Consider the following 50,903-nt stretch of genomic DNA (forward strand, 5'->3'; position numbering starts at 1 on the left):
GCCCGACCTCATGAAGCATGATTGGAAATTGCACGCGACGCTCAGCGCGCCGCGCGTTGCACGAATTGCGGATCGACGCCGCTGGAGTAGTCGGCCAGCACGTTCTGAATCGTGCCTTGCGTCTTCAGAAACGCGGCGGTGGCAGCGAGCGACTTCGCAGCACCCGATTGCGCGCCGCCGCCAAGCCATGCCGTCGACGCCTGCTGCGCCGGGGTCGGGAATGCGTACAGCGCGAGACTTGCCGGCACATCCTGCGCACTCGCGCCGGACTCCTGCGCAACCGCTTCGACCTGCGGCGACGTCGCGGTCCACGCGGACGTGTGGTCGCGGTAATTCGCGTCGGTCGTGGCCAGCACCTTCACGAAACGCGTGACGAACTCGGCGTTCTGACTGGCGAACTTGCGATCGACGACGAAGCCGTCGAAGGTCGCCTTGCCGGTTTGCTGCGCGACCTGCCCCGAGGTGATCAGCACCTTGCCGTTCTTTTTCACTTTAGCCAGCACAGGGTCCCAGATATACGTCGCGTCGATGTCACCACGCTCCCACGCCGCCGCGACTTCAGGCGGGCGCAGGTTGACGATTTTGACGTCGGACGGATTCACGCCGGCGTTCTGCAGGGCGACCAGCGTATGAAAGTGCGAGGTCGACACGAACGGCACACCAATTTTCTTGCCTTTCAGACCGGCGACGTTCGTCACATTCGAGCCATCACGCGCGACCAGTGCCTCGGCGTCGTTGATGTTGTCGAGAATCCAGAAGAGCGAGATATCCACACCTTGCGACAGACCGGCGGCAATCGGACTCGAACCGGCTTCACCGAGTTGCACCGAGCCGGACGCCAGCGCGCGTATCACGTCGGCACCGCTGCCGAGCTTGCGATAGGTGACTTTGTAGCCGGTGGCTTTCTCCACTTCACCGGTGGCCTGCGCGTAGCGCCACGGCACCACCATGTCCTGATACGCAATCACGACTTCCTTGGTATCGGCGTGCGCCGCGGATGCGAACGGCGCGGACAGTGCGAGCAGCGTGGCGAATGCGGCAATTGGGCGACGGAAGCGGTTCATCGGGAAGCCTCTTGAATCGATGTTGTTCGGGAGGCTTTCGACTATAGGCAGTTTGTTCGCGGCCTGTTCCAATTAATCCGCAATTGCTAATCACGCTGTTCGAGCATTGCTTTTCGTGTTCGGTTGGTTGGCGGCGGCCGCCGGCGCGGACAGTCAAGCGGTTCCAGCGAATGATGACGGCTCGCGACCCCAGTCCGCAAGTAGGCTGTTCGGCAGATTGACCTCGAAAGGACTGCGGCGGGATGATCTTTGTGTCACCCACATTTCGCATTCCTATGATCGCCTTTCTTAGTCACCTGAGCTGGCTGTTCTTCAATATCGGCGTGCCGGTTTGCGCGCCTATTGCGCTGCTGCCTTTGTTAAATTTTTCGCGCTTCTATCGGCATACGTCGAAAGGCATAGCGATACGGGCCGTGCAGGACGGGCAGCTTTTCTGGGTGGTCATTTCGATGAGTGCGAGCGCGTGCTACGAGATCGGATCCGCGCTGGGTGAGTCAACCTCCGACGGCGCAAGGGCCTTCATGTTTGCCGGACTGCTTTGGCATGGCATCGCCATCGTGGGCGCTTCGATTCTCGTGTCGTTCGGTTCCGCCGACTCGACGCCACACCCAACTTACAGGCACAGCGGCGAGGTCCCTGACCACAGGCTCATGTGGCTGTCATTTATCATGACGGCAATCATCGCCGCATCATATTTTCTATCTCATTATTCGTTAACCTAATTAATTTATTCCCACTGCGATATACTTTCGACGAACCATCCGTGGAGAAGCCCTATGCCCAACCTTATTGACTACATCATTGAGAATCGAGCACTGCGCGACCGCTTCATCGACTTCATGTTTCCTTTCACGATCATCGGCGGAACGCTTTCCTCGATCTGCATGCTGCTCGCGCGGTATTACCGGTAACTCACGCGACCAGATCGCGCAAAAGAAAAAGCCCGCAACGTGCGGGCTTTTCTTCAACCACGCTACGACCTGAAGTGCTCAGACCACGCCAGCGCCATGCGCCTGCAAGTCGGCGTGATAGCTCGACCGAACCATCGCACCCACTGCCGCGTGCGTGAAGCCCATCTTGTACGCTTCTTCCTCGTACATCTTGAACGTGTCCGGGTGCACATACGAGCGCACCGGCAGATGGTGTTCCGACGGCTGCAGATACTGGCCGATCGTCAGCATGTCCACGTCGTGCTCGCGCAGGTCGCGCATCACTTGCAAAATTTCTTCTTCGGTTTCACCCAGGCCGACCATCAGACCCGACTTGGTAGCGACGTCCGGATGCAGCGCCTTGAAGTCCTTCAGCAGCTTCAGCGAATGCGCGTAGTCCGAACCCGGCCGCGCTTCCTTGTACAGACGCGGCACCGTTTCGAGGTTGTGGTTCATCACATCGGGCGGAGCGGCATTCAGAATGCCGATCGCGCGATCAAGGCGGCCGCGGAAGTCCGGCGTCAGAATTTCGATGCGCGTTTCCGGCGAAAGCTCGCGCGTCTGACGGATACATTCCACGAAGTGGGCGGCACCGCCGTCACGCAAATCGTCGCGGTCCACGCTGGTGATCACCACGTACTTCAGCTTGAGCGCGGCGATGGTGCGCGCCAGATTGCCGGGCTCGTCCGCGTCGAGCGGATCCGGACGGCCGTGGCCGACGTCGCAGAACGGGCAGCGGCGCGTGCACTTGTCGCCCATGATCATGAAGGTCGCGGTGCCTTTGCCGAAGCATTCACCGATGTTCGGGCAGCTCGCTTCTTCACACACCGTATGCAGATTGTGCTCACGCAGAATCTGCTTGATTTCGTAGAAGCGCGAATTGCCGGTCGCCGCTTTGACGCGGATCCAATCCGGTTTCTTCAGCTTTTCGATCGGAACGATCTTGATCGGAATACGGGCGGTCTTGGCTTGCGCCTTCTGTTTCGCGGTGGCGTCGTAGGCGGAGGCGGAAGCCGGCACGGCATCAGGAGCGGAGGAAGCTGCGGGGTTCGCGGTAACGTCTGTCATTCGTTCGGTCCAGTCAGGCGGTGCGCGCACCGGCCTGTGGTTGGGCGACGGCCGCGGGACTGCCGTCGAGGTTTGCGGTGAGGCTTGCTGCAAAGGTTCGCGCTACGTCGTCCCAGCCGGCGGTAACGCCAAGCGTTGCCATGTCGACTGTTTCGAGCCCCGCGTAGCCGCATGGGTTGATGGCCAGAAACGGCCGCAAATCCATGTTCACGTTCAGGCTGACGCCGTGATAGCTGCAGCCATTGCGGATTTTCAAACCCAGCGCCGCGATCTTGGCGCCGGCGTGCAGCCCGACGTCCGGCCCGGGCGCCACGTAGATACCGGGGGCACCCGCCTTTCGTTCACCCGCGAGATTATACGCTGCAAGGGTGTCGATCACGGCTTGCTCGATCCGAGTGACCATCTCACGCACCATCAGCTTGCGTCGGCGCAAGTCGAGCAGCAGGTAGGCGACCACCTGGCCGGGCCCGTGATACGTGATCTGGCCGCCCCGGTCGACTTTCACCAGAGGAATGCCGCTGTCGGCGGCCAGCAGATGGGCTGGATCGCCCGCCTGGCCGAGGGTGAAGACGGGTGGGTGTTCGACCAGCCAGATTTCGTCGGGCGTGTCAGCCGTGCGCTCGTCGGTAAACGCTCGCATGGCTTCGAAACTGGCTTCGTAGGGTTCGCTGCCGCGCCAGCGCAGCGTAGGCGCGGCCGTGACGGACAAGGGAGACGGGGAAAGCGGGGTGGCACACATAATGCCGCCAGTTTACCGAAATCTGGGAAACCCCGCCGGAAGTGGGTGCATTGGACCCGCCGGTTCAGGGACACGCGGGCTGGCGGTCGCGCGGCCTGGGCCCTCCGCCAACCGCCCTTACGCCAGAACCGCGCGCCACCCTGTCATCAAACCGTGCGCCAGCCGCCCCGCACGCGCAACGCCAGCCGTTCGCCGACCCGGGCAAACCAGTTCAGCGCACGCTGATCGCAGCGCGTCGGCACGGTGAACACGACCTTCGCAAACGTGCCGCCCTCCGCGCTCAGCCACAGCCGTTCGCCGCGCCGCAGCCGCAGCGTATTGCCGGGTTGCAGCCAGTAATCTTCAGTATCGTCGCTGCGTGTGACCCAGACCGCACCGCCATGCACCACGAGCTTGGTGCTGCGCGCCACCTTCATCGGAAGCGTTTCGCCACTGCGGATTTCAAGCGCGATACTAGAGGAAATTTCTCGCATGATGCCCTCGCCAAAGGTTGATTCGTGACTACAATCCTAGGCGTGGCAAGGACTTAAGCAAAACGATCAATTTTCACCTCTATGTGAGAAATATTGCGATGGACCTCCGGCAACTCCCCGCGCTGAACGCAATCAAGGCGTTTGAAGCCGCCGCCCGCCACGAGAGCTTTTCGCGCGCCGCCGACGAACTGTTCGTCACCCACGGCGCTGTCAGCCACCAGATTCGCGCCCTCGAGGCCGAACTGGGCATATCGCTGTTCGCGCGCGACGGCAAGCGCGTGCGGCTCACCGAAACCGGCCGGCGGTACGCCTCGCATGTGCGCGCAGCGTTGATGGCGCTCGCCGACGCCACCCGGGAAATCCGCGCCGGCGACCGCGAGCGGCGTCTGGTGGTGTCGATGCTGTCGTCGTTTGCGGCGCGCTGGGTGACACCGCGTCTCGGCAGCTTTATCGAGGCGCATCCGCAATGGGATCTGGAACTGCTTTCTACTAACGCACTCACGGATTTCGCGCGCGATGACGTGGATGTGGCGATCCGTTTCGGCTTCGGCAAATACTCGGGGCTGCATTCGGAGCTGCTGCTGGAGGAGATTTTCTTTCCGGCCTGCTCGCCGAACTTCAATGGCGGCAAGCTGCCGCGCACGCCGGCCGATCTGGCCAAGGTCCCGCTGCTGCGTTCCGACGACGAGTTATGGCGCCCCTGGTTCGACGCCGCCGGCCTGACCGACTGGCCCGAACCGAAGCGAGGCGTGCTGTATCAGGATTCGTCGAATCTGCTGCAGGCGGCGATCGACGGCCAGGGGGTCGCGCTCACGCGCCGCTCGCTGGCCATGCACGAAATCGCGGCGGGCCGCCTCGTGCGGCTATTCGATGTGGATGGACCGAGCCCGTGGCAGTACTACTTTATCTGCCCGCCGCAGATGCTCGAAACCGCCCGTGTAAAGGCGTTCCGCGACTGGGTGTTCGAGGAGGTGGGACGCTTCAAACTGCTGTTCGACCAGGCTTGCGAAGCAGGTCCTGGCGCAAGCGCCGATCTGGCGGTGGACGCATTGCGCGCCACGCCGTAATACCAGAGCACCTGGGGACGCGTTACAGCACCACTTTAACCATCGGGTGGCCGGTGAGCGCGCGATAGATATCGTCGAGTTGCTCACGGCTCGTGGCACGCACCGTGACCGTCAGGCCCGTATAGTTGCCGCCGCTGGACGGCCGGGTTTCGACGCGCGATGCGTCGACACCGTTGTCAAACTGGCGGACCACCGAGACAATCGTTTCGGCAAATTCAGGGTGCGATTTGCCCATGATCTTGATCGGGAAATCGCAGGGAAATTCAAGCAGTGACTCGTTCACGGGATTCATTTTCTACTCCTTGCTGCGCCTCTTGCGCCTCTAGCGCTTCGTGGGCCTTGGCTCGCTGGTACGCCGAATATAGCGCCGCGAAGACCTCGCCAGGCTTGCCCTCGCCGACCGGCTGGCCGTCGAGCTGCGTGACCGGCAGCACTTCCTTCGTGGCCGAACTGACGATGATCTCGTCCGCCGCGCGCAACTCCGCCTCGGTAATATCGCGCGCATCGAAACGGATGCCGCATTCAGCCGTCAGCTCTTCGATCAGACCGTAGCGAATCCCTTCGAGGATCTTATGGCTGCGCGGCGGCGCTGACAACACGCCGCCCTTCACCACCCATACATTCGACGAGGAACCTTCGGTCAACATGCCGTCGCGCAGCTGAATCGTCTCGAAAGCGTCGTTCTCCGCCGCATATTGCGCCATCAGCACGTTGCCGAGCAGCGATACCGACTTGATGTCGCAATTGAGCCAGCGGCGATCTTCCGCGGTCACACACCGCACGCCGTGCGCGCGTTGCGCGGCGTCCGGCAGGTTCAGCGGCGTGACCATCACGAACACGGTCGGCTGAATGCCGGCCGGAAACGCGTGGACGCGCTTCGCGACGCCACGCGTTACCTGAATATAGGCAATCGCGTCCTGATCGTCGCGCAAACCGCCGTCTGCCTCGTTGGCCGCCACCACCCGCTCGATCAGCGCGCGCCAGCCGGCGTCGTCGAACGGATTGGCGATGCCGATCTTGCCGACCGACCGCGCGAGCCGTGCCAGATGCTGCCTGAAGCGGAACGCCGTACGGCGACCGCCGGCCTGCGCGTACAGCGGCGCGACTTCGTAAATGCCGTCGCCGAAAATAAAGCCGCGGTCGAGAACCGGCACGCGCGCTTCGGACAACGGCACCAGCTCGCCGTTCAGATAGACAATCGGATCGGGCAATACATCGGGAAGAGCGGTCATCGCGGTCAGGCTCTTACTTCTTCTTGTTGAACATCAGCATGAGCGAGTCCCACACGCGGCCGACCACGCCGGCTTGCGGCACGGCCTGCAAGGCGACGATCGGGAACTGCGCCAGCACCTTGCCGTCGGCCACCAGCTTGGCCGTACCGACCTGCTGACCGTTCGCGATCGGCGCGATCAGCGGATCGATCTGCTCGATCTGCGGCTTCACCTTGTCGCCCATGCCCTTCGGCACGGTGATGTACTGGTCGCCCTTCACACCGATCTGCACCGTGTCCTGCGCACCCTTGTAGACGCGCGGCGTGCCGACCACCTGATTCGCCTTGTACAGACGCACCGTATCGTACGCGGTGTAGCCGTAGTTCAGCATCTTCAGGCTGTCCTGCACGCGGTCGTGTTCCTTGACCTCGCCCATCATGACGGAGACGAGTCGGCGCGACCCGTCGGCCGTGCCCGGCAGCGAACGCTTCGCGCTCGCGATCAGGCAGTAGCCGGCGGCTTGCGTGTGACCGGTCTTCAGGCCGTCGACCGTCGGATCGATCCACAGCAGACGGTTGCGGTTCGGCTGCTTGATCTTGTTGTACGTGAATTCCTTGACCGAGAAGATGTTGTAGTAGTCAGGAAAGTCGCGAATCAGACGGGCCGACAGCACCGCGAGGTCGCCGGCCGTGGTGTAGTGCTGCGCATCGGGCATGCCGTTCACGTCGGCAAAATGCGTGTGCGTCATGCCGAGCTTCTGCGCTTCGGTGTTCATCATGTTGACGAACTGCGCCTCGCTGCCGCCGACCAGTTCGGCCAGCGCGATCGCCGCGTCGTTACCCGACTGGATGATCATGCCGTACACCAGATCGTGCACGGTCACCGGCTTGTTCGCCTCGATGAACATGCGCGATTCGTCGGTGCGCACGCGGCGCACCGCTTCGCTCGGCATCACCGTCTGGTCCATCGTGATCTTCTTCGTCTGCAGTGCTTCGAAGACGAGATACGCCGTCATCAGCTTGGTCAGCGACGCCGGCTCCACGCGCTCGTCGGGATTGCCCGAGGCGAGCACCTGGTTGCTGGTGGCGTCGACGAGCACCCACGAACGCGCGTTCACCGCCGGCGGCGGCACTTGCGCGAACGCCGTGCTGGCGACGAGCGTGGCCGGCAGCACGACGCCGAGTGTCACGGCACGGCTAAGCGAAGAAGGAACGAAGGAAGCGACGGAAGGGAATGACGTGCGGCCGGAGGTGGAGAAACGCATAGGGTCGATTCGTGCAGAAATGTACATCGCGCGCAGGGCGCATAGTTTGGAAGAGCCGGTCGGCGAGCGTCTAACCGTAAAAAAACGGCGCGGCGCCCGTTGGACTTCCGGCCACGCGATCGGTTCACGCAGCACGCCCCGCACCCGGCACCGCTGCGCGCGCAAAACCGCTACGCGTCGCGCGAACTGCCGGATGGGCGATGCTGCGCCCAAAAAAGAGCGCTCATTATACGCGCGCTCCACCGCTAACTTCGCGCGAAACGCGGCGATTAATTTGCGTTTGTGCGTACCTGTACCGCGAAAAACACATGGCGCGTGCCGCTCACCGCCACGCGTCCACAATGATCCGCTTCAGAACGTGCAGCTTACGATGCAGGAAATGCTCCGCCCCCGGAATCACGACAACGGGCAATTCCTGTGGCCGTGCCCAGTCGTAAACGGATTGAATGGGTACCGTCTCGTCGGTTTCACCGTGAATCACGAGCGTGTTTTCGGGCACGGGCGCCACCTCCCAACGGCTCGCCGCGGTGCCGACCAGCACCATGCGCTCGACCGCCCGACCTTCTTCGCGCAATTTCGCGGCCACATGCGACAGCACGAACGTGCCGAACGAAAACCCGGCCAGCACGAGGGGCAGATCACTCTGACCAGCTTCAGCCCGCATGTGGTCGAGCACGGCACGCAGATCATCGCGCTCGCCAATGCCCGCGTCGTGCTCACCTTGCGTTTGGCCGACGCCGCGAAAATTCGAACGATAAGTTACGTAGTTCAACTGCACGAGGGTGCGTGCGAGCGTCTGCGCGACCTTGTTGTCCATCGTGCCGCCGAACAGCGGATGCGGATGCGCAACGAGCGCAATGCCGCGCGGCGCGGCGCCGTTCTCGCGCATCGCGTCGGGCAGATCCAGCGCGACCTCGATTTTGCCGACCGGGCCGTCGATCAGATACTTTTTCGTATGTACGTTCATGGCGGCGTTTATTGATCGATTTTCAGACGCTCGACAATCTTGCCGTTCACGAGGTGCGAGTCGACGATTTCGTCGATGTCGCTCTCATCGACATACGTGTACCAGACGCCTTCCGGATAGATGACAACCGTCGGACCCTGCTCGCAGCGGTCCAGACAGCCGGCCTTGTTGATGCGCACCTGGCCCGGGCCTGCAAGGCCGAGTTGCTTGACGCGCTTTTTCGCGTACTCCTGCATTTGCTGCGCGTTGCAGTTCGCGCAGCTCGGGCGCTCGGCGCCGGGTTCACGCTGATTGAGGCAGAAGAAAACGTGGTGCTTGTAGAAAGAGTCCATGGTATGCGGAGGCGAGACAGTGAGTGTGTGGAATGGCGCAGCAAGCACAAGCGGTACGCGCCTGTTGTGCGAACGATTATAGCGAGCAGGGCTGGCAGTCGCTGACGCCGCGCGCGCCGCACGCGTGGATCAGGCGTGCTTCATGTACGCTTCAGGCACAGTTCAGGCACGCTTCGCGCGCCGCTTAAGCCACGCCTGTTCGACCACATACGCCAGCCACACCAGCGCCGCGTACGGCCAGATCCACGCGAGCCAGTGCGCGAGACCGTTGAAGTGCAGATAACGCCCTTGCCGCCAGTCGGCAAGCACGACATCGAAATACGGATTCACCGGCAGCAGATTGACGAACACGAGTGCAACCACCAGCGCGCCGCCCGCCAACGCCGCCCGCAAGCGGCGCCGCAAGGGCAGCGCGAGCAGCGCGGCGGCGGTGCCGGCTATGAGTCCTGCGAGCGCGCCGGGCGTCGCCCAGTCGAATGCGAGACCGGATTGCGACTGCAGAAACGTCGCCCCCGCTTTGACGCACAGGGTCGCGACAATAAACAGGAGCAGCAGGCGCACGCGCGGCGCGTGACGGCGCACCGACAACGACGCCAGCACGAGCGCGGCGAACAGGTTGAGCGTGGTGATCACCGCTTCCCATCTATCGTCGGGCAACCAGGCGGCAGCGAGCGCCGGCCATGTGCCGACATGCCAGCCCTGTGGAGTCCACGCGAGCAACGCCTCCTGCGTCGTCGAATCGAAATGCAGCCATAACTCGCGCGGCCAGTTGCCGAGTCCGAACAGGCGCGGCGCCGGGTACATGGTCGCGAACGGCCACGCGCCGATGAGACACGCGAGCGCCGCGCGATCGCGCTCGAACCACACGAGCCGCAGACGCCGCAGCAAGCCGCGGTCGAGCAGCGCGCCGGTGGCGGGCGACATGATCGCCGCGCCGAGCAGCGCGCCGAGTGTATTGGCGGCGAGATCGAGGTTGGAGGCGACGCGTGTCGGCAGATAGGTTTGCACGGCCTCCATCGTGCCCGACAGCAGTGCGCCCAGCACGAAGGCCAACGCGACCGCCGGCGTGCCGCGCCAGCGCGGATAGACCGCGAGCACCATCAGCGCGCCGAACGGCATGTAGCCGAGCACATTCGTGACCACGTCGAACGCGGTCAGATATTGCGGCATGGGATCGAACAGATACGCGAAAGGCGCGAGGCCGAGCGAACGCCAGCCCGAAAACGGATACCACGAACCGTAGACAATCAACGCCGAATACAGCACCAGCGCCTGCCGGGCGAGCGCCGACGGACGGTGCAGCCAAAGTTTTTCGCTCATGCAGCGCCCCGTTGCGTGCGCTGCAAGCCGGTCATTGCGCGGCGACCAGCGCCTGCACGCCGAGCCACGCGACGATCTGCGCGACCAGATCGTCGCTGGCGGTGGCGAGCGCCTGCGCGCCGCCGGCGGCATCCGCCGAACTGGACGGCGCGCGCGCGATAAACGTGCGCTGGCCGATCACCTTGCCGCTCTGCGTGAGCGTGGCGCGCGCGGTGATCGCGCCGTGACTTTCGGACTGACTGTCGAAGACCTGTTCGAACTCGCTCAGATCGACCTTCAGCATCGGCGCGCTCACGCCGTCGGCTCCCGTGAGCACGGTGCCGCGCGAACTGAGCGCGCCGCGCAGGCGCTGGGTCAGCAACTGCGACGGCGCCATGATCCAGTGGCTATTCGCGTAAGCCGCTGTTTGCTGCGCGTCGGCGTAGCTGAGCCGGTACCGCAGTTTGTCGGACTCCAACACGTCGGGCGCGCTCACGTCGAGCACCTTCACCGCCGGCATCGCGCCGGCGGACGCTGCCGGTTTCGGCGGCCCGAAGTCGTAGCGGATGTCCGAGAGCGCCGCGGGCGTGCCCGCGCAGCCCGCGGCCAGCATGCCGAACGCGAGCAGCACCGCGAGAGCGGCGCTGGAGGACAACAATCGGTGAATCGAGCGTGACATGACAATCTTCCTTTCTTCAAACCTTCCAGTCATCGGGCAGCGGCGGCGGGCCACCTGAAGCCGGGCTCGCCTGGGCCGGGCGCCGCACCCGGCGCGCCGAACAGCACGCTGCGCGGATTGGTGCTGAACGTGTCGGCGGCACGATCCACCGAGCGAGCCGCGGAGCGCACGTCTTCAGCCAGCGAGTTGACGCGCGGCAAGGTGTCGTAGCCCACCTTCGACGACAGTTCCTGCAATGAGCCATTCATCGTCGTCAGCGCGTCGCCGGCCTGCTGCGCCGCCGTGCCGACCTTGTTCAGGTTGGTCTCGAACGGACCGTCCGGGCGGCTCAGCCCGGTGATCAGCTGATTGGTCGACGCGAGCGTGCGATCCAGCTGGTCGATCGTGCCGGGCAGCTTGCCGACGGCCGGCCCCAACTGCTGGGTCAGCGTGGCAACGCCGTCCGCCGCCTTCTGGAGACTCGTCGCGGTGCTTTGCAATTGCGCAGCCATTTCCGGCGACAACAGATTGTCGACGTCGTCCGCGACTTTCTCGAGTTTGCTCAGCAGCACTTCGCCACGCCGCTGCAGCTGATCGAGCAGGCCGGGACGCATCGGCAACTGCGCGACGTTTTTCGCCGACGACGGCAGCGGCGACAGATCGCGCCCGTTGTCGTCGAGCTGGATGAAGGCAATACCCGTCACCCCCTGGAACCCCAGGCTGCCGAAAGTCGAACGGGTGATCGGCGCGTGCGTGTCGACGAGGATGCGGATCAGAATCTGCCCCGGGTGACTCGGGTCGAATTTGATCGACTGCACCTTGCCGACGTCGAGCCCGCGATAACGCACCGCCGCGTCGGTATAAAGCCCCGTCACGTTGGTGCGCGCAATCAGGTCGTAAGGCACCCGCACGGAACGGTCGACGTTGAACAGAAAAGCCGCCATTGCGATGGCAGCCAGCAAGACCACTGTGAAGAGCCCGGCCCAGAAAGCATGTGATTTATTTTCCATTGTCAGGTTCCCTGGTTCACAGCGGCAGTTCGGACGACGCCGGCTCGAGCGCCGCGCGCGGCAGCTTCGCGCGGCGCTCCGGCGGCAGCGCCTGTAACGCGCGGCGCCCGCGCAGGCCGAGGAAATATTCGCGAATGAAAGGATGATCGACCGCCGCGGCCTCCTCGACCGGCGCAGCAACCAGCACCTTGCGGTCCGCCAGCACGGCGACGCGGGTGGACAGCGCGACCATCGTGTCGAGATCGTGAGTGACCATCACGACCGTCAGCCCGAGCGCGCGATGCAGCGCCGAGATCAGTTCGACGAACTCATCGGACGCCTGCGGATCGAGCCCGGCGGTCGGTTCGTCGAGGAACAGCAATTCGGGCTCGAGCGCAATCGCGCGGGCAATGCCCACACGTTTGATCATTCCGCCCGACAAGGCCGACGGCATCTTCAACGCATGCTTGCAAGGCAGCCCAACCATCTCGAGCTTGAGCATCACGATGTCGCGCAACAGGTCTTCGGGCACCTTGCCGAGTTCGCGCACTGGCTGCGCGACGTTGTCGAACACCGAGAGCGAGGAGAACAGCGCGCCGCGCTGAAACAGCATGCCGGAGCGGCTGCGCATCAGCAGCGCGGTTTCCGGTGAGATGGTCGCGAGATTCTCGCCGAACAGCTTGATGGTGCCGGACGACGGACGCTCGAGACCGAGGATCTGCCTCACGAGGGTGGTCTTGCCGGAGCCCGAGCCGCCGACGATCGACATGATCTCGCCGCGCCGCACCTCGAAATTCAGATGCTGATGCACGATGTTGCGGCCGTAGCGCTTGGTCACGTCGATCACCTCGATCACCGGTTCGGCGATCGACGGCATCGGCTGGCCGCGCACGGCCTGAGTGAGTGGCGCGATCATCCGAGCCCCACGTTCTGAAAGATAATCGCGAACACGGCGTCCGCGAGAATCACGATGGTAATCGAGGTCACCACCGAGGTCGTCGTGCCTTCGCCGAGACTCTGCGAATTGGCCTTGATTCGGAAACCGAAGTGACAGCCGACGATCGCGATCAGCATGCCGAACGCGACACCCTTGCCAAGACCGATCCACAGATTCGCGACCGGCACCACGCCCGGCAGGGCCCGCGCGAAGTAGCTCATGTCGATCCCAAGGGCGAGCTTGGCGGCAAGCGCGCCGCCCGTGAGCGCAATGATGTTGGTCCACATGACGAGGAGCGGCATCGCCACGCCGAGCGCGACCACGCGAGGGAGGATAAGCCGCAGGCCATGCGGAATGCCCATCACGCGCATGGCGTCGAGTTCCTCGGTCACGCGCATCACGCCGATCTGCGAGGTGATCGCCGAGCCCGAGCGGCCGGCCACCAGAATCGCCGCAAGCACAGGCCCAAGCTCGCGGATCACTGAAAGCCCGAGAATATTGACGATGTACTGGTTCGCGCCAAACAGCCGCAACTGTTGCGCCGACAGATAGCTGAGCACAATGCCGATCAGGAACGCGACCAGCGCGGTGATCGGCAAGGCCTGCGTGCCGGCGTTATAGATGTTCGCGGAAATTTCGGTCCATGGCGTGATTTTAGGTTTGCGCGCGATCGCCAGCAGATCGAGCACCACCCGCCCAAACATCGCCACGCCACCATACAGATGCTCAAAGAACGCGAAGATCCCCAGTCCCAGCCGCGTGAACGGGTCGAACTTGACCACCGGCTCGACCGTCTCGCGTACGGTGTCGAGCAAGGCGATGCGCTCGAAAATGTCGCGCTGCGTATCGGTGAGCGTGGTGTCCGGAGGCATCTTGCGGCCCCACACCCGCCACAGCGCCTGGCCGCCGACGTGGTCCATGCGGTCGATGCGCGACAGGTCCCACTGGCCGATGCTCTCGGCGCCGACCAGAGATCGCAGGTGCGGCATCACCTTGCCGGTGGCGCGGTCGCGCGCGAGCGCGAGCGCCGTCCACTGGCCCGAGAGCCGGACGATCTTGCCTTGGCTGCCTGCCGCGACTTCAAGGCCGGGCGGAGTGTCGTAGTTCAAGGATCGCTGAGTCTGGTGATCGGATTAAGGGCCATTGTAACGAACGCGCGGCGAATGAAGCATGCTCCTGGGCTCACAGGGGTTCGCTGTCGCTACAATATGAATCATGAACGCTTCCAGCACTCCTCCCCAAGGCGCAGCTACGGGTGCGCCCCAAGCCGACTGGCGCATCGACCGCGAGCGCGCCGTCGCCCTGTTCGGCCCGCACGCGCATGACTGGCCAATTGAAATTGTCGAGGAAACCGGCTCGACCAACGCCGACCTGATGGCGCGTGCTAAAGCGCTGCCGCGCAAGGCCGGCGCGCTGCCGCGGCCGATCGTGCGGGTCGCCTATCTGCAAACCGCGGGACGTGGCCGCCGCGGCCGCCCGTGGTACGCGGAGCCGGGCAATGCGCTGCTGTTCTCAGTGGCGTGCGTGCTGCCGCGTCCGCTTGAAGGGCTGGCGGGCCTGAGTCTCGCGGTGGGCGTCGCGCTCGTCGACGGGCTGCGCTCGCTGCCGGTCGCCGGCCCCGGCCAGATCGCGCTGAAGTGGCCAAACGACGTGCTGCTCGAAGGCGACAAGCTGGCCGGCATTCTGATCGAAACCGCGTGGAGCACCGACGATGCCAGCGCAGTGGTGATCGGCATCGGCACCAATGTGAAGGGCGCGGACGAACTTGCCGCCAAGGTCGGCGCACTGAACGCCGACGCGCCGCCGCAGGCGCGCGGCACCGTCCCGACCGCGCTACAGCGCGCGCTGCCCAACGCCAACCTCACCGATACGCTCGCCGCCGAGCTGAACGCGCTCGAACCCGCCTTGCAGCGCTTCGGCGCCGAGGGCTTCGCGCCCTTCCAGGCGCGCTGGAACGCCATGCACGCCTATGCCGGCCGCGAAGTCGTGCTGTTGGAACAAGGCGCCGAAGTGGCGCGCGGGGTGGCGGCAGGCGTGGACGAGCGCGGCCAGTTGCTGCTCGACACCGCAGCCGGCCGCCAGGCCGTCGCGACCGGCGACGTCTCGCTGCGTCTGGCCGACGGTGCCGCATGACGAGCGGCGCGCCTTATCTGTTGATCGACGCGGGCAATAGCCGTATCAAGTGGACGTTGGTGCGGGCGGGAGGCGCGCAGATCGCCGCCGGCGCCCTGGCACATGGCGGCGCGGAGCAACCCGGCTGGTCCGGCTTGCCGACGCCCGGCGGTGCATGGCTGTCGAACGTCGCGGGCGAAAGTGTCGCGGCGCGGATCGCCGCTCTGCTCGACGCCCACTGGCCGCAACTGCCGCTCACGACGATCCGCGCATGTGCGCAGCAATGCGGCGTGACCAACAGCTACACCACGCCCGATGCGCTCGGCAGTGACCGCTGGGCAGGCATGATCGGCGCGCATGCGGCGTTTCCGGGCGAGCATCTGCTGATCGCGACGTTCGGCACGGCCACCACGCTCGAAGCATTGCGCGCGGACGGCTGCTTTGTCGGCGGCCTGATCGCGCCCGGCTGGACCTTGATGATGCGCTCGCTGGGCGAGCACACCGCGCAACTGCCGACGCTCGACGCCGGCGCGGCGCGCGGCCTCCTCAGCGGTGGCGGCGGTGCGCCCGACGCAGCTCGCCGCGGCCCGTTCTTCGCCACGGATACGCCGCGCTCGCTGTCAGCCGGGTGCACGTTGGCGCAAGCAGGCCTGATCGAGCGGATGTGGCGCGATCTGCAGGATGAATGGCAAGTGCCGGTGCGCCTCCTGGTCAGCGGCGGCGCCGTGGACGAAGTGGCCCGTGCGCTGAAAGTGCCGCATACTCGCCACGATTCGCTGGTGCTGTCCGGTCTTGCGCTGATTGCCGCCGAACGCACCGCGCAACACGGTGGCTGAATTAAGCCGTGGAGATTACGGCGCCTTAACTTCTGGACAGGGAAAATCGACCATGCTGCGCTGGCTGATCGCCATTCTGTTTCTTGCCAACATGCTGGCGTTTGTCGTCATGCGCGGCGTATTCGGCCCGACGCCCACAGCCGGTGGACGCGAGCCGAACCACCTGATTCGCCAGATTCATCCGGAGTGGCTGAAGGTGCAGCCGGTCGCGTCATCCGATGCCGCCGATCAGCCGGTGGTAGGTGGTCCGGCGCCGGCGGCGCCGATCGCGGCATCTGTATTGCCGCAGTAAAAGCGTGCGCGGACGAGGCCGGCGTCATTAGCCCTGCGTACGGACTTTCTTCAGAAGCGCGGTAGTCGAGCGATCGTGCTCGAACGGAATCGCTAGCGCCTTCCCGCCCCAACCGCGCACGATGGCCGACTCGGGCAAGGCGTCCATGTCGTAGTCGCCGCCCTTGACCAGCACGTCCGGCCGCAGCGCCGAAATCAGCTCGACGGGCGTCTTCTCGCCAAAGCACACCACGTAGTCGACGCTCTCCAGCGCCGCCAGCAACGCCATCCGGTCGGCTTCGTTATTGATGGGGCGGTCGTCGCCCTTGCCGAGCATGCGCACCGAAGCGTCGCTGTTCACCCCGACAATCAAGCATGCGCCCAGCGCCTTGGCATCCGCGAGATAGGTGACGTGCCCGCGATGCAGGATATCGAACACGCCGTTGGTGAACACGACCGGTGCACTCAGCGAAGGACGCAATGTCGCCAGCGCATCGCGCGGCAGAATCTTGCGTTCAAAAATGGCAGCCATGAGAAAGTCGGAAAGAAACCAGAAAGTGCCGTCACGATACACGGTGGACGGCGTGAAGCAAAACGGCCCGGCAAGCTCACGCGTGCCGGGCCGTTTCTAAAAGCGTCAAACCGGTTCGCGGCGCCTCAAACTGCGCACCGCGAATCTGGCTTTCCTGCTCAACACCCTCAAGCAGGCTGTTCAGCCGAATTCTGATCGACCTGGAGACGCGCCACCACTTCCTTGCGGTAGCGATTCAGCTCCTGCGCCGTGTTGAAGGTGCGCTCGAACAGAATGGACAGGTTGTGCAGAATGCGCTCGACCACCTTCTTTTCCCAGCCGTCGTCGAAACGGATCTGCTCGTCGAGCCAGCGCTCGAGCCATTCCGGGTCCGGCAGACGCGACTGAATCGTGTCGCGCGGGAACAGCGCCTGATTCACGTGCAGGTTGGTGGGGTGCAGCGGCTTTTCGGTGCGGCGCGCCGATGCCATCAGCACACCGATCTTCGCGAACGCAGCGCGCGCGATGTCGCCGGTTTGCGCCATGGCTTTCTTCATGTAGCGCAGATACGCGCCGCCATGACGCGCTTCGTCGCGCGAGATGGTTTCGTAGATGTGCTTGATGACCGGCTCGGTGTGCCATTCGGCTGCACGGCGATACCAGTGATTCAGGCGGATTTCGCCGCAGAAGTGCAGCATCAGGGTTTCGAGCGGCGGCGCCGGATCGAACTCGAAGCGCACGGCGTGCAGTTCCTCTTCCGTCGGGCACAGCTCCGGCTTGAAGCGGCGCAGATATTCCATCAGCACCAGCGAATGCTTCTGTTCCTCGAAGAACCACACGCTCATGAACGCGGAAAAATCGCTGTCGTGATGGTTGTCACGCAAGAACATTTCCGTGGCCGGCAGCGCCGACCATTCGGTGATCGCGTTCATCTTGATCGTCTCAGCCTGCTCGTCGGTCAAGAGCGATGCATCGAACTTGTCCCAGGGAATGTCTTTCTCCATGTCCCATCGAACGGATTCGAGCGATTTATAAAGTTCCGGATAAAGCATGGTGTTCATAGTCCCACCCCTGTTCTGCACATACTGTGTGTGTCTGCCACTACTACGTGTAGCGCTTTTTCTCACGACAAACCGATCGCACCCTCTGCGCGCCGCCTGTCGGCCAACATTCAATTTTACGCGGTAATCGGCCGCCTAGACGCATCTGACGGCAAAGAAGTCCGGACGTTTGCACATGCGCGCTTAACTTCACGCAACGCGATGCGCTGCCAACCGTGGGTGAGGAATGCCCTGTGCCTGAGGTCGAGCCAGTTTGCAGTGGAAACCGCACCGTCCAGCCCTGCGCCGGCGCTACCGGCGGCGAATGAAGCAAGGGCGGCTGGATTGGTTGTTTTCAGCGCATGCCCCAAAGCCCGATAAAGCTTACACAATGATAGCACGCTGACCTGACGAAACCGGCGCCGCAACGGGCGCGACTCCCGTGCGCGCCTGACTTCCGTCAAGAAAAACGCACGCTTCGCGGAGTGTGGCGGACGATCGGGGACAAAACCATGACAGGCGGCAAATCCCCCTGCATGCCTGCACCCTCGACGCCCGGCCACGCCACCGCCCCTTGCTCCCGCCTTGCTCCGGCCTTTAAACCGGCTTTTTCGCTGCTTTCGGCGCGGCGCCCGTACTGGCTGGGCGCTTCGTCGCTGCCGGCGCCCGCTTCGCGGCCGGCCGCCTGGCCGCGGGTTCGCCTTGCTGGGCCGGCGCCTGTGGCTCATTCGCCCCTTCGCCCCGGCTCTCCGCGGATGCCGATGCCGCGCCTGACGCGGAATTCGCTGCCGCGCCGCCTACTGCATCCGCCACAGCCGCCGACTGCGCCGTCGCGAACTGGGCGATCTGATTGAACTGGGATTGCAGCAGATTCCACCAGGCGGACGCGTCGAACGACGGTGCGGCGGGAGCCTCTTCGTCGCCTGAGGGCTCGGCGGCCGGTGCGGCGGCACTGGCTGCGGCCGCAGCGCCCGTTTGCGGCCAGCTCGCCGCCGGCGCGGGGGCCGCGGCCTCGGCGGACGCCGCCGGCTGCGCCATCGACGACTGCGCAAACGCGCCGAACGCACGCAGTGTCGCAAGCGTGGCGCGCTGCACTTCGAGCGCCTGGATCGCCGATTGCAGCATGCTCAGATTCAGCTTGAGCCATTGCTCGACCGCGCGCATGTCGGTGATGCGCTTGTCGAGCTCCTCGACGTTGGTGAGCGGCGCCATCATGTCGGACATCATCGACAGCGAGGGCCCGAGGCCGCCGGAGGGCTGCCCGCCGGCAAAAGCCGAGCCGAACGGCGACAGCCGCATCATGCCCCACATGCGTTCGAGCATTTCAGCGGGCGGAAAACCCGGAAAACCGGGAAACGGCGGCGTGGAGTCAGGAGTATCGGTCATGCTGGTCGCCTCGCTGCATAAGGGGAGAAAGGGGGCGCTGTCCGCGCGCCGGGTTCGATCATACCGTGCGCCAGGCGGGCTCAGGCGCTCTCGCCGTGCGCGGCGTCATTGCCATTGCCGGACTGAGCGCGCCACGGATCGGCACCGCCAAAATCCGGCGCACGCCGCTCGCGCAGCGAGTTCACGCCCTCGCGCACGTCCGGGCCGGCAAAGCCCATGAATTCCAGCGCGAGCGACGTATCGAACGCGGGCCCCGCCGAGCGCAGCCAATTGTTCAACGCATATTTGGTCCAGCGGATCGCTGTTTGCGAGCCGTTGGCCAGCTTCTGCGCCACCTCGACTGCCTTGGGCAGCAGATCGGATTCGTCGACGGCAAGCGAGACGAGGCCGATACGTTCCGCCTCTTCGCCGCTCACCGGCTCGCACAGCATCAGGTAATACTTGGCCTTCGCCATGCCGCACAGGAGCGGCCAGACGATTGCCGCGTGATCGCCCGCTGCGACACCCAGACGCGTATGACCGTCGATAATGCGCGCCGTTTTCGCCGCGATCGAGATATCGGCCAGCAGGCCTGCCACGAGTCCCGCGCCCACCGCCGGACCATGCATGGCCGAGACGATCGGCTTGCTGCAATTGATCACGTTGTAGACGAGATCGCGCGCCTCGCGCCACACCCGCGCGCGCACGTCGAAATCGGTTGCCATGTCTTCGACGAGTTGCAGATCGCCGCCGGCCGAGAAGCCCTTCCCTTCGCCGCGAATGATCGCGACGCGGGTCTCGGGATCGCGGTCGATATCACGCCAGATCTCCGCGAGTTCGAAGTGCATGCGCGCATTGGCAGTGGCGAGCCCACTGCGGTTCGCGCCCTCGCCGCTCATGATGACTTCGAGCACGCCATGCGGATGGCGCCGCAACTGAAGCGACTGGTAGTGCGCATAAAACGCGTCGTTAGCGTGTGATGCCTGGGACATGATGAGCAATCCGTCTATCGGTGTGTCTGTTGAACCGGACCGCGTTCGTCGAGCGGCGCGTGCGCCCCTCAGTTAGCGCGGCTGATAAACCCACTTGGCGTTCATGATTTCGACCATCACGCGCGCCCGCTGATCGAGGCCGAGGTGGTCGCTGGTGCTCATGTTGACCACGCCGTTGGTGTCCGCGAGACCTCGCGTTGCTTCGAGCGCGTCGCGCAGCGCGTGGCGAAACTCCGGCGTACCTGGCGCGGCCGCTTTCAGCGCGACCGGCACGGCACTGCCGAGCAACATGCCCGCATCCCACGTATAAGAGCCGAACGCCGAGACGCTGCCCGTTCCGCGCAGCGCTTCGAAGCGCCCAATGTAATCGAGCGCGAGACGCTTGGCCGGATGGTCGGCCGGCAACTGCGCGGCGACCAGCACCGGACTCGCGGGCAAGAACGTGCCGTTGCAATCGGCGCCGCATACGCGCAGGAAGTCATTATTGCCGACGCCATGGTTGTGATAGATCAAGCCTTTGTAGCCGCGCTCCCTGAGTGTCTTCGGCGGCAACGCGGCGGGCGTGCCGGCCGCGCCGACCACCACCGCGTCGGGATGCGTCGCGAGCATTTTCAGCACCTGGCCGGTCACGCTCGGATCGGTGCGATTGAAGCGCTCGCTTGCCACCATCTCGATGTGATGCAGTTGCGCGAACTTCGCCACTTCAGTGTAGAACGTCTCGCCGAGTGCGTCGGCCTGACCGATGAACGCGATGGTTTTGACACCGTGCGCGCTGGCGTGCTCGGCGATCGCCGACGCCATCATCGCGTCGGTCTGCGGCGTCTTGAAGACCCAATGGCGTTTCGCATCCACGGGCTCGATGATTTTCGCGGACGACGCCAGCGAGATCATCGGCGTTTCACCTTCGGCCACCACGTCGATCATCGCCAGCGAATTGGGCGTGATCGAGGAGCCGATGATCGCATCGACGTGATTCTCGGAGACCAGCTTCTTGGTGTTCTGCACGGCTTGCGTGGTGTCGGACGCGTCGTCGAGCACGATGTATTCGACGGCCTGGCCGCCGATCTGTTTGGGCAGCAGCGAGACCGTGTCGCGTGCCGGAATGCCGAGCGAGGCGGCCGGCCCGGTCAGCGACAACACGAGGCCGATCTTGACCTGGGCCAGCGCCATGCCGGGCAACGCGCCGGCCAGCGCCGCGCATAAGGCGGCCGCGCGGCGTGCAAGTCCGTCGCGCGACGGCGCCAACCGCTCGCTCGATTCGCGAACACGGGGTGTTCCAGCTTCAAAGAGTGTGGTTAGCGGCATGCTGTCTCCTCACGTCGGTTTTTCGTTTTGATGTACTGCCGATCTACTGCTCGAGAGTGCTGCTCATCTGTCTTTCACGCGCTACCTCGCGGCCCTCTGCCGGCCATTCCTCAGCCGGCCACCCCCGGGCCATGCCGCCGCGCCAGTCAGTGTAGCCGCGCTCACCCGCAGCGGCATCGGGCGAAACCCTTTCGGATCCGGCAAGACTCGCGCGGACGCGGCAGGCGCGCCACGTGCCGCGTGCCACGTGCCGCACAAAAGCGGTGCGTCACTCCAGCGGCGCGATACTCTGGTCGATCGCGCCGAAAATCGACTTGCCCGCTTCGTCGAACATTTCGATCTTCACGGTATCGCCATATTTCATGAATTCGGTCTGGGGCGCACCGTGCTCGATAGTTTCGAGGCAGCGCTTCTCGGCAATACAGCAATAGCCGCGCTTCGCATCCTTGTTCGACACCGTGCCCGAGCCCACGATCGCGCCCGCGCGCAAGTTGCGCGTCTTCGCCGCGTGTGCGATCAGCTGGCCGAAGTGAAACACCATGTCGGTGCCGGCGTCAGGCTGGCCGACTTTCTTGCCGTTCCAGTGGACGATCATCGGCCGGTGCACGCGGCCCTCGCGCCAGTGCTCACCCAGCTCGTCGGGTGTCACCGCGACCGGCGCGAACGACGTGGCCGGCTTGCTCTGGAAAAAACCGAAGCCCTTCGCGAGTTCGGCGGGAATCAGATTGCGCAACGACACGTCGTTGACGAGCGTGATCAGACGCACGCTCCGGAGCGCCTGCTCGGGCGTGGCGCCCATCGGCACGTCGGTGGTGATCACCGCGACTTCCGCTTCGAAGTCGATGCCGAATGCTTCGGACGCGCACGTCACATCGTCTTTCGGGCCGATGAAATCGTCGCTGCCGCCCTGGTACATCAGCGGATCGGTCCAGAACTCCGGCGGCATCTCCGCGCCACGCGCGCGCCGCACCAGCTCGACGTGGTTCACGTACGACGAGCCGTCGGCCCACTGGAACGCGCGCGGCAGCGGCGCCATGCAGTCCTTCGCGTCGAACGGGAAAGCGTTGCGCGCGCGGCCCTGATTGAGCGCGTCGTACAGGTCGTGCAGTTGCGGCGCGTAGAAGGCCCAGTCGTCCAGCACGCGCTGCAACGTGGGGGCGATCGCGTCGGCGACGGCCGCGGTGTGCAGGTCGCGGGACACGACGATCAGCTGGCCGTCGCGCGTGCCGTCCTTCAGCGTGGCAAGTTTCATAGGGGAGTGAACCGTGTTAGTGACGATAGAAGGAATCTATTCTACGATGGTGAATCGGCGTGGCCCAAGCGCCCGCCATCGTCTTTGTCCTCCATCACCTTTGAATGCGCCCCCGCGCCTCGCTCATGCCTCCAACTGTCCGCACCGGCGCAATCCGTACCGACACCGACGCCACTGAACCGATCGAGACACCCGAAACCGACGACGACAGCGCTGAAACCGGTGAGGAGAAACTGCGCTCGGGCATCCAGTCCATCGAAGTGGGGTTCAGATTGCTCGACGTGCTGACCCACGAGCCACGCGCGATGATGTTGCGCGATCTCGCGCAGCGCGCGGGCATGAGCCCGGCGAAGGCGCACCGCTATCTGGTGAGTTTTCTGCGCCTCGGCGTGGTGTCGCAAGACCCGCTCTCAGGCCGCTACGAGCTGGGCGGATTCGCACTGCAACTGGGACTCGCGCGGCTTGCCCGTGTCGACGGCGTCAAGCTCGCGCGCATCGCGCTCTCCGAGCTGCGCGACCGGCTCGATCTCACGGTGGGCATCGCGGTATGGGGCAATCAAGGACCGACCATGGTGCACTGGATGGAGTCGAGCCACCCTGCAAAAGCCTCGCTGAAACTCGGCGACGTGATGCCGCTGCTCAGCTCCGCCACCGGCCTGCTGTTTGCTGCGTATCTGCCGTCGAGCAAGACTGCCGCCATGCTCGAACGCGAACTGGCCGATTCACGCCGCTCGTCGCACATGAGCGGCCCGCGCACGCGCGAGGAGGTCGAGCAGGTTCTCGCACAAGTGCGGCAACACCAGGCCGCGCGCGTGGAAGGCATGTTGCTGCCGACCATTCACGCGTTCTGCATGCCGGTGTTCGACTCGACCGGTGAACTCGCCCTTGGCCTCATCGCGCTCGGTCATGAAGGCGCATTTGACATTCGCTGGGGCGGCGAGATCGATACGGCAATGCGCGAGTGCGCGCAAAAGCTCTCGTATGAGCTGGGATATAGTGCGACGCCGCGCGACGAGCGCGAGTGACATGTTGAACCTGTCCTGACGCGCCCTGTCCATACCCGTTCATTCGCCTATGACTTCAGCCCTCGCCACACGCCGCTCCGACCGCCTGCCGCCCAACGGGCCGCGCGGTGGCGCGCGCGCGTGGCGCTGGGTCGCGGTGTTGCTGGTGGTGGCCGTTCTGCACTGGATCGCGTTCCAATGGGTCGAGCGCAATCGCGCCTCGTTGAATCCGTCGGACAACGCGCACGTGCCCGTGCAGGTCGCATTGCTGACGCCCGAGCGTGTCGAACGCAACCCCGAAGGCAACCCGGCCACCGCACCTTCGGCGGCTGCACCCGCGCCCACACATCGGCCTGCGGCAAGCAAGCCACGCGAACACGTGTTGACGTCGATACAGCCGGCGCAACACGCAGCGCCGCAAGCGGCGGCAACACCTGCCGCATCGGACACCGCAGCAAGCGCGCCGGCTGCGGCAACGCCCAACGCGAATTCCCATGCCGCCGCGAGTACCGCAGGCACGGCCAGCGCCCCCGGCGCCGCGAGCGCGCCGCAAGCCGCGCCTGGCGTCAAGTTTTCCGTTCCGCCCTCCGGCGAGCTGCAATACGACACGTTCTACAACGGCGTGCGCAACCAGCCCGGCACGATTCATTGGACCAGCAGCGCACAAAACTACGAAATGGTCGTGTCCGTGCCGCTGCCTTTCGTCGGTACATTCGTGTATTCGAGCCATGGCCGCATCGACGCGTTTGGCCTCGCGCCGGACCAATACATCGAAAAGCGCGGCCGCCGGGCGGAAGACATCGCGATCTTCAATCGTGCCGACAAGCAGATCGCCTTTACGCGCACCCCGGCCACGCTGCCGCTAAGCGACGGCGCTCAGGACCGTTTCAGCGTGGTGATGCAGCTCGCGAGCCTCGTGCGCGGCGACCCGGCCACCTACAAACCTGGCGTGACGCGTCAGTTTTTCGTGGTGGATAACGACAGCGGGGAAAACTGGCCGATCGAGACCATCGGCGACGAGACTATCCGCACGGCCCAGGGCTTCCTCGAAACGCGCCATTTCAAGCGCTTGCCCCGGCATGACGGCGACATGCGCCGTATCGACGTATGGCTTGCGCCGTCGCTCGGTTGGCTGCCCGCGCGGATCGTTCAGACGGAACCGAACGGGACACAATTCGAACTGGTGTGGCGCGGCAAACTCAATGCCGACGCCACCGACGGCTCATCCGGCAACACCGCCGACAGCGGTGCGAGCACGGTTTCCCCTGACCATTCGGCGAGCCCATCTCCATCCGCCACATCGGCGGCAACGCCCGAAACCGCGCCCCTACCCCCCGCAGATTCGGCCAATTCCGCCACGACGCCCGACATCATCAAGCCCTGAACGCCTCGCACTCGAGCCAGGCCTCGAGCAGATTGCGAACTTTCCGCGACCATGTGGACTCGCACACACTGAAACTGCCGTTCGCGCGTATGCTACGTCTATGGATCCGCCGCACGGTCAGGGCGGAACCCAGCGCGCGAATGGTCCCTTCCACTGCGTTGCCCTTCAAGGAGCCCGCATGCAAGTGAACATCAACGGCATCGAGACGCGCTATGTGCTGAGCAATGAGGGCGGCGGCCCATGGTTGACGTTCATTCATCAGCTCGGTGGCGACCTGTCCGTCTGGGACCAGCTCGCCGGCTATTTCCGCGATCGCTACACCGTATTGCGCTATGACCTGCGCGGCCACGGCAGGACCGCGGCATCGGGCGCATCGTTCGGTGTCGCCAATCTGTCACACGACCTCGCCACGCTGCTCGATACGCTCGGCGCATCCAGCAGCCATCTGGTCGGCATGTCGATGGGCGGCATGATCGCGCAACAATTCGCAATGGATCATCCCGCGCGCGTGAACACATTAACGCTATGTGACACAAGCGGCGGCACGCTGCCGGAAGCCCGCGCCATCTGGGATCAACGCGCCGCGGCAGCCCGCAAGGACGGCATGGCATCGCTCGTGCCCGCTACATTGAGCCGCTGGCTAACAGCCGAGTTTCAGACCGCGCACCCTGAAGCTGTCGAACAGATCGTCGACGTGCTGACCCACACGTTGCCAGAAGGCTACGCCATGGCGTGCGAAGCGCTGCGCGATTTCGACGCACGCGGTAAGCTGGGAACCATCCGCTGCCCAACATTGACCGTGGCGGGACGCCACGACACGGGCACACCGCCTGCTGCTACGCAGGCAATAGCCGACGCCATTGAAGGCGCACAGTTCGAACTGCTTGATGCCGCACATCTCGCGCCCATCGAGCAACCTCACCGTTTTGCTGCACTGCTTGAAACGTTTCTTGAAAGGCCGGTCTAACCGGTAGGTTCGGAAATTTTTGCGAGCGTCAATCCGGACCCACCCCTTGAATTCCACACCATAAGCTCCACGTATGGCGCAGGAATGGCCAGGAGCCAACGGAAATAAGGAGTGTCGCCATGCAAATGATCTACAACAGCCCCAACTATTGCGTCGTTGAATTTCCGCCGCAGGAAGGCCCGCTGGCCATGAAGTCAGGCGGCTATGAGATCGTCGACAAGAACCTGCAGCGCGAGATCTACATCGACGGCGCAATGGCAGCGCGTTTTCGCGAGCATGTGCAAAAGCTGATCGAAGAGGAGCCGTCACTGGATGAAGTCGACGAATTCCTCGGCCAGTTCGACAGCCTGATGCATCAACCGGTGATTCTTCACTAACCGCAGGTCAGCACAGGGTTCGATTTAACGTTTTTGGCGACATACATCGACCGCGCCGTCCGGCCCAGCAGGTGGGGAACCCGGCGGCTTTTACAAGCCGGTCGGCAATTGTGAAACGGCCCAGCAGGCTTTTGCCTCGCCGGGCCGTTTTCTTTTAACACTTGGCTGTTCACGTGCTTTTACGTCGCGCCTCCGGTAACCCGGGTGGCCGCCTCGCCCGCTCCAGGCGGATCCGCCCGGCAGCGGCTACAATGACAGGTTTCCCGAAAAAGCCGGCGCAAGCCCTCGTCCGCCATGACCCAGCCCGCTCAAACCGCCACGCCAGTCCGCACCGACACCGCCTACACGCGCGGCACGGCGCTGCCCGCGCTGCTCAAGTCGCGCATCCTGATACTCGACGGCGCGATGGGCACGATGATCCAGCGCTACAAGCTCGACGAAGCCCGCTACCGCGGCGAGCGCTTCAAGGACTACGGTCGCGACATCAAGGGCAATAACGAGCTGCTGTCGATCACGCAGCCGCAGATCATCAGCGAGATTCACGAGCAATATCTGGCGGCGGGCGCCGATATCATCGAAACGAACACGTTCGGCGCGACCACGGTCGCCCAGGCGGACTATGGCATGGAAGCGCTGGCTGTCGAGATGAATCTCGAGTCGGCGAAACTGGCGCGCGCCGCGTGCGACAAGTACTCCACGCCCGACAAGCCGCGCTTCGTCGCCGGCGCGATTGGACCGACGCCGAAGACGGCGAGCATTTCTCCTGATGTGAACGATCCGGGCGCGCGCAACGTCACCTTCGACGAACTGCGCACGGCCTACTACGAGCAGGCCAAAGCCTTGCTCGACGGCGGCGCCGATCTGTTCCTCGTCGAAACGATCTTCGACACGCTGAACGCCAAAGCCGCGCTGTTCGCTCTCGACGAATTGTTCGAAGACACCGGCGAGCGCCTGCCGATCATGATCTCCGGCACCGTCACCGACGCCTCGGGCCGCATCCTGTCGGGTCAGACGGTCGAAGCCTTCTGGAACTCGCTGCGCCACGCGAAGCCGCTCACGTTCGGGCTGAACTGCGCGTTGGGCGCGGCCCTGATGCGCCCGTATATTGCTGAGTTGGCCAAGCTCTGCGACACCTACGTGTCGTGCTATCCGAACGCCGGTTTGCCGAACCCGATGAGCGACACGGGTTTCGACGAACTGCCCGCCGATACTTCAGGCCTGCTGAAGGAATTCGCGCAGGCCGGCCTCGTGAATATCGCCGGCGGCTGCTGCGGCACGACGCCGGAGCACATTGCGGCGATTGCCAAGGCGCTGGCGGAAGTGAAGCCGCGCCAATGGCCGACGCAATACCGCGACGCGGCCTGAGCCAGGCGGCCCGAACACCGGCCGCCGCCCTCACCCGCTACCGAACCCGACGCACCTAACACGCAAGCCATCGCACCTACGCCATGACCGATCACACCATGCGACTTTCCGGCCTCGAGCCGTTCAACGTCACGTCCGGCACGCTTTTCATCAACGTCGGTGAACGCACTAACGTCACCGGCTCGAAGGCGTTCGCGCGAATGATTCTGAACGACCAGTTCGACGAAGCGATTGCGGTAGCGCGCCAGCAGGTCGAAAACGGCGCCCAGGTTATCGACGTCAACATGGACGAGGCGATGCTCGATTCGAAAGCGGCCATGGTCCGCTTCATGAATCTGATCGCATCGGAGCCGGACATCGCGCGCGTGCCGATCATGATCGACTCGTCGAAATGGGAAGTGATCGAAGCGGGCCTGAAGTGCGTGCAAGGCAAGGCGATCGTCAACTCGATCTCGCTGAAGGAAGGCGAAGACGCGTTCCGCCACCACGCGAATCTGATTCGCCGCTACGGCGCGGCCGCGGTGGTGATGGCGTTCGACGAACAAGGCCAGGCCGACACGTTCGAGCGCAAGACGCAGATCTGCAAACGCTCGTATGACTTCCTCGTGAACGAAGTCGGCTTTGCGCCGGAAGACATCATCTTCGATCCGAACATCTTCGCGATCGCCACGGGTATCGAGGAGCACAACAACTACGCCGTCGACTTCATCAACGCCACGCGCTGGATCAAGGAGAACCTGCCGTATGCGAAGGTGAGCGGCGGCGTGTCGAACGTCTCGTTCTCGTTCCGCGGCAACGACCCGGTGCGCGAGGCGATTCACACCGTGTTCCTCTATCACGCGATCCAGGCGGGCATGGACATGGGCATCGTCAACGCGGGCCAGCTCGGCGTGTACGCCGAGCTCGACCCGGAGTTGCGCGAGCGCGTGGAAGACGTCGTGTTGAACCGCCGTGAAGACGGCACCGACCGGCTGCTCGAAATCGCCGACAAGTTCAAGACCGGCGCGGCCAAGAAGGAAGAGAACCTCGAGTGGCGCAACCAGCCGGTCGAGAAGCGTCTGTCGCATGCGCTCGTGCACGGCATCACCAACTTCATCGTCGAAGATACGGAAGAAGTGCGCGCGAAGATCGCGGCGGCAGGCGGCCGCCCGATCAACGTGATCGAAGGCCCGCTGATGGACGGCATGAACGTCGTGGGCGACCTGTTCGGCCAGGGCAAGATGTTCCTGCCGCAGGTGGTGAAGTCGGCACGCGTGATGAAGCAGGCGGTCGCGCATCTGATTCCGTTCATCGAAGAAGAAAAGAAGCAGCTGGCCGCCGCCGGTGGCGACGTGCGCGCGAAGGGCAAGATCGTCATCGCCACGGTCAAGGGCGACGTGCACGACATCGGCAAGAACATCGTCTCGGTGGTGCTTCAGTGCAATAACTTCGAAGTGGTCAACATGGGCGTGATGGTCCCGTGCAACGAGATTCTCGCCAAGGCGAAGGTCGAAGGCGCGGACATCATCGGGCTCTCCGGGCTGATTACGCCGAGCCTCGAGGAGATGGCCTACGTTGCCTCGGAAATGCAACGCGACGACCACTTCCGCATCAAGAAGATTCCGCTGCTGATCGGCGGCGCGACGACCTCGCGCGTGCACACGGCGGTCAAGATCGCGCCGCACTACGAAGGACCGGTGGTGTATGTGCCGGACGCGTCGCGCTCGGTGTCCGTGGCGTCGAGCCTGCTGTCCGACGAAGGCGCGGCGAAGTACCTCGACGAACTCAAGGCCGACTACGACCGCATCCGCGATCAGCACGCCAACAAGAAGGCGCAGCCCATGGTCACGCTCGCCGAAGCCCGCGCGAACAAGACCAAAGTCGACTGGGCGAGCTACCAGCCGGTTAAGCCGAAGTTCATCGGCCGCCGCGAGTTCAGGAACTTCGACCTGACCGATCTGGCGAACTATATCGACTGGGGCCCGTTCTTCCAGACGTGGGACCTGGCCGGTCCGTACCCGGCGATTCTGAACGACGAGATTGTCGGCGAATCGGCGCGGCGCGTGTTCTCGGACGGCAAGTCGATGCTCGCGCGCCTGATCCAGGGCCGCTGGCTGCAGGCGAACGGCGTGATCTCGCTCCTGCCGGCCAACACGGTGAACGACGACGACATCGAAATCTATACGGACGAATCGCGCACGGAAATCGCGCTGACCTGGCGCAACCTGCGCCAGCAAAGCGTGCGCCCGGTGGTGGACGGCGTCATGCGGCCGAACCGCTCGCTCGCCGACTTCATCGCGCCGAAGGATTCGGGCGTGGCCGACTACATCGGCATGTTCGCGGTCACGGCGGGCCTCGGTGTCGACGTGAAGGAAAAGCAGTTCGAAAAGGATCTCGACGACTACAGCGCGATCATGCTGAAGGCGCTCGCCGACCGCCTCGCGGAAGCCTTCGCCGAAGCGATGCATGCGCGCGTGCGGCGCGACCTGTGGGGTTATGCGAACGCCGAAAACCTCTCCAACGACGAGCTGATCGCCGAAAAATATCATGGCATCCGCCCGGCGCCCGGCTACCCGGCCTGCCCGGACCACCTGGTGAAGCGCGACATGTTCGACGTGCTGCAAGCCACCGAAATCGGCATGAGCGTGACCGAATCGCTGGCCATGCTGCCGGCGGCAAGCGTCTCGGGCTTCTATCTGGCGCACCCGGACAGCACCTATTTCTCGGTGGGCAAGATCGGCCAGGACCAGCTGGAAGACTACGCACAACGCATGTCGCTGTCGAAAACGGATGCCGAGCGAGCCCTCGCCCCTCTGCTGTAAGCCCTGCGGGGCGGGGAACGCACTATATCCGGCGTGAAAAGCTGAAGATTTGCGGCAGTGTAATTTTCGTCTTTGTAGACTGAAGCGGGTTTACCTCGCCAGACGCGGCCAAAACGCGTCGGCTTATTGATTGCAATCGTCAACGGAGAAAATAGTATGAAGAAGCTGACGCTGTTATTGACCGCTGTTTCACTCGCCGCAGGCGCCTCGGTGGCGCTGGCTCAACCCGCCGCACCCGCCGCTTCCAGTTCGGTCAGTTCGTACTCGCCGCCCACGGAGAAACACGTCAAGAAGCCGAAGAAGGCAAAAGTCAAGAAGGGTGCGTCGGCTCCCATGGCCGCCCCGGCGGACGCCGCCAGCCAGTAAGCCGCATGGCCGGACCGGTCGGTTCAGGCCGCGCAATGACAAAGAGCCCGCGTCGAGCGGGCTCTTTTCATTGGTGCGTCAGGGTTGGCGCCGCGGCTGCATGAGCCGCCGCAGCCGGCACACCCGCGGGGGATCAGAGGCCCCAGACGATATCCGCGTTTTCCTTCTGCGCCGCGCGCAGCATGTCGAGGAACGGATACGCGCGCTGCGCGAGTCCCGGCGGAATCTCGTGATGCTCGTGGCCCTCTTCGCCTTCGTGGAAATGGCCGTCGTGCTCGGCGCGCTCCTGCTTGTCGACGTGAATGGCCGTTTCGAGTTTGGTGATCGCTTCACCCAGTTCGTCGTGAGTAATGACGCCGCGTTCACCCAGGCGCTTGCCGACGATGCCGACCAGATATTGCGCGAGATTTTCTAGCATCATCACGTCCGGGCTGGCGCGGCATTTGAAAGTAATCAGCATGACTGTTCCCTTTTCGTTATGTTGGATTGACGCGCGAGCCGGCCTGACGGCAGACACCTACGCGCGTTACGTTGGCTCGCCAGTCAGGCGCGGCGGCCACGGCCCTTGCTGGGCATCTCATTGAACATATTAGCACCTGCTAAAATCCGTCTGAACGGAAAAGCGTACCGCCATGCGCCGCGCGCAGCGGCACGCCAGGCAGCGCGGCCCGGCCGGTTGACCGCAACCCGCCTGCCGCCGGGGCCTGTCGCCCGGGCCGCACCTATTCCGCCTCACCGGATTGCCTCACTGGACTCGCAACAAGCATGCTGCCCGCACATAAACATACCCTCGAAACACTGCTCGCCGACACGGTGAAGCAGGTTGCGCTTGCCTCGCAAGGCGCGACCGAAGCCGCATTCGTGTCGCCCACCATTACGCTGGAGCGCCCCAAGGTCGCGGCGCACGGCGACGTCGCGTGCAACGTGGCGATGCAACTCGCCAAGCCGCTGCGCGCCAACCCGCGCCAGCTTGCGCAACAGATCGTCGACGCGCTGCTCGCGCAGCCACAAGCCAAGGGGCTCGTCGAAGCCGCTGAAGTGGCTGGCCCCGGCTTCATCAACCTGCGCCTCACGGCGGCCGCCAAACAGGCGGTGATCGCCGCCGTGTTCGCGGAGCAGGCGGCATTTGGCCGCTCGCAACGCGACGCCGGCAAGCACGTGCTGATCGAATTCGTCTCGGCCAACCCGACCGGCCCGCTGCACGTCGGCCACGGCCGCCAGGCCGCGCTCGGCGACGCGCTTTCGAACGTGCTGGCCAGCCAGGGCTGGGACGTGCATCGCGAGTTCTATTACAACGACGCCGGCGTGCAGATCGGCACGCTCGCGCTGTCCACCCAGGCGCGCGCACGCGGCCTCGCCCCCGGCGACGAAGGCTGGCCGGCCTCGGCGTACAACGGCGAGTACATCGCCGAGATCGCCAAAGACTATCTGGAGGGCGCCACCGTGGCCGCGAGCGACGGCGAGCCGGTCACCGGCGCGCGCGACGTCGAAGACCTCGATGCGATCCGCCGCTTTGCCGTGGCGTACCTGCGCCGCGAGCAGGACATGGACCTGCAGGCGTTCGGCGTGAAGTTCGACCAATACTACCTGGAGTCGTCGCTGTACACGGAAGGCCGGGTCGAGAAGACCGTCGAGGCGCTGATCGCCGCCGGCAAGACCTACGAACAGGAAGGCGCGCTGTGGCTGCGCACCACCGACGACGGCGACGACAAAGACCGCGTGATGCGCAAGACCGACGGCACTTACACGTATTTCGTGCCGGACGTCGCCTATCACGTCGCCAAGTGGGAGCGCGGCTTCACCAAGGTCATCAATATTCAGGGTTCGGACCACCACGGCACGATCGCGCGGGTGCGCGCCGGCCTGCAGGGTCTCGGCGTCGGCATTCCGAAGGGCTATCCCGACTACATCCTGCACAAGATGGTCACGGTCATGCGCAACGGCGAAGAAGTGAAGATCTCCAAGCGCGCCGGCAGCTACGTGACCGTGCGCGACCTGATCGAATGGTCGGGCGGCGCGACGCCGGGCTCGGAAGCCGCCGTCGATCTGATCGACGAAGAGACGATTCGCCGCGGCCGCGACGCGGTGCGCTTCTTCCTGATTTCGCGCAAGGCCGACACGGAATTCGTGTTCGACATCGACCTCGCGTTGAAACAAAACGACGAAAACCCGGTGCACTACGTGCAATATGCGCACGCGCGGATCTGCTCGGTCATCGCCGAGTGCAAGGCGCGCTACAACACGGACGAAAGCACGCTGGCGGCCGTGGACGTGACCCCGCTCACGAGCGAGCGCGCCATGGCGCTGCTGAACAAGCTCGCCGAGTTCCCGGACATGCTGCAGCACGCCGCCGACGAACTCGCGCCGCACGCGGTCGCGTTCTATCTGCGCGACCTCGCCGGGGAATTCCACTCGTTCTACAATGACAAAGCCGAACGCGTGCTGGTCGACGATGCCGCCGAGCGCAATGCACGCGTCGCGCTTCTTGCGGCCACGCGTCAGGTGCTGGCCAACGGTCTGGCGACGATCGGCGTCTCCGCTCCCGTCAAGATGTAAGTCCTCCGGCGTAACATGCACGCGGCCGTCGCTATAATCGGCGGCCGTTCCAGGATTCTTTTTGCAGGTGATTCATACGATGGCAAAACCACGCCGCACAACGAAGCAATCGAAACAAACCGGGGGTACTTTTCTCGGTATCGTGCTGGGCCTGATCGTCGGCCTTGCGATCGCGGTAGTGGTGGCGCTGTATATCACCCGTGCGCCTACGCCGTTCGTCGCGAAGGTGGCGCCGCCCGCGGCGTCCGATACCGGCGCGAGCCAGCAGCAGTACGACCCGAATCGTCCGCTGCAAGGCAAGACGCCTGGTCAGCCGGTGCCGCAGGCCGCGCAGCCGGCGCCGCCGAACACCGCGCCGGGCCAGACCAATGCGCAGACCCAGTCGGGCATGCTGGAAGAACCGCAGATCGTCGAAGTCCCGCCCGCCAACGGCAACAACGGCGGCGCGAACGGCACGGCGGTTGCGCCGAAGCCCGCGCAGGACAACGGCGACAACACGGCTGCCGCACCGGTGAAGAAGCCGCAGGCCTCCAGCGCACCGGCCGCCACCGTGGCAAATGTGCCGCCGAAGAGCACCTCGTCCACCACGGCTGCCAACACCAAGCCCAGCTCGGGCGCGGCGCCGACGGCGGGTGATGCGAACACGGGCTACTTCCTGCAAGTGGGCGCCTACAAGACCTCGGCGGACGCCGAACAGCAGCGCGCGCGTCTCGCCTTCCAGGGCTTCGAATCGAAGGTTACGCAGCGCGATGCCGGCGGCGTGACGTATTACCGTGTGCGTATCGGGCCGTTCTCGAAGTTCGAGGACATGAATTCGAGCCGTCAGCGTCTGTCCGACGCGGGCGTGGATACCGCTGTGATCCGCTTCACGAAGCAATAAGCAAACAATAACCATACGGCGATTTGCCGGGACGCGCCGCCGCCGAACTATCGGCGTGCGGCGCGTGTCACAAGCACGACGGACGATGGAAAACGTCCAGCGCCGAATCTGAAGACAGTGGCGGGCATTTGCGTGGCGCCACCGCCTTACGCCTACTTGAGTCAACACGACATGAAAAAACTGCTGAGCATTCTGTTCCTTTCGCTGGGCCTGGTTGCCGCCACGGCGCACGCATCGCCGGCCGCGCCGGTATCGGGCAAGGACTTCACGGTGCTGTCCACGCCGCAGCCCACTGATGTTCCCGCCGGCAAGATCGAAGTCACTGAATTCTTCTGGTACGGCTGCCCGCACTGCAACGAATTCAACCCGTTCCTCGAAGCATGGGTGAAGAAGCAAGCTCCGGACGTGGTGTTCAAGCGCGTGCCGGTCGCCTTCCGCGACGACTTCATTCCGCACTCCAGGATGTACCACGCGCTCGACGCACTCGGTCTCGCCACGCAGCTCACGCCGAAGGTCTTCAACGAAATCCACGTCAACAAGAACTATCTGCTGACGCCGGAAGATCAGGCCAAGTTCCTCGCCAAGAACGGCGTCGATCCGAAGAAGTACATGGACGCGTACAACTCGTTCTCCACGCAAAGCGCGCTGCAGAAAGACAAGAAGCTGCTCGAAGGCTACAAGATCGACGGCGTGCCGACGCTGGCCGTGCAGGGCAAGTATGAAACCGGTCCGGCTGCGACCAACAGCCTGCCGGGCACGATCCAGGTGCTGGACTATCTGGTCGCCCAGATCCGCGCCAAGAAGATGTAACGCCGAGGCGCCGGAATGAGTTCTCCCCTGAAGGTCTTCATCACCGGCGCTTCCAGCGGTATCGGCCTCGCGCTCGCCGCCGAATATGCGCGGCGCGGCGCGATTCTCGGCCTGGTCGCCCGCCGTGGCGACGCCCTCGCCGCCTTCCAGCAGTCCCACCCGCAAAATACCGTCTCCATCTATTCCGTCGACGTTCGCGACTGCGAAGCGCTCGCGGAGGCGGCTGCCCAGTTCGTCGCGCAGCACGGCTTGCCGGACGTGGTGATCGCCAATGCCGGCATCAGCCGGGGAGCGGTCACCGGTCAGGGCGATCTGCGCGCTTTCCGCGAAGTGATGGATATCAATTACTTCGGCATGGTCGCGACCTTCGAACCGTTCGCGGCCGCGATGATGGCCGCGAAACGCGGCACGCTGGTAGGCATTGCCAGCGTCGCCGGTGTGCGCGGCTTGCCGGGCTCCGGCGCGTACAGCGCGTCGAAATCGGCGGCCCTCAAATATCTGGAAGCGTTGCGCGTTGAGATGCGGCCGCACGGCGTCGGCGTGGTCACCGTCGCGCCCGGCTATATCCGCACGCCGATGACCGAGCACAACCCGTACACCATGCCGTTCCTGATGGATGCCGACCGCTTCGCGGTCAAGGTGGCGGATGCGGTCGAGCGTCAGACGTCGTTCGCGGTGTTCCCCTGGCAAATGCGTGTGGTGGCCATGCTGTTGCACGTGCTGCCGCGCTGGCTCTACGACCGCGCCTTCGAACGCGCGCCGCGCAAGCCGCGCGCCGTCGTCGAATAAATCATGCAGCCCCGTGCGGTCGATGCAGCCGGCGTCGCGCACGAGATGGCCGGCACCGGGGCCCGCATCGTCTCGCTGGTGCCGAGCATCACCGAGCTGCTGTTCGCGCTTGGCCTCGACCGCCAGATCGTCGGGCGCACCGGCTTTTGCGTGCATCCACGTGACAAGGTGCGCCAGGTGCCCAAAGTCGGCGGCACCAAGGCAATCAAGCTCGACGCCATTCGGGCGCTGCGCCCCACCCATCTGATCGTCAACATCGACGAAAACGAACGCGAGACCGTCGAGCAATTGCGCGCGTTCGTGCCGCATATCGTCGTGACGCATCCGCAGACACCACAGGACAACCTGGCGCTCTACGCGCTGCTGGGCGCGATCTTCGACCGCGCTCAGGAAGCGCGGCGGCTTGCTGAGGCGCTCGAAGGCCGCCTGCGCGAAGCCGCGGCGCATGAGTTCGCCGCGCAGAACGTGCTGTATCTGATCTGGCGCGAACCCTGGATGACCGTGGCGCGCGACACGTACATCGCCGCGATGCTGCGGCTCGTAAACTGGCACACGCTGCCCGACGTGCAAGGCGGTGCGGCCGGTGCCGCGCGTTACCCGTCGTTCGACTTCGACCACGCGCCGTGGCTTGATGCGGTGGATCGCATCCTGCTCTCCAGCGAGCCGTATCGCTTTACCGAGGCCCATTGCATCGCGCTGAAACGGGATCCGCGCCTTGCCGGCAAACGCATCGAGTTGATCGATGGGGAAATGGTGTCGTGGTACGGCGTGCGCGCGATAGAAGGCATCGGCTACCTGCAGCGGCAAGCCGCCGCGGCCTGAGCGCGAACACCCGGCCGCCCGGCCGTTGGCCGCGCCGGCAGCCGCGTCTGCGACCGCGTCCATATCAATATGCGGATTATGTTGTTGTCGCCGCAACCACCCTTCGATAAGCTTTCGCGAAGGCCGACACGCGTGCAGGCTGAATCACCGAACCCATGCGCCAGCGCCGGAAACGTATCACAATAAAGACGACGGCCACGCCGGACACCGGCCGCCCGTCCCTCGTCAACGGAATAGAACCACACAACCAGACGCACTGCCTGACTGCGCTCGTTATCGGAGATCCTATGCGCTTCAAACTGCTCGCAGCCGCCGTACTGTTCACGGCGCCCGCGCTCGTGCTCGCCAAACCGCTGACCGTCTGTACCGAGTCGAGCCCCGACGGCTTCGATGTCGTGCAGTTCAATTCGCTCGTCACGACCAACGCGTCGGCCGACGTGATCTTCAATTCGCTGGTCTCATACGACGAAGCCGCGAAGAAAGTCGTGCCCGCGCTGGCCGACAAGTGGGACGTGAGCGCCGACGGCCTCACCTACACGTTCCATCTGCGCCCGAACGTGCAGTTCCAGACCACCGACTACTTCAAGCCCACCCGGCCGCTGAACGCCGACGACGTCGTCTTCACGTTCGACCGCATGCTCAACGACAGCAATCCGTGGCACAAGGTCGCGGGTGCGAGCGGCTTCCCGCATGCGCAGTCGATGGGCTTGCCCAAGCTCATCAAGTCGATCAGCAAGGTCGACGACAACACCGTCAAGTTCGAACTGAACGCGCCGGACGCGACGTTCGTGTCGATCCTGACCATGGGTTTCGCCTCGATCTATTCGGCCGAATACGCCGACCAGTTGCTCAAAGCCGGCAAGCAGGCCGACCTGAATTCGAAGCCGGTCGGCACCGGTCCGTTCGAACTGAAGAGCTATACGAAAGACGCGGTGATCCGCTATGACGTAAACCCGAGCTACTGGGGCCCGAAGCCGAAGATCGACCGTCTGATCTACGCGATCACGCCGGACGCCACGGTGCGCGCGCAAAAGGTGAAAGCGGGTGAATGCCAGATCGCGCTCTCGCCGAAACCGCAGGACCTGGCAGACGCGAAGACCGACAAGTCGCTCGCCATCGTGCAAACACCCGCCTTCATGACGGCGTTCGTTGCGCTGAACACGCAGAAGAAGCCGCTCGACAACCAGAAGGTGCGCGCCGCGCTGAACATGGCGTTCGATCGCACCACCTATCTGAAGACCGTGTTCGACAACACGGCAACGCCGGCCGTGAACCCGTATCCGCCGAACACGTGGAGCTACGACAAAGGCGTGAAGGCGTGGCCGTACGATCCGGCCAAGGCGAAGAAGCTGCTCTCCGACGCGGGCTATCCGGACGGCTTTGAAACCACGATCTGGGTGCGTCCGAACGGCAGCGTGCTGAATCCGAATCCGAAGGCGGGCGCCGAACTGCTGCAAGCCGACTTCGCGAAGATCGGTGTGAAGGCCGAGGTGAAGGTGATCGAATGGGGCGAGCTGATCAAGCAGGCCAAACAGGGCCAGCACGACTCGCTATTCATGGGCTGGGCGGGTGACAACGGCGATCCGGACAACTATCTGTCACCGCTTTTCAGCTGCAATGCCGTGAAGTCCGGGATCAACTTCGCACGTTTCTGCGATCAGGATCTGGACAAGCTGATCGCGGACGGCAAGGCCACGCCGGATCAGGCGAAGCGCGCGAAAGCGTATGAGCAGGCGCAGCAGATCATTCACGATCAGGCGCTGTGGATTCCGCTTGGCTACCCGACCGCGGCCGCGATCACGCAGAAGAATGTTAGCGGGTACAGCGTGAGCCCGTTTGGGCGGCAGAACTTCGGCGCGGTGGTGGTGCGCTAGCCATGACTTGCTGCGGCGCGCCGCGTCAGCGGAACGCCGCAGCAGAGAATCAGAAGTTGTGCGGGATCGGATCGGTCATCCGGGAGGTTTCCCGGAAGTCGCTCACCATCATCCGCAAGTCACTTGTCACCGACTGCACCCCAAGCTGCTTCAACTCCAGCTTGCCAGCGTCGAAGGCGATGTCAGACGGTCGAACCGAAACCATGTCTTGCTTTACGAGATCGTAGTCCACAAGCGCCAGCGTAACCTTGTCGGTGGATTTGATGTCGTTGTCGATGCGTGGAGAAACCGAGATAGACGAACCCTCTTCGCCTTCATATCGGCCAACGAACGTCAACGTTTCCGAGCCTTGTACGCGCTCGAAAACGAGAACTGAAAATTCATTGTTCACATACACGCCCACACCCAACGACGACACGGTTTTCTCGGCGCCGTCGATCGTGCGCGTCTCGTTTGCCAGTAGTTCGACGTTGGCCAGGTGGCCGTTGAGCCAGTACCAATCGTCGTCCATCTTCGTCGTGATGCCGCCTGACAGAGACGAACCAACATCGATCGGACGGCCTGCCAGCACCCGCACGACGCCCGGAGTCTGGGTCTGCCATGTCATGTAGAGTCCAGCGTCCTTCTGGCCGAAGGCGCTCGTCACCGCCGCCCGAAGCGTCGCACCGCTCGAGCGGCTGGTATCGATGGTGATAAGCGGCGTCTGCAGGTTAGCGAACTTCACATACGCGTTGACCAGCGACTTGTAGGATGGCGAGAAGTCGAGCTTGGCGTACTGCGTGCTGTCCTCCTGCGTGAGCTGCCGCGACGGGAAATAGATGCTCAAGCCGCTGGCAGACAGGGCCAGCTGCCCATTCACCCGATACACAACTGCGCTACGCACCGCCGACGAAACCCGCCTGCCGGCGTCAGAGGTTATGCCGGCCGCCGTCAGTCTGTCTGCAAAGACCCCCAAGTCGGCCAAATCAGCGATGTGGTTCTGCGACGACATCGCGCCGAAGCTCGTTGTCAACACGCGCTCGCGCGCGAGGCGCGTCCAGTTGTCAGTGGACTGTTGCGCGTACGACGACAACTCATTCGCAAACGGCGCGAGCGCTTCGGTGACCGCGGCAACCCGGCTGAGGTCGGTCACGGAGAACGTGATGTCCGAGTCTGCCCGCGCTAGCGCGCCGGCCGCCACCTGGTCGTCGCTATCTTTTTTCTGACGTGCGATGTAGCTATCCGTGATGACTCGGCCAAACTGCAACGGATCCATCGTCGGCTGCGCGGCGAGCGACGAGAACACGGTGCGGTAATCCCAGCCGCTACCGGGCTCCAGTTCCTCCGACGCGGCCAGATAGTCCGCATACGGTGCAAGTGCAGATGCCACCTCGGTAGTCGCCATCAAGCACGCGTCGAAGCCGATCAGGTCGAAGTGGATGCCTGTCTGCTGTTTCGCAGTTGCAAGCGCCGTCTGCATTGCCGGCAGCGACATCGACGGCGAGTTAGGGAATATCTCGTCTGTGCCGAACCCTTGGGTTCCTCCGCCGTGGTCCCACATGATCAGGCGATAGTTCGTCGCCGGATACGCGTTTCGGGCCCATATCACGAAGTCGGACAAGGTCTTCGATTCAACCATGTTCACCTTGCCGAGATCCCCCTTTATCTGGAGTTTGCCGTCCTGGACGACATATCGGCGAACCGTGGTCCAGTCGGCAACCAGACCAGCAGGATCCTTCTTGTTTGCCGCGCCGGTAGTGACGACGACGTTCACATCCTTCGACGCGGTTGCAGCGACCAGATCCTTCAAATTGTTGGTGGCCGCACCGCTTTTCGACTCGAGATCCGACCCAACTACGTAGATCATCACCGTGGCGGCAGCCTGCGGGGTGATTGCATTGTCGGCACTCCCGCTGTCAGCACTGCCGCTGTTCCCGCTGTCGACACGGCCACCACAGCCAAAAAGCACTATCGGGATGATGCATGCGATCACCCATCTTACAAACGCCAATCTGTTCACTTTATTTCCTCCCATTACTGCATAAATGGGGGCGCATTGTAGTGACAGAAGCGTATTCGCAAGCTGGTTAAAGCGGCGATTAATTGAACTAACGTAAATTCACGCCTGACGATCGAAAAACACTGACGTCGCTATGGCAGTAGCCCGTCAGATCGCTCAGAAAACACTGACATCGCCAAGGCTGCGGCTCATCAGGCTGTCGTAAAACGAATCACGCCATCCGCGTTCTCGCTGCGCGCGAGCTTGCCCGCGTGCCACAGAAGATGCAGGTGCGCGAGTGCTTCGCCCATCGCGAATGTCATCTGATGGATGTCGAGCTGGCGGCGGAACATGATTGGCACGATGTCGGCTGCGCTACACGGCTTCTCCGTACACGCCGCCATCACCTCGGCAAGGCGCGCGTCGTGATGGTCGCGCAATTGCCCGATGCGCGTGCGCACACCGCGAAACGGCTTGCCATGCGAAGGCAGCACGAGCGTGTCTTCCGGCATCGTCTCGTAACGGCCGAGCGAGTCCAGATACAGCGCGAGCGGGGAGCCCTCCGGTTCCATATCGAACACCGACACATTGGTCGAAATACGCGGCAGCACCATGTCGCCGGAGATCAGCACGGCGGTCTCTTCGCAGTGCAACGCGCAGTGTTCCGGCGAATGGCCGTAGCCCGTCACCACGCGCCACGTCTTGCCGCCGATCGTCACGCCATCGGCTTCGCGCAAGCGGCGGTACTGCCCCGGAATCGCCGGCACGAGGCTCGAGTAGTAGCTCTTGCGATTACGCAGCTTCTCGAGCGATTCCTCGTCAGTGACACCGTGCCGCGCGAAGTGCCGCGCCGCGCCCTCGCCGCCCGCATTCCCACCGTCGCCCGCCGCCATCACCCGGGCCTGCATGTATTCGCCTAGCGTCATCCACAGCCGTACGTCCCAGCGCTGCTTGTCGCCGCCCGTGCAAATCCAGTTCGCGAGGCCAATGTGGTCCGGGTGGCAATGCGTGACGATCACGCGCAGCACCGGCAGGCCGTCGAGCACCGAGTCGAATACGGTCTCCCAGTTCTCCTTGATGGCGTCCGAGGCGATGCCGCAGTCCACCACCGTCCAGCCCTGCTGGCCGTCGATCTCGTCGCGCAGCAGCCAGAGGTTGATGTGGTCGAGAGCGAATGGCAGCGGCATGCGCAGCCAGAACACGCCGGGCGCGACTTCCATCGCGCGGCCCGCGTCCGGCAAGCTGTCCTTGAACGGGTAGTCGAGTTGATGTTCGAGTGCATTCATCGTGGGTGTCTTCCTCCGTCGGCGGGCCGGCATGGCGAGGTATGCGATGCCGGTCTGCGTGGTTGCGGCGTGCTCGTGCCGTGTTGCAGTGGTTGCGCTCAACTTGCGCTCAGCTCAAGTTGACGATAACGTAAACGTCGATTCTATCGTTCAATCTGATTTTTTGCCCGGCTACCGAATGTTCCGATGAACACGCAATACACGATTACCGAGCTGGCGCGGGAATTCGACGTGACGCCGCGCGCCATCCGCTTCTACGAAGACCAGGGTTTACTCTCACCGAGTCGCGAAGGGTCGAGCGGTTTGCGGCGCGTCTATTCCGGCCGCGACCGAACCCGGCTGAAACTTACGCTGCGCGGCAAACGTCTCGGCTTCACGTTGTCGGAGATTCGCGATCTGCTCGACGTGTACGAGTCGCCGACGGACACCGTGCCGCAGTTGCATGCGTTCCTCGCCACGGTAGCGCGTCATCGCGAAGTGCTGGAGCGTCAACTGGAAGATCTGAACGCGACGCTTGAAGACCTTGCGCAGTACGAAAGCCAGGCACGCGGGCTGCTGGAAAGCGGCACGCGTGAAACCAAACCTGCCTGAACGCGGCGTGAAGCGTTGCCGGTTCACCCGGACGATACAATCGCCGGTGTCTTCACGACCTGAGACGAGTGCACGATCGACATGAATCACTTCCCCAAACTGTTGTCGTCGCAGATCGGCTTTGACGTTGCGCAGACGATGCTCGAAGGATTCGACCGGCACTACCGGATCTTTCGCGACGCCGCGATCCATGCCAAGACGCTCTTTGAAGCCGGCGACTGGCACGGCCTGCAAAAACTCGCGCGCGACCGCATTACCTCCTACGACGAACGCGTCGAGGAGTGTGTCGAACTGCTCGAAGACGAATACGACGCGGAAAATATCGACGACGAAGTATGGCAGCAGATCAAGCTGCACTACATCGGCCTGCTGACCTCGCACCGCCAGCCGGAATGCGCGGAAACGTTTTTCAATTCGGTGTGCTGCAAGATCCTGCACCGCTCGTATTTCAACAACGATTTCATCTTCGTGCGCCCGGCGATCTCGACCGAATATATCGAGAACGACGAGCCGGCTGCGAAGCCGACGTACCGCGCGTATTACCCCGGCAAAGACGGGCTGCCCGCCACGCTCGAGCGCATCGTCACGAATTTTCAGCTCGAGCCGCCGTTCGAGGATCTGACACGCGACGTCGGCTGCGTGATGCAGGCCATCCACGACGCGTTCGGCGCGTTCGACGAAGCGCCGAACTTCCAGATCCACGTGCTTTCATCGCTGTTCTACCGGAACAAGTCGGCGTATATCGTCGGGCGGATCATCAACGGCGATCTGCTGTTGCCGTTCGCCGTGGCCGTGCGCCACACGAAGCCGGGCGTGCTGGTGCTCGACACGGTGCTGCTCAAGCGCGACCAGTTGCAGATCATCTTCAGCTTCTCGCATTCGTACTTCCTGGTAGATATGGAGGTGCCGTCCGCCTACGTGGAATTTCTCGGCACCATCATGCAAGGCAAACCGAAGGCCGAAATCTATACGTCGGTGGGTTTGCAGAAGCAGGGCAAGAATCTGTTCTATCGCGATCTGCTGCATCACCTGTCGCATTCGAGCGACCGGTTCATCATCGCGCCCGGCATCAAGGGGCTCGTGATGCTGGTGTTCACGCTGCCGTCGTTCCCGTACGTGTTCAAACTGATCAAGGACAGTTTCCCGCCGCCGAAGGAAACCACTCGCGCGCAGATCCAGCAGAAGTACCAGCTCGTCAAACGGCATGACCGTTTGGGCCGCATGGCCGACACGCTCGAATACTCGAGCGTCGCGCTGCCCATCTCGCGGCTCGATGAAGCGCTCGTGCGCGAGCTCGAAAAGGAAGTGCCGTCGCTGATCGAATATGACGGCGACAACATGGTGATTCGCCACATGTACATCGAGCGCCGCATGGTGCCGCTCAATCTGTTCCTGCAGAACGGCAACGACGAGGACGTCGAGCACGGCATCAAGGAATACGGCAACGCGGTGAAGGAACTGATGCAGGCGAACATCTTCCCCGGCGACATGCTCTACAAGAACTTCGGCGTGACGCGGCATGGGCGCGTGGTGTTCTACGACTACGACGAAATCGAGTATCTGACCGACTGCAACGTGCGCGCGGTGCCGGCGCCACGTAACGAGGAAGACGAAATGTCGGGCGAGCCGTGGTACACGGTCGGTCCGCACGACATTTTCCCGGAGACTTACGGCACGTTCCTGCTCGGCGACCCGCGCGTGCGCCGTTCCTTCATGCAGCATCACGCGGATTTCTTCGATCCTGCGCTGTGGCAACGGCACAAGGATCATCTATTGAAAGGCGAATTGCCCGACTTTTTCCCGTACGACGACAGCGCGCGCTTCTGTATCCGCTATCCCGAACGATTTGCCAGCGCAGCGTTGAATGCCGTCCCCGCATCGCAATAACGACATCGGCCGGGCAATCGGTCGAGCAACCGCCCAGACGCATCATGAACACCAACTCACCTAACGCCGCCAATCCGCTCGCGCATCTGTTCGACAACAACGACGCATGGGTGGCCCGCAAGCTCGCAGAAGATCCCGAGTACTTCTCGCGCCTCGCTCATCAGCAGACGCCCGAATATCTGTGGATCGGCTGCTCCGATTCGCGTGTGCCGGCCAACCAGATCATCGGCCTGCCGCCTGGCGAAGTGTTCGTACACAGAAACATCGCCAACGTCGTGGTGCACACCGATCTGAACTGCCTCTCGGTGATCCAGTTCGCCGTCGATCTGCTGAAGGTCAAGCACATCATGGTGGTCGGCCACTACGGCTGCTCGGGCGTCGCGGCGGCGCTGCACGGCCGCCGCGTGGGCCTCGCGGACAACTGGCTGCATCACGTACAGGACGTGCGCACCAAGCACGCGGCGCTGATCGAGGAATGGCCGATCGGCGAAGCGCGTCACCGGCGTCTGGTCGAACTGAACACGATCGAACAGGTGATGAACGTGTGCCGCACCACCATCGTCAACGATGCGTGGGCACGCGGCCAGGAATTGACCGTGCACGGCTGGGTCTATGGCGTGCACGACGGCAAGGTGCGCAGCCTCGGCATGACCATCGGCAATGCCGACGTGCTGGAGGCAACGTATAAGGCGTGCGTGGCGGCCGTCTCGGCCAGCCGCGCGCATCATGCGGACAACGACATGGTTGCAGCCGATGCGGCTCAGCTCGGCGACGTGCCGGCCATCGTCGAAGGTGTGATCAAGGAGCTAAAACATGAGTGAGACAACCATGAACCCAACCCAGGCTGATCCGATTGTTATCGTGGGCGTGGCCCGCACGCCCATGGCGGCATTTCAGGGCGATTTCGCCACGCTGAGCGCACCGCAATTGGGCTCGGTTGCGATTGAAGCCGCCGTGCAGCGCGCAGGACTTAAGCCCGAACAGGTCGACGAAGTGGTGATGGGCTGCGTGCTGCCCGCCGGCCTTGGCCAGGCGCCCGCGCGCCAGGCCGCGCTCGGCGCCGGCTTGCCGCTCGCCACCGGCAGCACCACGGTGAACAAGATGTGCGGCTCCGGCATGCGCGCGGCAATGTTCGCGCACGACATGCTCGCCGCGGGCTCGGTCGACGTGATCGTCGCGGGCGGCATGGAGAGCATGACAAACGCCCCCTACCTGCTGCCCAAGGCACGCGGCGGCATGCGCATGGGCCACAGCCAGGTGATCGATCACATGTTCTACGACGGCCTCGAAGACGCCTATGAAAAAGGCCGTCTGATGGGCACCTTTGCCGAAGAATGCGCGGCATCGTTCGACTTCACGCGCGAGGCGCAGGACGCGTTCGCCGTGGAATCGCTCAGCCGGGCGAAGCGCGCCAACGAAGACGGCTCGTTCAGCTGGGAAATCGCGCCGGTGAAAGTGGCGGGCCGCAAGGGCGACGTCACCATCGATCACGACGAGCAGCCGTTCAAGGCGAATCTCGACAAGATTCCCACGCTCAAGCCCGCCTTCAGCAAAACCGGCACGGTGACGGCGGCGAACTCGTCGTCGATTTCCGACGGTGCCGCGGCGCTGGTCATGATGCGCGAATCGACCGCAAAGCGTCTCGGCGTCGCGCCGATTGCGCGCGTGGTCGGCCACTCGACCTTCGCGCAGGAGCCGGCGAAGTTCACCACCGCGCCGGTCGGCGCGATTCGCAAGCTGTTCGAGAAGAACGGCTGGCGCGCCGACGAAGTCGATCTGTATGAGGTCAACGAAGCATTCGCCGTCGTGACGATGGCCGCCATGAAGGAACACCACCTGCCGCACGAGAAGGTCAACGTGAATGGCGGCGCTTGCGCGCTTGGCCATCCGATCGGCGCATCGGGCGCGCGGATTCTCGGCACGCTGATCGGCGCGCTGAAGAATCGCGGCCTGAAACGCGGCGTTGCCACGCTTTGCATCGGCGGCGGCGAAGCAACGGCGATGGGCATCGAACTGGTTTAACGCGTGGTACTTGCGCACTAAAGGCTTGAGGTATTCGATGAAGACAGTGCTGATCGTCGGTGCGTCGCGTGGCATCGGCCAGGAGTTTGTACGGCAGTACCGCAAGAGCGGCTGGCGGGTGCTCGCCACCGCGCGCGACGGCGCCGCGCTCGACGCGTTGCGCGAACTCGGCGCGGAAACTTTTTCCGTCGACGTGAGCGCGCCCGAGGAAATCGCCGCGCTCGGCTGGAAGCTCGACGGCGAACGGCTCGATGCGGCGATCCTCGTATCGGGCGTGTACGGTCCGCGCACCGAAGGCATCGAAACGATCACTGCCGAAGACTTCGACCACGTCATGCACACCAACGTGCGCGGACCGATGCAACTGATGCCGATCCTGCTACCGCTCGTCGAGAACGCCGGCGGCGTGTTTGCGGTGATTTCGAGCAAGATGGGCAGCATCGGCGATGCGAACGGCACGACCGGCTGGCTCTATCGCGCGAGCAAGGCAGCGCTGAACGACGCGCTGAAGCTGGCGTCGCTGGAAGCGCGGCGCGCCACCTGCATTTCACTGCATCCGGGCTGGGTGCGCACCGACATGGGCGGCGCCCAGGCGGCGATCGATCCCGCGCGCAGCGTCGCTGGCATGCGTGAAGTGCCCGCGCAGGCCGCGGCCGCGCCCGAAGCGTTCAACGGCCGCTTCTATCAATACGACGGCACGCTGCTCGAATGGTAAGGATACCGATGAAAAAACGCATGAGGAGACTGAACCATGGTGCTTGATGAGCATCACCTGATGGTCCGCGACGCGCTGCGCACCTTCGTGCGCGAAGCGGTCACACCGAACGCCGCGACGTGGGACCGCGAGCGCACTTTTCCGAAAGACGTGCACCGGCAACTCGCCGAACTCGGCGCGTATGGGGTGCTGGTGCCCGAAGCGTATGGCGGCGCCGGCATGGATGCGGTGGCGCTCGCCCTGATCCTCGAAGAAATCGCCGCTGGTGACGGCGGCACGTCGACCGCCATCTCCGTCAACAACTGCCCGGTTTGCAGCATTCTGCTGACCTATGGCAACGACGCGCAAAAACGCGACTGGCTGACACCGCTCGCGCGCGGCGAGATGCTTGGCGCGTTTTGCCTGACGGAGCCGCAAGCGGGGTCCGACGCCTCCGCGCTCCGCACCACCGCGACTCGCGACGGCGACGCGTACGTGTTGAACGGCGTCAAGCAGTTCATCACGAGCGGCAAGAACGGCAACGTTGCGATCGTGATGGCCGTGACCGACAAGGCGGCCGGCAAGCGCGGCATTAGCGCGTTTATCGTGCCCACCGATACCCCAGGTTACGTGGTCGCGCGCGTTGAAGACAAGCTCGGACAGCATTCGTCGGATACGGCCCAAATTATTTTCGAAGACTGCCGCGTGCCGGCCGCGAACCGGATCGGCGCCGAAGGCGAAGGCTATCGGATCGCGCTGTCGGGGCTCGAAGGCGGGCGCATCGGGATCGCGGCGCAAAGCGTCGGCATGGCGCGCGCCGCGTTCGAGGCGGCGTTGAGTTATGCCAGGGAGCGCGAAAGTTTCGGCGAGCCGCTCTTTTCGCACCAGGCCGTGCAATTCCGCCTCGCCGACATGGCGACGCAGCTTGAGGCGGCACGCCAGCTGATCTGGCACGCGGCCTCGCTGAAAGACGCCGGCCAGCCGTGCCTCACCGAAGCCGCCATGGCCAAGCTGTTCGCCTCCGAAGCGGCCGAGCGCATCTGCTCGGCCGCCTTACAGATTCATGGCGGCTATGGCTATCTCAGCGATTTCCCGGTCGAGCGGATTTACCGCGATGTGCGCGTGTGCCAGATCTACGAAGGCACCAGCGACATCCAGAAAATCCTGATCGCGCGCGGCCTCAACTGAAAATCTGATGAGCAAGCAATTGTTGTCAATGCAACGGCCCGTCGATTGCCCCTGCGGCGGCGCCGCGCCCGATCAGCGCAGTGGCGCCAAAGCGCCCCGCTTCACGCAGTGCTGCGGCCGCTATATCGACGGCGGCGAAGCGGCGCCACGAGCCCTGGAACTGATGCGCTCGCGTTACAGCGCGTATGTTGTGGGTGCAACGGACTATCTGCGCGCCACCTGGGCGCCGCACACCTGTCCCGCCGATCTCGACGCGAACCCCGACGCACCGGACGCGCCGCGTTGGCTCGGACTGCAGATCAAGGCGTTCGCCGAAACCGGCGCCGATCACGCGACGGTCGAATTCGTCGCACGTTACAAGGTAGGCGGCCGCGCGCACCGGCTGCACGAACTGAGCCGCTTCGTGCGCGGCGAAGACGGCCGCTGGCGCTATATCGACGGAGACGTCAGCGAATAGCGCCCTTTCATACGCCTACATAAAGTCGCGGCGGCAATCCGTTGTGCTTACATATGGCCCTGATAGCAGGGCCATTTTTTCGTGTTGGCTCGATGCCACACCGTCCACACTGCCCCTCATTGATTCTTCGCGGCCGCTACCGGAGAGCCCCGTATGACGCGGCTGCGGCCAGCCGATTCATATTTGGTCATTATTTGTCGGGTTCTCCTTGATTGCACAAAACAAAATTGTCGTGCCAGGATGAGGCCGTAGCTTCATGACGTCACATTGCGAGAGCAGGTCCATACCGGCTCCGCAAAATGCGCAGAAGCCTTGCCGGGCACCCGACAAAGTGGGGCCGGCAGCGGTTTCAGGCAGCAGGTGTGGCGCTCATCATCGGCGCGTGGGGTCGCGTCGGCCGTTTGGGTTCATCCCGTGCGATCTCGATTAGCGTGCGTGCGCATAGCGCACACCGTACGCGAGTGTGTTTTTGTTTGTCGAAAACGTGGCCGAAAGGCAAATGTCAGCAACGATTTCGATGGGCGGGCACTCCGGTGTTCAGGACAGTTTTTTAAGCAGGTGCGTGAATGGTGTTCAGCAAGGCTCTGATGAAGTGTGCGGTGATCTGTGCAGCGGCGACGTGCGCTGTCGCACCCGCGCACGCCGACCCGCTCGGCGACACCCAGGCCGGACCGCTGACTCGCGCACACGTGCCGCGTATTGCGCTCGACGACGACGTCTATCTTCCCGCCGCAGGGCTTAACGAACAGGTCATCCGCGTGCCGGTCGACGCTGCCGGCACGATCACGCTCGAAACGACGATTTACAAACCGGACGGCGCGGGTCCGTTTCCGATGATCGTGTTCAACCACGGCAAGATCCCTGGCGATCCGCATATGCAGGAACGCAGCGACCCGCTGCCGTTGGCGCGTGAATTCGTGCGCCGCGGCTACGTGGTCGTGGCGCCGAACCGTCAGGGTTTCGGCCATTCGGACGGCGAGTATCAGCAGGATGGTTGCGACGTCGAGAAGAACGGCATCGGCCAGGCAGGCGATGTCGCGGCGACGATCGACTACATGTCGAAGCAGCCTTACGTGGACGCCACGCATATCGTGGTGGCCGGCACCTCGCACGGCGGCCTCGCCACGATGGCATACGGCGCGCAAGCCGCGGCGGGCGTGCGGGCGCTGATCAATTTCTCGGGTGGCTTGCGGCAGGACGCCTGCAGCGACTGGCAAGGCAACCTGATCCACGCGTTCGGCGCTTACGGCGAGAAGACCAAGGTGCCGTCGCTGTGGATGTACGGCGATAACGATTCCGTCTGGAACGCGAAGCTCGTGACGGGCATGTACGCCGCTTATGGCGCGCACGGCGCGAGCGCGAAGATGGTGGATTTCGGCAGCTACAAGAACGATGCACACCGGCTGGTTGGCGACCGCGACGGCGTGCGGGTATGGTGGCCGGCTGTCGAGGCGTTCCTGGCGCAGGCTGGGATGCCGACGGGTGTGCAGTATCGGGTGTCTGATCCTTCCATGCCGAAGGCTAGCGGGTTTGCCGCGGTGGATGCGGTGGATGCCGTGCCTTTTGTCGATGAAGCCGGGCGTAATGGGTATCGGAATTTTTTGCATCAGTATCCTAGTCGGGCTTTTGCTGTGTCGGATTCGGGGGCCTGGTCGTGGGCTGAAGGTGGGGATGATCCGATGTCTGTGGCCGTTGCTAATTGTCAGAAGCAGAGTTCGGCGCCTTGCCGGTTGTATGCCGTGAATAATTCTGTTGTTTGGGGGGATGGGGGGTCTCAGACTGCTCAAGGTGATGGTCAGGGGGCTTCTTCTGCTGACGGCGTTGAGGGGCGGCGGGCTATTGCTAGTCGTGAGTGATCTTTAGGTTTTTTTGTCTGCGCGACGCTTTTGGTTGTGCTCTTTCGGCGTTGGCCTTTCCTTGTATTCACGGTGGTCTATTTGCCTTTCCCCTGTGCGGGGCGGCCCCTACTCTCTTTGCATCCCTCTACACAAGTTGCCGTCGTACCACCCTGGCCCGGTCTCTTGATCACTTCGCACTCCTCCTACTCGTCGCGCTGTGCTGACTCTGCTGTTCGCCGCGTGCTTCCCTCGCACTGCTCTACGACCAGTACCATCGTCACGATGAC

49 protein-coding genes and 1 pseudogene are annotated in these 50,903 nt (G+C 63.7%); 27 read left to right on the forward strand and 23 right to left on the reverse strand.

Features of this window, described 5'->3' with window-relative positions; genetic code table 11:
- Nucleotides 1-41 precede the first annotated feature (41 nt).
- A complete protein-coding gene (tauA, locus tag A6V37_RS05830; protein ID WP_064267174.1) occupies nucleotides 42-1,064 on the reverse strand; it encodes a taurine ABC transporter substrate-binding protein in 1,023 nt (340 codons plus the stop codon).
- 275 nt (nucleotides 1,065-1,339) lie between these two features.
- Here tauA and A6V37_RS05835 point away from each other — a divergent pair, with 275 nt between their 5' ends.
- Nucleotides 1,340-1,786 carry a hypothetical protein gene (locus A6V37_RS05835; RefSeq protein ID WP_064267175.1) on the forward strand — a complete coding sequence of 149 codons (447 nt, stop codon included), beginning with the start codon at nucleotides 1,340-1,342 and terminating at the stop codon, nucleotides 1,784-1,786.
- 54 nt (nucleotides 1,787-1,840) lie between these two features.
- The gene (locus A6V37_RS42760) at nucleotides 1,841-1,975 is read left to right on the forward strand and encodes a hypothetical protein (protein WP_278185268.1); all 135 of its coding nucleotides are present in this window, start codon (nucleotides 1,841-1,843) and stop codon (nucleotides 1,973-1,975) included.
- 78 nt (nucleotides 1,976-2,053) lie between these two features.
- Here the strand turns inward: A6V37_RS42760 and lipA are convergent, their stop codons facing one another.
- From lipA to A6V37_RS05850, 3 genes are all read right to left on the reverse strand, one after another.
- Entirely contained in the window at nucleotides 2,054-3,061 is a 1,008-nt protein-coding gene (lipA, locus tag A6V37_RS05840; protein WP_064266717.1) for a lipoyl synthase, read from the reverse strand.
- A 13-nt stretch (nucleotides 3,062-3,074) separates the two neighbouring features.
- Nucleotides 3,075-3,800, reverse strand: coding sequence for a lipoyl(octanoyl) transferase LipB (gene lipB / locus A6V37_RS05845; RefSeq protein WP_064266718.1), 726 nt, complete (start codon nucleotides 3,798-3,800; stop codon nucleotides 3,075-3,077).
- A 146-nt stretch (nucleotides 3,801-3,946) separates the two neighbouring features.
- Nucleotides 3,947-4,273 carry a DUF2917 domain-containing protein gene (locus tag A6V37_RS05850; protein WP_064266719.1) on the reverse strand — a complete coding sequence of 109 codons (327 nt, stop codon included), beginning with the start codon at nucleotides 4,271-4,273 and terminating at the stop codon, nucleotides 3,947-3,949.
- Between the two features lie 98 nt (nucleotides 4,274-4,371).
- Here A6V37_RS05850 and A6V37_RS05855 point away from each other — a divergent pair, with 98 nt between their 5' ends.
- Nucleotides 4,372-5,340, forward strand: a complete 969-nt coding sequence (locus A6V37_RS05855; RefSeq protein ID WP_064266720.1) for a transcriptional regulator GcvA — start codon at nucleotides 4,372-4,374, stop codon at nucleotides 5,338-5,340.
- Between the two features lie 22 nt (nucleotides 5,341-5,362).
- On the opposite strand, the gene A6V37_RS05860 is transcribed toward A6V37_RS05855, so the two are convergent.
- The 10 genes from A6V37_RS05860 to A6V37_RS05905 all read right to left on the reverse strand — a co-directional run bounded on the left by A6V37_RS05860 (nucleotide 5,363) and on the right by A6V37_RS05905 (nucleotide 14,106).
- A complete protein-coding gene (locus A6V37_RS05860) occupies nucleotides 5,363-5,632 on the reverse strand; it encodes a DUF493 family protein (RefSeq protein WP_064266721.1) in 270 nt (89 codons plus the stop codon).
- On the reverse strand, nucleotides 5,604-6,572 hold the full coding sequence (locus A6V37_RS05865; RefSeq protein WP_064266722.1) for a D-amino acid aminotransferase: 969 nt from the start codon (nucleotides 6,570-6,572) through the stop codon (nucleotides 5,604-5,606). Before A6V37_RS05865 ends, A6V37_RS05860 begins: the two co-directional genes overlap by 29 nt.
- A 13-nt stretch (nucleotides 6,573-6,585) precedes the next feature.
- Nucleotides 6,586-7,815, reverse strand: a complete 1,230-nt coding sequence (locus tag A6V37_RS05870; protein ID WP_064266723.1) for a D-alanyl-D-alanine carboxypeptidase family protein — start codon at nucleotides 7,813-7,815, stop codon at nucleotides 6,586-6,588.
- Between the two features lie 322 nt (nucleotides 7,816-8,137).
- A complete protein-coding gene (locus A6V37_RS05875) occupies nucleotides 8,138-8,782 on the reverse strand; it encodes an alpha/beta hydrolase (RefSeq protein ID WP_064266724.1) in 645 nt (214 codons plus the stop codon).
- A gap of 8 nt (nucleotides 8,783-8,790) precedes the next feature.
- The gene (locus A6V37_RS05880; protein ID WP_064266725.1) at nucleotides 8,791-9,114 is read right to left on the reverse strand and encodes a (2Fe-2S) ferredoxin domain-containing protein; all 324 of its coding nucleotides are present in this window, start codon (nucleotides 9,112-9,114) and stop codon (nucleotides 8,791-8,793) included.
- A 162-nt stretch (nucleotides 9,115-9,276) separates the two neighbouring features.
- Nucleotides 9,277-10,434 carry a VanZ family protein gene (locus A6V37_RS05885; protein WP_064266726.1) on the reverse strand — a complete coding sequence of 386 codons (1,158 nt, stop codon included), beginning with the start codon at nucleotides 10,432-10,434 and terminating at the stop codon, nucleotides 9,277-9,279.
- A 31-nt stretch (nucleotides 10,435-10,465) separates the two neighbouring features.
- Complete coding sequence (locus A6V37_RS05890) at nucleotides 10,466-11,092, reverse strand: ABC-type transport auxiliary lipoprotein family protein (protein ID WP_064266727.1); 627 nt, start codon at nucleotides 11,090-11,092, stop codon at nucleotides 10,466-10,468.
- 29 nt (nucleotides 11,093-11,121) lie between these two features.
- A complete protein-coding gene (locus A6V37_RS05895) occupies nucleotides 11,122-12,081 on the reverse strand; it encodes an MlaD family protein (RefSeq protein WP_064285849.1) in 960 nt (319 codons plus the stop codon).
- A gap of 16 nt (nucleotides 12,082-12,097) precedes the next feature.
- On the reverse strand, nucleotides 12,098-12,976 hold the full coding sequence (locus A6V37_RS05900) for an ABC transporter ATP-binding protein (protein ID WP_064266729.1): 879 nt from the start codon (nucleotides 12,974-12,976) through the stop codon (nucleotides 12,098-12,100).
- Nucleotides 12,973-14,106, reverse strand: coding sequence for an MlaE family ABC transporter permease (locus A6V37_RS05905; RefSeq protein WP_064285850.1), 1,134 nt, complete (start codon nucleotides 14,104-14,106; stop codon nucleotides 12,973-12,975). The genes A6V37_RS05900 and A6V37_RS05905 overlap by 4 nt, the downstream gene beginning before the upstream one ends.
- A 106-nt stretch (nucleotides 14,107-14,212) precedes the next feature.
- Between A6V37_RS05905 and A6V37_RS05910 the strand changes: the two genes are divergently transcribed.
- From A6V37_RS05910 to A6V37_RS05920, 3 genes are read left to right on the forward strand one after another with little or no spacing between them, the layout of a single operon-like run.
- Nucleotides 14,213-15,130, forward strand: a complete 918-nt coding sequence (locus A6V37_RS05910) for a biotin--[acetyl-CoA-carboxylase] ligase (RefSeq protein WP_064266731.1) — start codon at nucleotides 14,213-14,215, stop codon at nucleotides 15,128-15,130.
- Entirely contained in the window at nucleotides 15,127-15,945 is an 819-nt protein-coding gene (locus A6V37_RS05915) for a type III pantothenate kinase (protein ID WP_064266732.1), read from the forward strand. Before A6V37_RS05910 ends, A6V37_RS05915 begins: the two co-directional genes overlap by 4 nt.
- A gap of 52 nt (nucleotides 15,946-15,997) precedes the next feature.
- Nucleotides 15,998-16,237: a hypothetical protein gene (locus A6V37_RS05920; RefSeq protein WP_064266733.1), complete on the forward strand. Its 240-nt coding sequence runs from the start codon at nucleotides 15,998-16,000 to the stop codon at nucleotides 16,235-16,237.
- A gap of 27 nt (nucleotides 16,238-16,264) precedes the next feature.
- Here the strand turns inward: A6V37_RS05920 and rfaE2 are convergent, their stop codons facing one another.
- The 6 genes from rfaE2 to A6V37_RS05950 form a co-directional block, all read right to left on the reverse strand.
- A complete protein-coding gene (gene rfaE2 / locus A6V37_RS05925; protein ID WP_064266734.1) occupies nucleotides 16,265-16,747 on the reverse strand; it encodes a D-glycero-beta-D-manno-heptose 1-phosphate adenylyltransferase in 483 nt (160 codons plus the stop codon).
- A gap of 167 nt (nucleotides 16,748-16,914) precedes the next feature.
- On the reverse strand, nucleotides 16,915-17,787 hold the full coding sequence (locus tag A6V37_RS05930; RefSeq protein WP_064266735.1) for a ferritin family protein: 873 nt from the start codon (nucleotides 17,785-17,787) through the stop codon (nucleotides 16,915-16,917).
- A gap of 576 nt (nucleotides 17,788-18,363) precedes the next feature.
- Nucleotides 18,364-19,152: a PhaM family polyhydroxyalkanoate granule multifunctional regulatory protein gene (locus A6V37_RS05935; protein WP_064266736.1), complete on the reverse strand. Its 789-nt coding sequence runs from the start codon at nucleotides 19,150-19,152 to the stop codon at nucleotides 18,364-18,366.
- 80 nt (nucleotides 19,153-19,232) lie between these two features.
- Complete coding sequence (locus tag A6V37_RS05940) at nucleotides 19,233-20,123, reverse strand: enoyl-CoA hydratase/isomerase family protein (RefSeq protein WP_064266737.1); 891 nt, start codon at nucleotides 20,121-20,123, stop codon at nucleotides 19,233-19,235.
- A 72-nt stretch (nucleotides 20,124-20,195) separates the two neighbouring features.
- Complete coding sequence (locus A6V37_RS05945; protein WP_064285851.1) at nucleotides 20,196-21,428, reverse strand: ABC transporter substrate-binding protein; 1,233 nt, start codon at nucleotides 21,426-21,428, stop codon at nucleotides 20,196-20,198.
- Nucleotides 21,429-21,696: 268 nt separating this feature from the next.
- Complete coding sequence (locus tag A6V37_RS05950; RefSeq protein WP_064266739.1) at nucleotides 21,697-22,680, reverse strand: fumarylacetoacetate hydrolase family protein; 984 nt, start codon at nucleotides 22,678-22,680, stop codon at nucleotides 21,697-21,699.
- Between the two features lie 125 nt (nucleotides 22,681-22,805).
- On the opposite strand from A6V37_RS05950, the gene A6V37_RS05955 reads away from it, so the two are divergent.
- From A6V37_RS05955 to A6V37_RS05985, 7 genes and pseudogenes are all read left to right on the forward strand, one after another.
- Complete coding sequence (locus A6V37_RS05955; RefSeq protein ID WP_064266740.1) at nucleotides 22,806-23,705, forward strand: IclR family transcriptional regulator; 900 nt, start codon at nucleotides 22,806-22,808, stop codon at nucleotides 23,703-23,705.
- A gap of 49 nt (nucleotides 23,706-23,754) precedes the next feature.
- On the forward strand, nucleotides 23,755-25,068 hold the full coding sequence (locus A6V37_RS05960; RefSeq protein ID WP_064266741.1) for a DUF3108 domain-containing protein: 1,314 nt from the start codon (nucleotides 23,755-23,757) through the stop codon (nucleotides 25,066-25,068).
- A gap of 178 nt (nucleotides 25,069-25,246) precedes the next feature.
- Nucleotides 25,247-26,035 carry an alpha/beta fold hydrolase gene (locus A6V37_RS05965; RefSeq protein ID WP_064266742.1) on the forward strand — a complete coding sequence of 263 codons (789 nt, stop codon included), beginning with the start codon at nucleotides 25,247-25,249 and terminating at the stop codon, nucleotides 26,033-26,035.
- 119 nt (nucleotides 26,036-26,154) lie between these two features.
- On the forward strand, nucleotides 26,155-26,412 hold the full coding sequence (locus A6V37_RS05970) for a BTH_I0359 family protein (protein ID WP_064266743.1): 258 nt from the start codon (nucleotides 26,155-26,157) through the stop codon (nucleotides 26,410-26,412).
- 294 nt (nucleotides 26,413-26,706) lie between these two features.
- The gene (locus A6V37_RS05975) at nucleotides 26,707-27,777 is read left to right on the forward strand and encodes a homocysteine S-methyltransferase family protein (protein WP_064266744.1); all 1,071 of its coding nucleotides are present in this window, start codon (nucleotides 26,707-26,709) and stop codon (nucleotides 27,775-27,777) included.
- 80 nt (nucleotides 27,778-27,857) lie between these two features.
- Nucleotides 27,858-30,578, forward strand: a pseudogene (metH, locus tag A6V37_RS05980) (methionine synthase); the annotation flags it as partial.
- A 156-nt stretch (nucleotides 30,579-30,734) separates the two neighbouring features.
- Nucleotides 30,735-30,944 carry a hypothetical protein gene (locus tag A6V37_RS05985; RefSeq protein ID WP_064266745.1) on the forward strand — a complete coding sequence of 70 codons (210 nt, stop codon included), beginning with the start codon at nucleotides 30,735-30,737 and terminating at the stop codon, nucleotides 30,942-30,944.
- A gap of 133 nt (nucleotides 30,945-31,077) precedes the next feature.
- On the opposite strand, the gene A6V37_RS05990 is transcribed toward A6V37_RS05985, so the two are convergent.
- Nucleotides 31,078-31,404 carry a DUF1840 domain-containing protein gene (locus A6V37_RS05990; protein WP_064266746.1) on the reverse strand — a complete coding sequence of 109 codons (327 nt, stop codon included), beginning with the start codon at nucleotides 31,402-31,404 and terminating at the stop codon, nucleotides 31,078-31,080.
- A 305-nt stretch (nucleotides 31,405-31,709) separates the two neighbouring features.
- Between A6V37_RS05990 and argS the strand changes: the two genes are divergently transcribed.
- The 6 genes from argS (at nucleotide 31,710) to A6V37_RS06020 (ending at nucleotide 38,675) form a co-directional block, all read left to right on the forward strand.
- On the forward strand, nucleotides 31,710-33,500 hold the full coding sequence (argS, locus tag A6V37_RS05995) for an arginine--tRNA ligase (RefSeq protein WP_064266747.1): 1,791 nt from the start codon (nucleotides 31,710-31,712) through the stop codon (nucleotides 33,498-33,500).
- Between the two features lie 61 nt (nucleotides 33,501-33,561).
- Nucleotides 33,562-34,380 (forward strand): SPOR domain-containing protein, encoded by an 819-nt coding sequence (locus A6V37_RS06000; protein WP_064266748.1) that lies wholly within the window; start codon nucleotides 33,562-33,564, stop codon nucleotides 34,378-34,380.
- A 171-nt stretch (nucleotides 34,381-34,551) separates the two neighbouring features.
- Nucleotides 34,552-35,190 (forward strand): thiol:disulfide interchange protein DsbA/DsbL, encoded by a 639-nt coding sequence (locus A6V37_RS06005; protein ID WP_064266749.1) that lies wholly within the window; start codon nucleotides 34,552-34,554, stop codon nucleotides 35,188-35,190.
- Between the two features lie 15 nt (nucleotides 35,191-35,205).
- Nucleotides 35,206-35,979 carry an SDR family oxidoreductase gene (locus A6V37_RS06010; RefSeq protein ID WP_064266750.1) on the forward strand — a complete coding sequence of 258 codons (774 nt, stop codon included), beginning with the start codon at nucleotides 35,206-35,208 and terminating at the stop codon, nucleotides 35,977-35,979.
- Between the two features lie 3 nt (nucleotides 35,980-35,982).
- Entirely contained in the window at nucleotides 35,983-36,801 is an 819-nt protein-coding gene (locus A6V37_RS06015; RefSeq protein WP_064266751.1) for a helical backbone metal receptor, read from the forward strand.
- Between the two features lie 287 nt (nucleotides 36,802-37,088).
- A complete protein-coding gene (locus tag A6V37_RS06020) occupies nucleotides 37,089-38,675 on the forward strand; it encodes an ABC transporter substrate-binding protein (protein ID WP_064266752.1) in 1,587 nt (528 codons plus the stop codon).
- A gap of 49 nt (nucleotides 38,676-38,724) precedes the next feature.
- Here the strand turns inward: A6V37_RS06020 and A6V37_RS06025 are convergent, their stop codons facing one another.
- Both A6V37_RS06025 and A6V37_RS06030 read right to left on the reverse strand, forming a co-directional pair.
- Nucleotides 38,725-40,674: a clostripain-related cysteine peptidase gene (locus A6V37_RS06025; protein ID WP_165614417.1), complete on the reverse strand. Its 1,950-nt coding sequence runs from the start codon at nucleotides 40,672-40,674 to the stop codon at nucleotides 38,725-38,727.
- A 191-nt stretch (nucleotides 40,675-40,865) separates the two neighbouring features.
- Nucleotides 40,866-41,939, reverse strand: a complete 1,074-nt coding sequence (locus A6V37_RS06030; protein WP_064266754.1) for an MBL fold metallo-hydrolase — start codon at nucleotides 41,937-41,939, stop codon at nucleotides 40,866-40,868.
- 186 nt (nucleotides 41,940-42,125) lie between these two features.
- Between A6V37_RS06030 and A6V37_RS06035 the strand changes: the two genes are divergently transcribed.
- From A6V37_RS06035 to A6V37_RS06070, 8 genes are all read left to right on the forward strand, one after another.
- Nucleotides 42,126-42,530, forward strand: coding sequence for a MerR family transcriptional regulator (locus tag A6V37_RS06035; RefSeq protein ID WP_064266755.1), 405 nt, complete (start codon nucleotides 42,126-42,128; stop codon nucleotides 42,528-42,530).
- An 81-nt stretch (nucleotides 42,531-42,611) separates the two neighbouring features.
- Nucleotides 42,612-44,417, forward strand: coding sequence for a bifunctional isocitrate dehydrogenase kinase/phosphatase (aceK, locus tag A6V37_RS06040; RefSeq protein WP_064266756.1), 1,806 nt, complete (start codon nucleotides 42,612-42,614; stop codon nucleotides 44,415-44,417).
- A gap of 44 nt (nucleotides 44,418-44,461) precedes the next feature.
- Nucleotides 44,462-45,238 (forward strand): carbonate dehydratase, encoded by a 777-nt coding sequence (gene can / locus A6V37_RS06045; RefSeq protein ID WP_064266757.1) that lies wholly within the window; start codon nucleotides 44,462-44,464, stop codon nucleotides 45,236-45,238.
- Complete coding sequence (locus A6V37_RS06050) at nucleotides 45,231-46,439, forward strand: acetyl-CoA C-acetyltransferase (RefSeq protein WP_064285852.1); 1,209 nt, start codon at nucleotides 45,231-45,233, stop codon at nucleotides 46,437-46,439. Before can ends, A6V37_RS06050 begins: the two co-directional genes overlap by 8 nt.
- A gap of 37 nt (nucleotides 46,440-46,476) precedes the next feature.
- Nucleotides 46,477-47,154, forward strand: a complete 678-nt coding sequence (locus A6V37_RS06055) for an SDR family oxidoreductase (RefSeq protein WP_064285853.1) — start codon at nucleotides 46,477-46,479, stop codon at nucleotides 47,152-47,154.
- Between the two features lie 36 nt (nucleotides 47,155-47,190).
- Nucleotides 47,191-48,321, forward strand: a complete 1,131-nt coding sequence (locus A6V37_RS06060; RefSeq protein WP_064266760.1) for an acyl-CoA dehydrogenase family protein — start codon at nucleotides 47,191-47,193, stop codon at nucleotides 48,319-48,321.
- Between the two features lie 7 nt (nucleotides 48,322-48,328).
- Nucleotides 48,329-48,778 carry a YchJ family protein gene (locus tag A6V37_RS06065; RefSeq protein ID WP_064266761.1) on the forward strand — a complete coding sequence of 150 codons (450 nt, stop codon included), beginning with the start codon at nucleotides 48,329-48,331 and terminating at the stop codon, nucleotides 48,776-48,778.
- Nucleotides 48,779-49,344: 566 nt separating this feature from the next.
- The gene (locus A6V37_RS06070) at nucleotides 49,345-50,634 is read left to right on the forward strand and encodes a dienelactone hydrolase family protein (protein ID WP_064266762.1); all 1,290 of its coding nucleotides are present in this window, start codon (nucleotides 49,345-49,347) and stop codon (nucleotides 50,632-50,634) included.
- Nucleotides 50,635-50,903: the final 269 nt, after the last annotated feature.

Source organism: Paraburkholderia ginsengiterrae (genome assembly GCF_001645125.1).
In the GTDB taxonomy this organism is placed as follows: domain Bacteria; phylum Pseudomonadota; class Gammaproteobacteria; order Burkholderiales; family Burkholderiaceae; genus Paraburkholderia; species Paraburkholderia ginsengiterrae.

Excerpts from the sequence above, each read along its gene's own strand:
- tauA (WP_064267174.1), bottom strand. The coding sequence starts at position 1,064 with ATGAACCGCTTCCGTCGCCCAATTGCCGCATTCGCCACGCTGCTCGCA.
- A6V37_RS05835 (WP_064267175.1), top strand. The coding sequence starts at position 1,340 with ATGATCGCCTTTCTTAGTCACCTGAGCTGGCTGTTCTTCAATATCGGC.
- A6V37_RS42760 (WP_278185268.1), top strand. The coding sequence starts at position 1,841 with ATGCCCAACCTTATTGACTACATCATTGAGAATCGAGCACTGCGCGAC.
- lipA (WP_064266717.1), bottom strand. The coding sequence starts at position 3,061 with ATGACAGACGTTACCGCGAACCCCGCAGCTTCCTCCGCTCCTGATGCC.
- lipB (WP_064266718.1), bottom strand. The coding sequence starts at position 3,800 with ATGTGTGCCACCCCGCTTTCCCCGTCTCCCTTGTCCGTCACGGCCGCG.
- A6V37_RS05850 (WP_064266719.1), bottom strand. The coding sequence starts at position 4,273 with ATGCGAGAAATTTCCTCTAGTATCGCGCTTGAAATCCGCAGTGGCGAA.
- A6V37_RS05855 (WP_064266720.1), top strand. The coding sequence starts at position 4,372 with ATGGACCTCCGGCAACTCCCCGCGCTGAACGCAATCAAGGCGTTTGAA.
- A6V37_RS05860 (WP_064266721.1), bottom strand. The coding sequence starts at position 5,632 with ATGAATCCCGTGAACGAGTCACTGCTTGAATTTCCCTGCGATTTCCCG.
- A6V37_RS05865 (WP_064266722.1), bottom strand. The coding sequence starts at position 6,572 with ATGACCGCTCTTCCCGATGTATTGCCCGATCCGATTGTCTATCTGAAC.
- A6V37_RS05870 (WP_064266723.1), bottom strand. The coding sequence starts at position 7,815 with ATGCGTTTCTCCACCTCCGGCCGCACGTCATTCCCTTCCGTCGCTTCC.
- A6V37_RS05875 (WP_064266724.1), bottom strand. The coding sequence starts at position 8,782 with ATGAACGTACATACGAAAAAGTATCTGATCGACGGCCCGGTCGGCAAA.
- A6V37_RS05880 (WP_064266725.1), bottom strand. The coding sequence starts at position 9,114 with ATGGACTCTTTCTACAAGCACCACGTTTTCTTCTGCCTCAATCAGCGT.
- A6V37_RS05885 (WP_064266726.1), bottom strand. The coding sequence starts at position 10,434 with ATGAGCGAAAAACTTTGGCTGCACCGTCCGTCGGCGCTCGCCCGGCAG.
- A6V37_RS05890 (WP_064266727.1), bottom strand. The coding sequence starts at position 11,092 with ATGTCACGCTCGATTCACCGATTGTTGTCCTCCAGCGCCGCTCTCGCG.
- A6V37_RS05895 (WP_064285849.1), bottom strand. The coding sequence starts at position 12,081 with ATGGAAAATAAATCACATGCTTTCTGGGCCGGGCTCTTCACAGTGGTC.
- A6V37_RS05900 (WP_064266729.1), bottom strand. The coding sequence starts at position 12,976 with ATGATCGCGCCACTCACTCAGGCCGTGCGCGGCCAGCCGATGCCGTCG.
- A6V37_RS05910 (WP_064266731.1), top strand. The coding sequence starts at position 14,213 with ATGAACGCTTCCAGCACTCCTCCCCAAGGCGCAGCTACGGGTGCGCCC.
- A6V37_RS05915 (WP_064266732.1), top strand. The coding sequence starts at position 15,127 with ATGACGAGCGGCGCGCCTTATCTGTTGATCGACGCGGGCAATAGCCGT.
- A6V37_RS05920 (WP_064266733.1), top strand. The coding sequence starts at position 15,998 with ATGCTGCGCTGGCTGATCGCCATTCTGTTTCTTGCCAACATGCTGGCG.
- rfaE2 (WP_064266734.1), bottom strand. The coding sequence starts at position 16,747 with ATGGCTGCCATTTTTGAACGCAAGATTCTGCCGCGCGATGCGCTGGCG.
- A6V37_RS05930 (WP_064266735.1), bottom strand. The coding sequence starts at position 17,787 with ATGAACACCATGCTTTATCCGGAACTTTATAAATCGCTCGAATCCGTT.
- A6V37_RS05935 (WP_064266736.1), bottom strand. The coding sequence starts at position 19,152 with ATGACCGATACTCCTGACTCCACGCCGCCGTTTCCCGGTTTTCCGGGT.
- A6V37_RS05940 (WP_064266737.1), bottom strand. The coding sequence starts at position 20,123 with ATGTCCCAGGCATCACACGCTAACGACGCGTTTTATGCGCACTACCAG.
- A6V37_RS05945 (WP_064285851.1), bottom strand. The coding sequence starts at position 21,428 with ATGCCGCTAACCACACTCTTTGAAGCTGGAACACCCCGTGTTCGCGAA.
- A6V37_RS05950 (WP_064266739.1), bottom strand. The coding sequence starts at position 22,680 with ATGAAACTTGCCACGCTGAAGGACGGCACGCGCGACGGCCAGCTGATC.
- A6V37_RS05955 (WP_064266740.1), top strand. The coding sequence starts at position 22,806 with ATGCCTCCAACTGTCCGCACCGGCGCAATCCGTACCGACACCGACGCC.
- A6V37_RS05960 (WP_064266741.1), top strand. The coding sequence starts at position 23,755 with ATGACTTCAGCCCTCGCCACACGCCGCTCCGACCGCCTGCCGCCCAAC.
- A6V37_RS05965 (WP_064266742.1), top strand. The coding sequence starts at position 25,247 with ATGCAAGTGAACATCAACGGCATCGAGACGCGCTATGTGCTGAGCAAT.
- A6V37_RS05970 (WP_064266743.1), top strand. The coding sequence starts at position 26,155 with ATGCAAATGATCTACAACAGCCCCAACTATTGCGTCGTTGAATTTCCG.
- A6V37_RS05975 (WP_064266744.1), top strand. The coding sequence starts at position 26,707 with ATGACCCAGCCCGCTCAAACCGCCACGCCAGTCCGCACCGACACCGCC.
- A6V37_RS05985 (WP_064266745.1), top strand. The coding sequence starts at position 30,735 with ATGAAGAAGCTGACGCTGTTATTGACCGCTGTTTCACTCGCCGCAGGC.
- A6V37_RS05990 (WP_064266746.1), bottom strand. The coding sequence starts at position 31,404 with ATGCTGATTACTTTCAAATGCCGCGCCAGCCCGGACGTGATGATGCTA.
- argS (WP_064266747.1), top strand. The coding sequence starts at position 31,710 with ATGCTGCCCGCACATAAACATACCCTCGAAACACTGCTCGCCGACACG.
- A6V37_RS06005 (WP_064266749.1), top strand. The coding sequence starts at position 34,552 with ATGAAAAAACTGCTGAGCATTCTGTTCCTTTCGCTGGGCCTGGTTGCC.
- A6V37_RS06010 (WP_064266750.1), top strand. The coding sequence starts at position 35,206 with ATGAGTTCTCCCCTGAAGGTCTTCATCACCGGCGCTTCCAGCGGTATC.
- A6V37_RS06015 (WP_064266751.1), top strand. The coding sequence starts at position 35,983 with ATGCAGCCCCGTGCGGTCGATGCAGCCGGCGTCGCGCACGAGATGGCC.
- A6V37_RS06020 (WP_064266752.1), top strand. The coding sequence starts at position 37,089 with ATGCGCTTCAAACTGCTCGCAGCCGCCGTACTGTTCACGGCGCCCGCG.
- A6V37_RS06030 (WP_064266754.1), bottom strand. The coding sequence starts at position 41,939 with ATGAATGCACTCGAACATCAACTCGACTACCCGTTCAAGGACAGCTTG.
- A6V37_RS06035 (WP_064266755.1), top strand. The coding sequence starts at position 42,126 with ATGAACACGCAATACACGATTACCGAGCTGGCGCGGGAATTCGACGTG.
- aceK (WP_064266756.1), top strand. The coding sequence starts at position 42,612 with ATGAATCACTTCCCCAAACTGTTGTCGTCGCAGATCGGCTTTGACGTT.
- can (WP_064266757.1), top strand. The coding sequence starts at position 44,462 with ATGAACACCAACTCACCTAACGCCGCCAATCCGCTCGCGCATCTGTTC.
- A6V37_RS06050 (WP_064285852.1), top strand. The coding sequence starts at position 45,231 with ATGAGTGAGACAACCATGAACCCAACCCAGGCTGATCCGATTGTTATC.
- A6V37_RS06055 (WP_064285853.1), top strand. The coding sequence starts at position 46,477 with ATGAAGACAGTGCTGATCGTCGGTGCGTCGCGTGGCATCGGCCAGGAG.
- A6V37_RS06060 (WP_064266760.1), top strand. The coding sequence starts at position 47,191 with ATGGTGCTTGATGAGCATCACCTGATGGTCCGCGACGCGCTGCGCACC.
- A6V37_RS06065 (WP_064266761.1), top strand. The coding sequence starts at position 48,329 with ATGAGCAAGCAATTGTTGTCAATGCAACGGCCCGTCGATTGCCCCTGC.
- A6V37_RS06070 (WP_064266762.1), top strand. The coding sequence starts at position 49,345 with ATGGTGTTCAGCAAGGCTCTGATGAAGTGTGCGGTGATCTGTGCAGCG.